Annotated in this window: 45 protein-coding genes, 5 tRNA genes and 1 pseudogene (1 of these 51 cut by a window edge); 21 read left to right on the top strand and 30 right to left on the bottom strand. The window is 73.6% G+C overall.

Annotated elements, in window-relative coordinates; all coding sequences use genetic code 11:
- The 4 genes in view from D7147_RS12090 to D7147_RS12075 are tightly spaced (at most 1 nt apart) and all read left to right on the top strand, a layout consistent with a single transcriptional unit that may run on beyond the window.
- A protein-coding gene (locus D7147_RS12090; RefSeq protein ID WP_120676882.1) for an FtsX-like permease family protein crosses the window boundary here: on the top strand, positions 1 to 2,297 show its 3' portion. The gene continues 904 nt to the left of window position 1, outside the view; the window shows 2,297 of its 3,201 coding nt (coding positions 905–3,201); the start codon falls outside the window, past its left edge; it ends in the stop codon at positions 2,295 to 2,297.
- Complete coding sequence (locus D7147_RS12085; protein WP_120676881.1) at positions 2,294 to 4,984, top strand: FtsX-like permease family protein; 2,691 nt, start codon at positions 2,294 to 2,296, stop codon at positions 4,982 to 4,984. The genes D7147_RS12090 and D7147_RS12085 overlap by 4 nt, the downstream gene beginning before the upstream one ends.
- 1 nt (position 4,985) lies before the next feature.
- Positions 4,986 to 5,981 (top strand): ABC transporter ATP-binding protein, encoded by a 996-nt coding sequence (locus tag D7147_RS12080; protein ID WP_120676880.1) that lies wholly within the window; start codon positions 4,986 to 4,988, stop codon positions 5,979 to 5,981.
- Positions 5,978 to 6,757, top strand: a complete 780-nt coding sequence (locus tag D7147_RS12075) for an ABC transporter ATP-binding protein (RefSeq protein WP_233563107.1) — start codon at positions 5,978 to 5,980, stop codon at positions 6,755 to 6,757. Before D7147_RS12080 ends, D7147_RS12075 begins: the two co-directional genes overlap by 4 nt.
- A 231-nt stretch (positions 6,758 to 6,988) precedes the next feature.
- On the opposite strand, the gene D7147_RS12070 is transcribed toward D7147_RS12075, so the two are convergent.
- The 3 genes from D7147_RS12070 to D7147_RS12060 are packed head-to-tail and all read right to left on the bottom strand — an operon-like array spanning position 6,989 to position 10,233.
- The gene (locus D7147_RS12070; RefSeq protein ID WP_120676879.1) at positions 6,989 to 7,441 is read right to left on the bottom strand and encodes a GNAT family N-acetyltransferase; all 453 of its coding nucleotides are present in this window, start codon (positions 7,439 to 7,441) and stop codon (positions 6,989 to 6,991) included.
- 50 nt (positions 7,442 to 7,491) lie between these two features.
- A complete protein-coding gene (locus tag D7147_RS12065; RefSeq protein ID WP_120676878.1) occupies positions 7,492 to 9,087 on the bottom strand; it encodes an alpha/beta hydrolase in 1,596 nt (531 codons plus the stop codon).
- 33 nt (positions 9,088 to 9,120) lie between these two features.
- Positions 9,121 to 10,233 (bottom strand): ATP-dependent DNA ligase, encoded by a 1,113-nt coding sequence (locus D7147_RS12060; RefSeq protein WP_120676877.1) that lies wholly within the window; start codon positions 10,231 to 10,233, stop codon positions 9,121 to 9,123.
- Positions 10,234 to 10,369: 136 nt separating this feature from the next.
- Here D7147_RS12060 and D7147_RS12055 point away from each other — a divergent pair, with 136 nt between their 5' ends.
- Entirely contained in the window at positions 10,370 to 10,582 is a 213-nt protein-coding gene (locus D7147_RS12055) for a hypothetical protein (protein ID WP_120676876.1), read from the top strand.
- A gap of 39 nt (positions 10,583 to 10,621) precedes the next feature.
- Here the strand turns inward: D7147_RS12055 and D7147_RS12050 are convergent, their stop codons facing one another.
- The 10 genes from D7147_RS12050 to D7147_RS12005 form a co-directional block, all read right to left on the bottom strand.
- Positions 10,622 to 11,539 carry a DNA-3-methyladenine glycosylase family protein gene (locus tag D7147_RS12050; RefSeq protein WP_120676875.1) on the bottom strand — a complete coding sequence of 306 codons (918 nt, stop codon included), beginning with the start codon at positions 11,537 to 11,539 and terminating at the stop codon, positions 10,622 to 10,624.
- Positions 11,540 to 11,664: 125 nt separating this feature from the next.
- Positions 11,665 to 12,312, bottom strand: a complete 648-nt coding sequence (locus D7147_RS12045) for a COG4315 family predicted lipoprotein (protein WP_120676874.1) — start codon at positions 12,310 to 12,312, stop codon at positions 11,665 to 11,667.
- 205 nt (positions 12,313 to 12,517) lie between these two features.
- Positions 12,518 to 13,303: an anti-sigma factor family protein gene (locus D7147_RS12040; protein ID WP_120676873.1), complete on the bottom strand. Its 786-nt coding sequence runs from the start codon at positions 13,301 to 13,303 to the stop codon at positions 12,518 to 12,520.
- Positions 13,300 to 13,986 carry a sigma-70 family RNA polymerase sigma factor gene (locus tag D7147_RS12035; RefSeq protein WP_120677781.1) on the bottom strand — a complete coding sequence of 229 codons (687 nt, stop codon included), beginning with the start codon at positions 13,984 to 13,986 and terminating at the stop codon, positions 13,300 to 13,302. Before D7147_RS12035 ends, D7147_RS12040 begins: the two co-directional genes overlap by 4 nt.
- Positions 13,987 to 14,238: 252 nt before the next feature.
- The gene (locus tag D7147_RS12030) at positions 14,239 to 15,096 is read right to left on the bottom strand and encodes a spermidine synthase (RefSeq protein WP_120676872.1); all 858 of its coding nucleotides are present in this window, start codon (positions 15,094 to 15,096) and stop codon (positions 14,239 to 14,241) included.
- 188 nt (positions 15,097 to 15,284) lie between these two features.
- On the bottom strand, positions 15,285 to 16,259 hold the full coding sequence (locus D7147_RS12025) for a hypothetical protein (RefSeq protein ID WP_120676871.1): 975 nt from the start codon (positions 16,257 to 16,259) through the stop codon (positions 15,285 to 15,287).
- Positions 16,256 to 18,730, bottom strand: coding sequence for an AAA family ATPase (locus D7147_RS12020; RefSeq protein ID WP_120676870.1), 2,475 nt, complete (start codon positions 18,728 to 18,730; stop codon positions 16,256 to 16,258). Before D7147_RS12020 ends, D7147_RS12025 begins: the two co-directional genes overlap by 4 nt.
- On the bottom strand, positions 18,730 to 19,878 hold the full coding sequence (locus D7147_RS12015; protein WP_120676869.1) for an exonuclease SbcCD subunit D: 1,149 nt from the start codon (positions 19,876 to 19,878) through the stop codon (positions 18,730 to 18,732). Before D7147_RS12015 ends, D7147_RS12020 begins: the two co-directional genes overlap by 1 nt.
- 30 nt (positions 19,879 to 19,908) lie before the next feature.
- Positions 19,909 to 21,660: an ATP-binding protein gene (locus D7147_RS12010; protein WP_120676867.1), complete on the bottom strand. Its 1,752-nt coding sequence runs from the start codon at positions 21,658 to 21,660 to the stop codon at positions 19,909 to 19,911.
- Between the two features lie 261 nt (positions 21,661 to 21,921).
- Positions 21,922 to 22,668: a pyrimidine reductase family protein gene (locus tag D7147_RS12005; RefSeq protein ID WP_120676865.1), complete on the bottom strand. Its 747-nt coding sequence runs from the start codon at positions 22,666 to 22,668 to the stop codon at positions 21,922 to 21,924.
- A gap of 149 nt (positions 22,669 to 22,817) precedes the next feature.
- Here D7147_RS12005 and D7147_RS12000 point away from each other — a divergent pair, with 149 nt between their 5' ends.
- From D7147_RS12000 to D7147_RS11990, 3 genes are all read left to right on the top strand, one after another.
- The gene (locus tag D7147_RS12000; protein WP_120676863.1) at positions 22,818 to 23,363 is read left to right on the top strand and encodes a plasmid pRiA4b ORF-3 family protein; all 546 of its coding nucleotides are present in this window, start codon (positions 22,818 to 22,820) and stop codon (positions 23,361 to 23,363) included.
- 271 nt (positions 23,364 to 23,634) lie between these two features.
- Positions 23,635 to 24,924, top strand: coding sequence for a sugar ABC transporter substrate-binding protein (locus tag D7147_RS11995; RefSeq protein WP_120676861.1), 1,290 nt, complete (start codon positions 23,635 to 23,637; stop codon positions 24,922 to 24,924).
- A 160-nt stretch (positions 24,925 to 25,084) separates the two neighbouring features.
- Positions 25,085 to 26,131, top strand: a complete 1,047-nt coding sequence (locus D7147_RS11990; RefSeq protein ID WP_120676859.1) for a LacI family DNA-binding transcriptional regulator — start codon at positions 25,085 to 25,087, stop codon at positions 26,129 to 26,131.
- Between the two features lie 10 nt (positions 26,132 to 26,141).
- Here D7147_RS11990 and D7147_RS11985 read toward each other — a convergent pair whose 3' ends face one another.
- On the bottom strand, positions 26,142 to 27,365 hold the full coding sequence (locus D7147_RS11985) for an acyl-CoA dehydrogenase family protein (RefSeq protein WP_120676857.1): 1,224 nt from the start codon (positions 27,363 to 27,365) through the stop codon (positions 26,142 to 26,144).
- Positions 27,365 to 28,423 (bottom strand): phosphotransferase family protein, encoded by a 1,059-nt coding sequence (locus D7147_RS11980; protein WP_120676855.1) that lies wholly within the window; start codon positions 28,421 to 28,423, stop codon positions 27,365 to 27,367. Before D7147_RS11980 ends, D7147_RS11985 begins: the two co-directional genes overlap by 1 nt.
- 150 nt (positions 28,424 to 28,573) lie before the next feature.
- Here D7147_RS11980 and D7147_RS11975 point away from each other — a divergent pair, with 150 nt between their 5' ends.
- Both D7147_RS11975 and D7147_RS11970 read left to right on the top strand, forming a co-directional pair.
- Complete coding sequence (locus D7147_RS11975) at positions 28,574 to 29,269, top strand: ACT domain-containing protein (RefSeq protein WP_120676853.1); 696 nt, start codon at positions 28,574 to 28,576, stop codon at positions 29,267 to 29,269.
- Between the two features lie 341 nt (positions 29,270 to 29,610).
- The gene (locus D7147_RS11970) at positions 29,611 to 30,651 is read left to right on the top strand and encodes a GNAT family N-acetyltransferase (RefSeq protein ID WP_120676851.1); all 1,041 of its coding nucleotides are present in this window, start codon (positions 29,611 to 29,613) and stop codon (positions 30,649 to 30,651) included.
- A gap of 40 nt (positions 30,652 to 30,691) precedes the next feature.
- Here the strand turns inward: D7147_RS11970 and D7147_RS11965 are convergent, their stop codons facing one another.
- Together D7147_RS11965 and D7147_RS11960 are read right to left on the bottom strand one after the other, a co-directional pair.
- Positions 30,692 to 32,257, bottom strand: coding sequence for an aldehyde dehydrogenase family protein (locus D7147_RS11965; RefSeq protein ID WP_120676849.1), 1,566 nt, complete (start codon positions 32,255 to 32,257; stop codon positions 30,692 to 30,694).
- Between the two features lie 183 nt (positions 32,258 to 32,440).
- Positions 32,441 to 32,953, bottom strand: coding sequence for a GNAT family N-acetyltransferase (locus D7147_RS11960; RefSeq protein ID WP_120676847.1), 513 nt, complete (start codon positions 32,951 to 32,953; stop codon positions 32,441 to 32,443).
- Positions 32,954 to 33,200: 247 nt separating this feature from the next.
- Between D7147_RS11960 and bioD the strand changes: the two genes are divergently transcribed.
- Genes bioD through D7147_RS11945 form a run of 3 tightly spaced genes read left to right on the top strand, consistent with a single transcriptional unit; the run spans position 33,201 to position 36,307 of the window.
- Positions 33,201 to 33,905, top strand: a complete 705-nt coding sequence (bioD, locus tag D7147_RS11955; RefSeq protein WP_120677779.1) for a dethiobiotin synthase — start codon at positions 33,201 to 33,203, stop codon at positions 33,903 to 33,905.
- Positions 33,906 to 33,959: 54 nt separating this feature from the next.
- Positions 33,960 to 35,633 (top strand): sensor histidine kinase, encoded by a 1,674-nt coding sequence (locus tag D7147_RS11950; protein WP_233563106.1) that lies wholly within the window; start codon positions 33,960 to 33,962, stop codon positions 35,631 to 35,633.
- Positions 35,630 to 36,307, top strand: coding sequence for a response regulator (locus D7147_RS11945; protein ID WP_120676845.1), 678 nt, complete (start codon positions 35,630 to 35,632; stop codon positions 36,305 to 36,307). The genes D7147_RS11950 and D7147_RS11945 overlap by 4 nt, the downstream gene beginning before the upstream one ends.
- Positions 36,308 to 36,341: 34 nt before the next feature.
- Here D7147_RS11945 and D7147_RS11940 read toward each other — a convergent pair whose 3' ends face one another.
- From D7147_RS11940 to D7147_RS11910, 7 genes are all read right to left on the bottom strand, one after another.
- Positions 36,342 to 37,208 carry a polysaccharide deacetylase family protein gene (locus D7147_RS11940; protein WP_120676843.1) on the bottom strand — a complete coding sequence of 289 codons (867 nt, stop codon included), beginning with the start codon at positions 37,206 to 37,208 and terminating at the stop codon, positions 36,342 to 36,344.
- Positions 37,209 to 37,275: 67 nt separating this feature from the next.
- Positions 37,276 to 38,079 (bottom strand): ABC transporter permease subunit, encoded by an 804-nt coding sequence (locus D7147_RS11935; protein WP_120676841.1) that lies wholly within the window; start codon positions 38,077 to 38,079, stop codon positions 37,276 to 37,278.
- Positions 38,076 to 39,011: an ATP-binding cassette domain-containing protein gene (locus tag D7147_RS11930; protein ID WP_120676839.1), complete on the bottom strand. Its 936-nt coding sequence runs from the start codon at positions 39,009 to 39,011 to the stop codon at positions 38,076 to 38,078. Before D7147_RS11930 ends, D7147_RS11935 begins: the two co-directional genes overlap by 4 nt.
- A 102-nt stretch (positions 39,012 to 39,113) precedes the next feature.
- Positions 39,114 to 39,782 (bottom strand): class I SAM-dependent methyltransferase, encoded by a 669-nt coding sequence (locus D7147_RS11925; protein WP_120676837.1) that lies wholly within the window; start codon positions 39,780 to 39,782, stop codon positions 39,114 to 39,116.
- Positions 39,783 to 39,941: 159 nt separating this feature from the next.
- On the bottom strand, positions 39,942 to 42,881 hold the full coding sequence (locus D7147_RS11920; protein ID WP_120676835.1) for a M36 family metallopeptidase: 2,940 nt from the start codon (positions 42,879 to 42,881) through the stop codon (positions 39,942 to 39,944).
- A gap of 385 nt (positions 42,882 to 43,266) precedes the next feature.
- Positions 43,267 to 43,848: a TIGR03086 family metal-binding protein gene (locus tag D7147_RS11915; protein WP_120676833.1), complete on the bottom strand. Its 582-nt coding sequence runs from the start codon at positions 43,846 to 43,848 to the stop codon at positions 43,267 to 43,269.
- A 70-nt stretch (positions 43,849 to 43,918) separates the two neighbouring features.
- Positions 43,919 to 44,521, bottom strand: coding sequence for a TetR/AcrR family transcriptional regulator (locus D7147_RS11910; RefSeq protein WP_120676831.1), 603 nt, complete (start codon positions 44,519 to 44,521; stop codon positions 43,919 to 43,921).
- Positions 44,522 to 44,797: 276 nt separating this feature from the next.
- Here D7147_RS11910 and D7147_RS11905 point away from each other — a divergent pair.
- From D7147_RS11905 to D7147_RS11895, 3 genes are all read left to right on the top strand, one after another.
- Positions 44,798 to 44,870: transfer RNA gene (locus D7147_RS11905), tRNA-Gly, on the top strand.
- Positions 44,871 to 44,904: 34 nt separating this feature from the next.
- Positions 44,905 to 44,975, top strand: a tRNA-Cys gene (locus D7147_RS11900).
- Positions 44,976 to 44,992: 17 nt separating this feature from the next.
- Positions 44,993 to 45,067 (top strand) — tRNA-Val (locus D7147_RS11895).
- A 123-nt stretch (positions 45,068 to 45,190) separates the two neighbouring features.
- Here D7147_RS11895 and D7147_RS11890 read toward each other — a convergent pair.
- A complete protein-coding gene (locus tag D7147_RS11890; RefSeq protein ID WP_147437392.1) occupies positions 45,191 to 46,126 on the bottom strand; it encodes a hypothetical protein in 936 nt (311 codons plus the stop codon).
- 520 nt (positions 46,127 to 46,646) lie between these two features.
- Here D7147_RS11890 and D7147_RS11885 point away from each other — a divergent pair.
- The gene (locus D7147_RS11885; protein ID WP_233563105.1) at positions 46,647 to 47,285 is read left to right on the top strand and encodes a YceI family protein; all 639 of its coding nucleotides are present in this window, start codon (positions 46,647 to 46,649) and stop codon (positions 47,283 to 47,285) included.
- A gap of 29 nt (positions 47,286 to 47,314) precedes the next feature.
- Here D7147_RS11885 and D7147_RS11880 read toward each other — a convergent pair whose 3' ends face one another.
- Positions 47,315 to 48,286, bottom strand: a complete 972-nt coding sequence (locus D7147_RS11880; RefSeq protein ID WP_120676825.1) for an ArsR/SmtB family transcription factor — start codon at positions 48,284 to 48,286, stop codon at positions 47,315 to 47,317.
- A gap of 73 nt (positions 48,287 to 48,359) precedes the next feature.
- On the opposite strand from D7147_RS11880, the gene D7147_RS11875 reads away from it, so the two are divergent.
- Positions 48,360 to 49,178, top strand: a complete 819-nt coding sequence (locus tag D7147_RS11875; RefSeq protein WP_120676823.1) for an isocitrate lyase/PEP mutase family protein — start codon at positions 48,360 to 48,362, stop codon at positions 49,176 to 49,178.
- Between the two features lie 99 nt (positions 49,179 to 49,277).
- Here the strand turns inward: D7147_RS11875 and D7147_RS11870 are convergent, their stop codons facing one another.
- Positions 49,278 to 49,565, bottom strand: a complete 288-nt coding sequence (locus D7147_RS11870; RefSeq protein ID WP_120676821.1) for a DUF6458 family protein — start codon at positions 49,563 to 49,565, stop codon at positions 49,278 to 49,280.
- Between the two features lie 151 nt (positions 49,566 to 49,716).
- On the opposite strand from D7147_RS11870, the gene D7147_RS11865 reads away from it, so the two are divergent.
- A tRNA-Gly gene (locus D7147_RS11865) sits at positions 49,717 to 49,789 on the top strand.
- Between the two features lie 52 nt (positions 49,790 to 49,841).
- Positions 49,842 to 49,916, top strand: a tRNA-Val gene (locus D7147_RS11860).
- A gap of 138 nt (positions 49,917 to 50,054) precedes the next feature.
- On the opposite strand, the gene D7147_RS11855 is transcribed toward D7147_RS11860, so the two are convergent.
- Together D7147_RS11855 and D7147_RS11850 are read right to left on the bottom strand one after the other, a co-directional pair.
- Positions 50,055 to 51,383: a hypothetical protein gene (locus D7147_RS11855; RefSeq protein ID WP_120676819.1), complete on the bottom strand. Its 1,329-nt coding sequence runs from the start codon at positions 51,381 to 51,383 to the stop codon at positions 50,055 to 50,057.
- A 13-nt stretch (positions 51,384 to 51,396) separates the two neighbouring features.
- Positions 51,397 to 52,965 carry a hypothetical protein gene (locus D7147_RS11850; RefSeq protein WP_120676817.1) on the bottom strand — a complete coding sequence of 523 codons (1,569 nt, stop codon included), beginning with the start codon at positions 52,963 to 52,965 and terminating at the stop codon, positions 51,397 to 51,399.
- 430 nt (positions 52,966 to 53,395) lie between these two features.
- Between D7147_RS11850 and D7147_RS11845 the strand changes: the two genes are divergently transcribed.
- Positions 53,396 to 56,476, top strand: coding sequence for a S8 family peptidase (locus D7147_RS11845; RefSeq protein ID WP_147437391.1), 3,081 nt, complete (start codon positions 53,396 to 53,398; stop codon positions 56,474 to 56,476).
- Between the two features lie 9 nt (positions 56,477 to 56,485).
- Here the strand turns inward: D7147_RS11845 and D7147_RS11840 are convergent.
- Positions 56,486 to 56,617, bottom strand: a pseudogene (locus tag D7147_RS11840) (IS481 family transposase); the annotation flags it as partial.

Here is a 56,617-nt window from a genome sequence, read left to right as displayed (position 1 = left end):
TCACCACCCCGTTGCTGCTGATCATGGTGCTCGGTGGGTACGCGTTGGTGCTCGTCGCCGCGCTGCTGCACGAGGACCGCCGCGCGCAGAACGCGCTGCTGCGCGCCCGAGGCGCCGCACGCCGGCAACTCGCCGGGCTCGCCGCCCGGGAAGCCACCCTGGTGGTCGCCCCGGCCGCGCTGCTCGGCCCGCTGGCCGCCGGGGAGGCGCTGCGTCACCTGCGCCCCGAGGGCACGACCGGACCCGCCGCCGGCGCCAGCGCCCTGCTCTGGGCGGCCGCGGCGGCGACCGCCGCGGGCTGCCTGGTGGCGATGGTCGCCCCCACGCTGCGCGGCGCCGGTACGTACGTGGCCGACATGGCCGCCCGCTCACGGCCGCGGCGCGGCGTCGCGGTCCAGCGCGCCAGCCTCGACCTGGTGCTGGTCGGCCTCGCCGTGCTCGCCTGGGTGCAGCTGCACCAGTACGCCTCGCCGCTGGCCGGCAGCGGCGGCCAGCTCGGTATCGACCCGCTGCTGGTCGCCGCGCCGACGCTGGGCGTGCTCGCCGGGGCGGTCGTGGCGCTGCGACTGCTGCCCCCGGCCACCCGCTTCGCCGAACGGTTCGTCGACCGGCGGCCGTGGACCGCCACCATGTTCGGCATGTGGCAGGCCGGCCGGCGTCCGCACGCCGGTCCGGTGCTGCTGCTCGCCCTCGCCGTCGGCGGCAGCACGCTCGCCTGGTCGCTGGTCGCCACCGGCGAGCGCTCCCAGGTCGACCAGGCCGACCACACGGTCGGCGCCGACCTGCGACTGACCGAGCGCAGCGGCGCCGCCCCGGTCGACCGGGCCGGTCAACTCGCCGCGCTGCCCGGCGTCGAGCAGGCCCTGCCGGCCTGGCGGGACGAGGTGCGCATCGGTCGGGCCAACCTCCCGGTCACCGTGCTCAGTCTCGACGCGGCCAACGCTGCCGAAACGGTGCGCTTCAACGACCAGTTGACGGACGAACCGGTGTCGCAGCTGTACCAACGCATGGTCGAGACGCGCGGCACCGCGGCCGGGCTGGACCTGCCCGCCGGCACCAGGAAGATCAGCGGCGTCGTCCGCACCCCCGTCGAACGCGCGGAGCGTCCCGTCCAGGTCACCGTGTCGCTGCTGGTGACCAGCGCGAACGGACACGCCTGGCGGCTGCCGGCGGCGACCGCCGGCAGCGACGGCCGCGCCGTCCGGTTCACCGTCGAACTGCCGGCCGTCGGCGACGCACCGCTGCGGCTGGCCGGCTTCGAGGCCGACGGTGGCGAGACGGCCGGAACCCTCTACCGGTTGCGGATCACCGACCTGCGGCTGGCCGGAGCGGACGGGGCAGCGCGGCCGCTCGCCCTCGACAACAGCTGGGTGCTCCGCGTCCCGGAGAGCGACCTGCCGCAACGGGCCGACGCGACAGGCGGCAGCGTCGCCGCCGACCGGTCGGCGATCATCGTCCCGGGTGGACAGTTCGCCTTCCAGACCACGTCGCGGTTCGTCGTCGTACCCGACGGCGAGCAGAAGCCGGTGGCGGCCGTCATGACCCCGCGGGTCCGGGAAGAGCTGAGTTTGAACATCGGCGACACGGTGGACCTGGCGCTCTCCGGCACCACGCTGCCGGTGAAGCTCGTCGGCGAGGCGGACGCGATCCCCGGTGCGGCCGGTGACGGCGTGCTGCTGGATCTTCCGGCGGCGGTCGACTGGCTGATCCGCGACGGCGGGGCCATCCGGCCGACATCGGAGTGGTGGGTCGGCTCCGCCACCGGCGAGGAGACCGCCACGGCTCAGGCGGCCGCCGGGCTCGCCGGAGTCACCGTCCTCGACCGTCGAGAGGTGGCGGCGGCGGCGGAGAAGGACCCGTACTGGCGGGGCGCCCACGTCGGACTGGTCGCCGCCGCGCTCGGCTCGGTGCTGCTCGCCCTGGTCGGTCTCCTGGTCGACGTCTGGGCCACCGCCCGGCGCCGGCTGCCCGAGTTCACGGTGCTGAACACGCTCGGCGCGACCCCCCGGCTACTGGCCCGGGCGCTGCTCGCCGAACAGACCTTCCTGGCCGGTATCGGCGTCGGAGTGGGGTTGCTGCTCGGCGCGGCGGTCGGCGCCACCATGGCCCCCCTGGTCATCCTCACGCCGGCCGCCGGCCGGCCGGTGCCCGAGGCGGTCTTCACGCTGCCGTGGGCGCCGATCGGGCTGACCGCGGTCGGCCTGTTGCTGGCGGCGCTCGCCGCCAGCACCTTCATCGCCGTCGGCATCCGGCAGCGGGTGTCCGCGGCGCAGCTTCGGTTCGGGGGAGAACGGTGAGCATCGGCGCGGTCGTCCGCCGGATCCGGGCGTACGGGGGGCAGTTCCTGCTCCTCGGCGTCCTGACCCTGGTCATCACGCTGCTGGTCAGCGGCGTGCCCCGGGTCGCCAACCGGCTCACCGAGCAGGGGCTGCGGGAGCACATGGCCCAGCAGCTGCCGGCGCAGCGCGACATCACGTACACCATCGGGCGGGCCGGGGAGGGCTCGATCCCGTCCAGCGCGCGCGCCGGGCAGAGCCGGCTGGACGTCCTCCAGGAGTCCATGCCGGTCGAGGTCCGGGACACGGTGGCGGAGCGCTGGTACGTCGCCGACACGCCGAGCGGCCGGTTGACCGGGCCGGACCTGAAGCGGAACAACCTCCTGGTCGACCTCGGCCTGCGGGCCATGCCCACGGTGCCGGACGCGGCCACGCTGGTCGACGGGAGCTGGCCGGCGCAGGACGTGCCGCGCGACGCGCCGACGCAGATCGCGCTCAGCGAGGAGACGGCTCGAAAGCTGGACCTGCGGGTCGGCAGTGAGCTGCGGCTCGCCCTGCCGGGCAGCGGCCTCCCCACCGCCTCGGTGGTCGTGGTGGGGATCTTCACCCCGAACGACAGAGCCGGCGGGGTCTGGGACAGCCTGCCGCAGCTGCAGCGGGCGGCCGAGCCACTGGGCGACGGTGAGCCGTTCATCGCCGTCGGCCTGACCACCATCGGCGCGTTGGACCACCGAGCGGCCGACGGTTGGCCGCTCGCATACAGCTGGCGGTACCGGGTGAGCCCCGACGCCGTCGACGCCAAACGGCTGGACGCCACCATCGACGAGCTGCAACGCCTGGAGCGAACGCTGCCGGCCGGGATGAAGGTCGTGCAGGGGGTGGACGTGCCGCTGCGGGAGTTCCGCGACGGACTCGCCTCGGCCCGTACGCTGCTCGCGGTGATCGCCGCCGGGGTGCTCGCCACCCTGGCCGGTCTGGTGATCCTCGCGGCCGGACTGGCGGCGCGCCGTCGCCGGGCCGAGTTCGCCCTGGTGCGGGCGCGCGGCGGCGGTTCGACCACGGTGGCCCGCCGCACCCTCGCCGAATCGCTGCTGGTGGCCGCCCCGGCCGCGGCCGTCGGCTGGCTGCTGGGGACGCTCGTCCCCGGCGCCCCCGACCCCACCGGCCCGTACGCGGTGCTGGCGACCGCGCTGGTCGCCCTGACCCTGCCCGTCGCCGCGCTCGCCACCTCGGGCGGTGCCGACCGCCGCGACCTGGTCCGGCTGCGTCCGTCCGCGCGGCGGCTCACCGTGGAGGGTTCCCTGCTGGTGCTGGCCGGGCTCGCCGTGGTGCTGCTGCGCCGACGTGGCCTGACCCTCGGCGAGGTGGACCCACTGCTGGTGGCGGTGCCGGTCCTGCTCGCGATGGCGGTGGCGGTGCTGGTGCTGCGCCTGTACCCGTGGCCGCTTCGGCTGGTCGGCCGGCTCGCGGCGCGGGCCCGGGGCAGCGTCGCCTTCCTCGGCACCGCCCGCGCCGGTCGCTCCATGGTGGCCACCCCGCTGGTCGTGGTGGTGCTGGCGATCGCCACCGCCGGATTCTGCGCGGTCGTCTCCTCCGGGATCGAGACCAGCCGGGACCGGGCGGCGGCCGAGCGGGTTCCCGGCGACGCCCTGGTCACCGGGGATCGGCTGGCCCCCGACACGGAGGAGGCACTGACTGGCCTGCCCGGCGTGCGGGCGGTGGCGGCGCTGATCGACGACTCGGGACGACCGGCGCGCAGCGCCGCCGGCCTCGACGCCGGCATCAGCCAGGTGGACGTCCTGGCGGTCGACGGCCCGGCCCTGGCCCGGGTCGGCCGGGAAGCCGGACGCCACGTCTCCGTACCGCCGGTGTTGAACACCGGGGCGAGCGCGGGCCCGCTGCCCGCGCTGGTCTCTCCGGCGGTCGCGGCCGACCTCGCCCGGGCCGGCCTGAACGGGTCGGCGTTCATTCCCGTCCAGGGCCAGCGGTACGAGTTCCGCGTCGCCGGCACGGTGGAGAGCTTCCCGCTGGTGACGCCGGGAGCCGAACGGTTCGTCGTGCTGCCGTTGCAGGCGTTGCCGCAGCGGCCCACGGACGCGGTGCCCACCGGATTCGTCGTCGCCGGCGACGCAGTGGCGAGTGAGGCGCTGCGTCGGACCGGCGACGAGGGGCAGCAGCGCTACCAGAGCGGCGGCGTGGTGTCGGGCGGCGAGCGGCCGCTCGGCGTCGAGGTGCAGACCTGGGCGGGGACCCGCCGACTGGTGGGCGAGGGCGGGGCCAACGGACTGCTGGCCTTCGGCTTCGTCTCCGGAGCGACCGGCGGAACCCTGCTCGGCCTGCTCGCCATCGCGTTCACCGTGCTGGCCGGGGCTCGCTCCCGCGGCCAGGTGCTGTCGCGGCTGCGTACGCTCGGCCTGTCTCGCCGGCAGTGGCGGGGGATGCTCCTGCTCGAGCTGGCCCCGCTGGTCTGCGTCGCGGTCTTCACCGGCGCCTTCGTGGGCGCGCTGCTGCCGCTGCTGCTCACGCCGCTGCTCGGCCTCTCCGCCTTCACCAGCGGCGTGCCGGTCCAGGTGGCGTTCGAACCCGGCCTGGTGGCGGCGGTCGTCGCGCTCGGGGCGCTCGCCCTGGGCTTCGCGGTCGCCATAGAGGCCTTGAACAACCGCCGGCTGCGCCTCGGTGAGGTGCTCCGGCTCGGAGAGGAGAGCTGAGATGACCGCTATCGCGGCGACACCTGTCGTGCCGGACCTGGCCGACCTTCAGAAGCGGGCCGCGCAGCGCGCGGCCGAGCGGGCCGGCGGCCGGGACCGCCTGCGCGGACACATCGTCTGCGACGGGCTGGTCCGCATCTTCAAGACCGAGGGGGTGGAGGTGGTCGCCCTCCAGGGCCTCGACCTGGTCATCGACCGGGGTGAGCTGGTGGCGATCGTCGGCGCCTCCGGCTCCGGCAAGTCCACCCTGCTCAACATCCTCTCCGGTCTGGACACCCCGACCGCCGGCATCGCCCGGGTCGCCGGGTACGACCTGCTCAACCTCTCCACGAAGCGGCGGCTGAGCTACCGGCGCAAGACCGTCGGCTTCGTCTGGCAGCAGACCGGACGCAACCTGATGCCGTACCTGACCGCGTTGGAGAACGTGGAGCTGCCGATGCAGCTGGCCGGCCGTCGTGGCGGCCGGGCTCGACGTGAGCGGGCCCGGGAGCTGCTGGAGATGGTCGGCGTCGGCTACTGCGCGGATCGGCGGCCGGGCCAGCTCAGCGGCGGCGAACAGCAGCGCTGCGCGGTCGCGGTGGCCGTGGCGAACGACCCGGAGGTGCTCTTCGCCGACGAGCCGACGGGCGAGCTGGACGAGGCCACCGGCGCGGAGGTCTTCGGGGCGCTGCGCACCATCAACGCCGAGCTGGGCGTCACCGTCGTCGTGGTCACCCACGACCAGGCGGTCGCCACCCAGGTCCGGCGGACCGTCGCGATCCGCGACGGCCGGACCGCCTCCGAGGTACGCCGGACCGCCCGCATCGGGGCGGACGGCAGCACCGAGCTGGTGAGCGAGGAGTACGCGGTGCTCGACCGGACCGGCCGGATGCAGCTGCCGGCCGCGTTCGTGGAGGCGCTGGAGTTGCGCGACCGGGTCCGGCTGAACCTGGAACCGGACCACGTGGAGGTGCGGCCGGGCGACCAGTCCCGCACCGAGGGGAAGGCAGAGGCATGAACGGGTGGAACGGGACGGGCGGCCGGGTCGACGGCTCGGCAGGCGGCCGGGACGGCACGGCGGTGAGTGCGCTGGTCGGCGCGACCGCCACGCGGCCCGTCGAGGAGGTGGTCCGGGTCGAGGGCGTCAGCCGCACCTTCGGCCGTGGCGAGCACGCCGTGCACGCGGTCCGCGACGTGTCGTTCACCGCGGTGCGGGGCGAGCTGCTCGCCGTCCGGGGTCGCTCCGGTGCCGGCAAGACCACGCTGCTCAACCTGATCGGTGGCCTGGACCGACCGGACAGCGGCCGGGTGGTGGTGGCCGGGCACGACGTGACGGCCGCGGGGGAGAAGGAGCTGCTCCGGCTGCGGCGCGGCACGGTTGGCTTCATCTTCCAGACGTTCGGTCTGGTGCCGATCCTCTCCGCCGCCGAGAACGTCGGCGTGCCGCTGCGGCTGGCCAAGGTGCCGGCGGCCGAGCGGGAGGAGCGGGTGGCCATGCTGCTCGAGCTGGTCGGGCTCGGTGGGCACGCGGCGCAGCGGCCGTACGAGCTCTCCGGCGGGCAGCAGCAGCGGGTGGCCGTGGCCCGTGCCCTCGCCAACGACCCGGACCTGCTGATCGCCGACGAGCCGACCGGCCAGCTGGACTCGGAGACCGGCCGGTCGATCATGGACCTGCTGCGGGCGGTGGTGCAGGCGCGCGGCACCACCATCCTGGTCGCCACCCACGACCCCAATTTGATCGAACTCGCCGACCGCGCGCTCACCCTGCGCGACGGCCGCCTGGTCGACGGCTGACCCGCCGGGCCCGCGTCGACGGCGCGGTCGTGGGGCTCGGCTTCGCCGCAGGGCGGCCGCCACGACCGGGCCGTCGGCCCGGCGGCCACCATGGCGTGCGCAGCGCCCTGCCGATAATGGCGGTGGGCCGACGGGCCGGCCGGGTGAGCGCGTCAGGTCGGCCGGCTGGTCCGGTCTCCGGTGGACGGCCGACCGGGGGTGGGCCGACCCGTCGTGGGACGCGGCGGCCGATCAGAGGGGTAGCTTCATGCCCTCGTGGCTCGGCACGAAGCCGAGGGCCTGGTAGAAGCGGTGCGCGTCCTGGCGGGACTTGTCGGTGGTGAGCTGCACCAGGCCGCAGCCGTGCTCGCGCGCCCGGTCGATCGCAAAGGTCATCATCTGCCGGCCCAGCCCCTGGCCACGCTGGTCCGACCGGACCCGGACCGCCTCGATCAGCGCCCGTTCGGTGCCGTGCCGCCCCAGGCCGGGGATGTAGGTGACCTGGTAGCAGCCGAGCAGCTCGTCGCCGGCCTCGGCGACGATCAACTGGTTGCGCGGGTCGGCCGTGATGTCGGCGAACGCCTTCTCGTACGCGGCGTCGACCACGGTGAAGTCGCGCGCCCTGCCGAGCACGTCGTCGGCGAGCAGGGCGACCACGGCGGGCAGGTCCGCCCGGACCGCCTCCCGGAAGATCACATCAGCCATGCGGCGAGCCTCTCACAGCGATCACGGCTGATCCGCCGGCATGCGTGCGGTCAGCGGGCCGGGCAGCGCAGCCCTTCGCGGGGCACCGTGAGGTCGATCAGGTAGGCGTCCACCGCGTCGGTGACGCAGACGGTCTGCGGGTAGGCGGTGTGCCCCTCACCCTCCCAGGTGAGCACCCGGCCCACCCCGAGCATCGAGGCGAGCGCCCCGGTCTGCTCGTAGGGGGTGGCGGGGTCGCCCGTGGTGCCCACCACCACGATCGGCGGTGCGCCCGCCGCCGCGCCGGTCGGGTACGGGTCCCGCCCGCCCGGCCACTCGGCGCAGGCGAGCAGACCCACCGCCAGCGCCGGACCGAAGAGTGGGTACTGCGCCCGCCACTTCGACTGCAGCTCGCGGATCTGCGTCAGGCTCGGCTTCTCGTCCTCGTCGGCGCAGTTGACCGCCAGGTTGGCGTCGAACAGGTTCGAGTAGTGACCGTCGCTGCCGCGCCCGGCGTACGCGTCGGCGAGGCGGAACACGTCCTTGGGGTCCCCGCCCTCCAACCTGTCGATGGCGCGGGCCAGCTCCTGCCAGCCCGTCTCGGTGTAGAGGGAGGAGATGATCGCGTAGAAGACCCAACCCGCGGTCGCCTCCCGCCCGTCGTCGCCGCGTACCGGGGAGACTCGCGCCTTCTCGATCGCCGAGGTCACGGCGGCCCGGGCGTCCGGGGCGATCGGGCAGCGCCCGGCGTTCGCCGCGCACCAGCGGGTGAAGTTCGTGAACGCCCGCTCGAAGCCCTTCGCCTGGCTCTCCGAGCCGGCCACCAGCCCCTGCCGCGGGTCGACCGCCCCGTCGAGCACGAGCGCCCGAATCCGCTGCGGATAGAGCTGGGCGTACGTGGCGCCGAGCAGCGTGCCGTACGAGTAGCCGAGGTAGGTGAGTTTGTCGTCGCCGACGGCGGCGCGTACCGCGTCCATGTCCCGGGCCGCCTGCTCGGTGCCGTAGAGCGGCAACTGGTCGCCGTACTTCGCGCCGCAGCCCTGACCGATCTTCCGGTTCAACGCCGCGAAGCCGTCGAACGCCTCCTGGCTGCGCGGATCGGGGTCGTAGCCGAAGCTCGCATCCAGGTCGCCGTCGGAGATGCACTCGATGGGGCTGGAGCGCTGCACCCCGCGCGGATCGAACCCGACGATGTCGAAGCGCTCGGTCACCGCCGGGGGGAGCCCGCCGAACGCCGGCCCGAAGGAGAGGAAGACCGCGGTGTCCACCCCGGACCCACCCGGGCCGCCCGGATTGAGCACCAGCGAGCCGATCCGGTCGTGCTGCTTGGTGGAGCGGGCCCGCAGCAGGGCGATCTCGAACGTCTCGCCGGTGCCGGGGCCCGCGGTGGCCCCGGTGCCGGTGCCCCAGTTGCGGGGTACCGCGATCCGCGCGCACTCGTAGCGCATGTCGGGCGCGCCCCGCCCGACCAGGTCGTCGGCGACCTCGGGACAGGCCCGCCAGGTCGGCGCGGTGCCGGGGGAGGCGGCCGGGGCGGCGGGTTCCCCGGCGGATTCGACGCGGGGCGCGAACGTCGGCAACGTGCAGCCGGCGGTGAGCAGCGCGGCAACGGCGAAGCCGGCGAGGAGCAGGCGGACTCGGCGGAGCCGGTCGGTGGTGCGGGACACGAGTGGGCCCTCCGTGGTCGTCTCGCGGCCAGGCTACGCCGGGCCGGCGGGGGCCGGCGTCACGGTGGCCGTCGGGTCGCCGCGCAGCACCTGGTCGACGTCGAACCGGATCGGCCGGTCGAGCTGGTCGTAGCGGCAGGACCGGGGATCGCGGTCGGGCCGCCAGCGGACGAACTGGGCGGTGTGCCGGAACCGGTCGCCCTCCATCGCGTCGTAGCCGACCTCGAGCACCAGCTCCGGCCGCAGCGGCTCCCACTCGAGGTTCTTGGTGCCGGTCCACCGGCTGACCCCGCCCGGGATGCGCTGCCCGCGCTCGTGGTCGCCGTGCACCCAGGGGTGCTCGCCACCGGTGTCCCGGTAGGGGGCCAGCTCGTCGAGCAGCTCCTTGCGGCGGGCCATGCTGAACGACGCGCTGACCCCGACGTGGTGCAGCACCCCGTCGTCGTAGAGGCCGAGCAGCAGCGATCCGACCACCGGGCCGGACTTGTGCCAGCGGAAGCCGGCCACCACCACGTCGGCCGTGCGGGCGTGTTTGACCTTGAACATGAGTCGCTTGCCCGGCTCGTACGGCAGGTCGGCCGGCTTCACGATCAGCCCGTCCAGCCCGGCGCCCTCGAAGACGTCGAACCACTGCTGCGCCGTCTCCGGGTCGGTGGTGACCGGGGTGACGTGCATCGGTGGGCGTACGCCGGCCAGCGCCTCCTCCAGCCGGGCCCGGCGCTGCGGGTAGGGCTGGTCGAGCAGCGCCTCGTCGCCGATGGCCAGCAGGTCGAAGGCGACGAAGTCGGCGGGGGTCGTCTCGGCCAGCAGCTTCACCCGCGACGCGGCCGGGTGGATGCGCTGGCCCAGCAGCTCGAAGTCGAGCCGCGGCTGCCCGCCCGGGCCGTCCCGGCGGATCACGATGAGCTCCCCGTCGACGGCGCAGCGCTCCGGCAACTGCCGCCGGGCCTGCTCGACCACCTCCGGGAAGTAGCGGGTCATCGACTTGCCGCCCCGGCTGGCCAGCTCCACCTCGTCGCCGTCGCGGAAGACGATGCACCGGAAGCCGTCCCACTTCGGCTCGTACGTCATCCCGGGCGCGGTGGGGATCCGCGGGACGCTCTTGGCCAGCATCGGCTCGACCGGTGGGTTGATAGGCAGCTCCACGGCGACCAGTCAACCAGAAGGCACCGACAACCGTGAGGCACATCACCGCCGGGCGGTGCGTGTGGCGTCCCGCGCCGTCCTCCTCGTCACGCCCCGGGCGAATCGCATAACCGCAGGTCAGAGCTAGTTTCGCGAGATGCCGGAGTGGAGCTGCGCCTGCTGCGGGCGGTACCGGGTCAGCGTCGAGCTGGTCCGTGGCCGTTACCGCTACCGGCTGGTGCACCGCTACCCGCGACAGTTCGGCGGCGGCAAGAACGTGCTCGGCGAGGTCGGCTCGGTCACCGAGCTGGAGGAGCTGCTGCGCCGACGTACCTCCCTCACCCTCGCCGACCTGCGCGAGGCCGCCTGAGCCGAGCCGGCGCCGGCCCCGGGGTGTGGCCCGGACGCCTCAGTACCGGGCGAAGGAGCGCAGGGGCGCCCGCGGACCGTACTTCGGCGCCCGGACGCCGGCCGACTCCAGCAGTACGCAGACCCGGCCCCGGTGCCCGCGGAACGGCTCCAGCAGGGCGAGCATCCGGGCGTCGTCGGCTCGGGGTTCGCCGGCGAGGGCCCAGGCCACCGTGTTCGGCACGTGGTAGTCGCCGACGCTCACCGCGTCCGGGTCGCCGAACGCCACCCGGGCCACCTCGGCCGCCGTCCACGGGCCGATCCCGGGAACGGCGGTCAGCAGGCGGGTCGCCTCGGTGGAGTCCGCGCACCGTTCCAGCCGGTCGGCGACGGCGGCCGCGCGGCGCAGCGTCTCGGCCCGGCGCTGCTCGACGCCGAACGGGTGGAAGACCCAGTAGGGGGCGGCGGCGATCGTCGCCGGCTCCGGCGGGAGCAGCAGGGGCACCGGGCCGGGCGCGGGTTCGCGGAAGTGCCGGACCGTCGCGGAGTAGGCCCGGTACGCCTCCTTGCCGGTGACCTTCTGCGCGTAGACCGCCCGGAGCACCTGAGGAAAGACCAGCCCGGTGGTAGGCATCCGCACTCCGCGGTACTCGCGGGCGAGCCGGGCCACCACCGGGTGCGTCGCCGCGAGTTCGGCGAAACCGGTCAGGTCGTCGCGGAGACCGGCGAGGGCGTCCGCCCGCTCCACCACCCACTCGGCGCCCGGCCCGTACCCCTCGGCCGCCAGCTCGCCGGCGACCGGACGGAGGGTGAGCGTGGCCGGGCCGGCCGGCGTGCGGGTGGCCCACCAGAGCGCGCCGTCGACGATCCGGGCGCACGGGTCGTACGGGGTGAAGATCAGCGGGCGTACCGAACCGGCGAGCCGGTACTCCGCCGGTGGGCGTAGCACCCGGCGTGCGCTCGGCTCGGTCCCGGTCATCCCGCCACTGTGCCAGAGCGCGGACCCGTCGCGGTCGCGCGGGCTGCGGGTGTGTCCGGCGTCGCCCTGCGTGACGGTGACCGGTCGCGCCCTCCCCGGCTACGACCGGCCACCGTGACCGTGGGTCAGTACGAGTAGCCGGAGTCGCCGTAGTCCGAGCCGCCGCCGCTGTCCGAGGGCGGCGCGACCGCCTTCGGCGTCCCCTTCGGCAGGCAGCTGAGGTTCTTCTTGCCGTCCGGAGCGACGACGAACCAGGTGCCCCCGACGCCCTGGCCCTTCCACTGGCCGGGCTTCTTGTCGCCGATGTAGCGGTACACCGGCCAGCCGGCCAGGGTGAGCTGCCGGGTGCCGTCCTGCCGGGTGATGGTGCCGACATCGTCCGCCGCGACGCCGCTGAGCTGCGGATCGCCGTCGGTCAGCGCGGGCGGCCACACCTGCGCGCACTTGTCGACGCAGTTCGACGAGGGCGGGTCGGCGCTGTCGTTGTCGAACCGGTAGAGGACCCAGCCCTTCTCGTCGGTGACGACCTTGCCCATCTTCGGCACCGTCTTGCCGACGAGCTTCTCGGTCAGCTTCACGTCGGCCGGTGGGGCGTCGGCCGCGGGGGCCTCGGCCGAGGCGTCGGGCTCGGCCGACACGCTGGGTTCGGCCGCGGCCACCGCGACCGGCTCGGCGGCGGCCGGGTTCGCCGGCTCGTAGCCGGCGGGCGCACAGGCCGTCAGGGCGACCAGCGCGCCTACGGCGGCGACGACGGTCCGCTTGATCTTTGCCACGTGCCCTCCTCGATTCTCGGCAGTTCACCCCTGAGTACGGAGCGCGGGGCGGCAAGGTTGAAGAGTCGGCAGTGGTCAATTTCATAGGGATTCGTTGAACCGTTTTCGCCGCCGATTCGTGTGCCGTGGACTGGCGGTCAGACCGCCGAAAACAGATCGACACCGGCCTTTGTGGAAAGGCCGGTGTCGACGAGCTTCGTGGACGCTAGGGTTCGACCGTGACCAGGGGACTCGCCACACCCTTCGGGTCCACCGACTGCACCTGGATCTGCTTGATCTCGCCCGGTCGGGCGGCGGTCGACGCGCTGAGCCGCAAGTCCTCGGCCCGCTCGTTCGTGCCATATCCGGAGGCGGGGACCGACCAGGTGGAGATCACCTCCGTGGTGGCGTTCTTCCGCACCACCACGAGCCGGCAGACGCGGGGGCCGGGCAGCCGGGTCAGGTTGAAGTTGACCTGTGTGCCGTAGTCCCGTTCGACGAGGAAAATCCTGGCGCCCACACCCGTGGTGGGGTCGGTGGCCTCCACCGGGTCGCCCTCCAGCTCCTCCGGACCGCCGATGCCCCCCAGGTCGGACTTCGTCGGCCTCGGCGCGGGCGGTCCGTCGACGGGCGCGGTGAACGTGGGCTCCGCGACCACGTCGCGGGTGCCCGCGTCCTCCAGGACGGTGTGGAAGCCGACCGCGGTGAGGCCGCCGAGCACCACGACCGCCGCTGCGGTGGCGAGCAGCTGCCGGAACCGGGTCCGCCGCCGGTCGGCGCGGACGGCGCCGAGCGTACGGTCCAGCAGCCGCGGATCCGTCGCCGTCTGCTCCAGCGCGGTCATCGTCTCGCCGTCGATGCCGGAGAGCATCCCCACCACCGGCACCATCGTCTCCAGCTCGGCGGCGCAGGCCCAGCAGGCGGCGAGGTGCTCCTCGAACCGCTCCGTGTCCTGCTCGTCCAGCACGCCGAGCGCGTACGCGGCGACGTCCATGTGGTCAGCTCGGCTCATTCCGTCACCCCCCGTTCCTGCAGAGCCGTGCGCAGCGCGCGCAGCGCGTAGTACACCCGGGACTTGGCGGTGCCGAGCGGAAGCCCCAACTCCTCGGCCGCCTCGGGCACGGTCCGCCCCCGGAAGTACGTGGCGACCAGGATCTCCCGGTGCGACTGGCTCAGCGTACGCAGCGCATCCGCCACCGTCATCGTGCGCAGCACCTGGTCGGTGCTGTCCGCCTCGGCGAACGCCGTGAGGTCCCGGTCGTACGTCTCCGCCGGCCGGGCCTGCACGCTGCGGTGCTCGTCGATGGCGATCCGGCGGGCGACGGTGACCAGCCAGGGCCGCAGCGAGGTCTGCCCCTGCGCGCCCAACCGGTGCGCGTTGCGCCAGGCCCGCAGCAGGGTCTCCTGGACGATGTCCTCCGCGCGCTGCCGGTCCCCGCCGGTGAGCCGCATGACGAAGGCCAGCAGCGGGCCGGCGTGCTCGGCGTAGAGCAGGCGAACCAGCTGGTCGGAGTGGTCGGCCTCGGTGGACGCCGCCTGGTGGCGTCCGGGCGCTGGTCGCGGCGTCACCGGGCCATTGTGGCGAGGGGCCGGGCGGGAGTCGACCCCCCGCTTCGCCGGCCGCGGCTGGGACCGCGCGGACATCCAGTCCGTCCGGACCGCGTCGCCGTGCCAACCGGCCGCCACCGCGTGCATGCAGACCTCCGAGGAGTCCATCGACCACAACGGCCCACCAGGCGGGCCGCCCGGTGATACGAGCCGGCGATGCGAGCGGATCAACGTCGGGCGAAGTATTTTTCCTCGCGGCCGTCCGGTGTGGACCGACTGTCGATCCGGGCCCCCGCAGCGACCGTCGCCCGGTCCGCGCGGTGGCCGTGACGTCCCTGGTCAGTGCGTCGATCGTGTCGGTCGCGGGGGCAGCGCGGCGTCGATCGTGTCGGCCGCTGGTCAGCCGCCGGTGGAGAAGAGCCCCGGCGGCGGCGGGGTCGAGTCCGTCGCGTCGACGTCGTGCACGACCCCCGCCCCGCCGGCGAACCGGTCGAGGTCGTCACCGGCGACGACGCGACCCGGGAACCAGTCGCCGGCCGCCCGCCGGGTCAGCTCCGGCACCGGCGGCTCGGCGCGCCCGGCCATCAGCACCAGATTGCCGTACCGGCGGCCCCGCAGCACCGCGGCGTCGCCGACCAGGGCGGCGTGGGGGAGCACGGTGCGGACCGTGGCGACCTGCCGGCGGGCGTGCCGCAGCGGCGGGCCGTCGGCGAGGTTGGCCAGGTACCAGCCGGCCGGGTCGAGCACCCGGGCCACCTCGGCGGCGTACTCGACCGAGGTCAGGTGCGCCGGGGTGCGAGCGCCGGCGAAGACGTCGGCGACGATCACGTCGTAGCTGCCGTCCCGGCTGCCGGCGAGCACCTCCCGCGCGTCGGCCACCCGCACCTTCAACCGGGGGTCGGCCGGCAGGGGCAGCGCCCGACGAACCAGCTCCACCAGGGCGCCGTCCACCTCGGCGACGCGCTGGGTCGAGCCGGGGCGGGTCGCGGAGACGTACCGGGGCACGCTGAGCGCCCCGCCGCCGAGGTGGAGCACCCGCAGCGGCGCACCGGCGGGCGCGATCAGGTCGATCGCGATGGCCAGGCGGCGGACGTACTCGAACTCCAGGTGAGTGGGGTCGGTCAGGTCGACGTGCGACTGCGGAGCCCCGTCCAGCAGCAGGGTCCACGAGCCAGCACGGTCCCGGTCCGGGACCAGCTCCGCCCGGCCGGTCGCCACCTGCTCGATCATCCGGCCGTCGGCCCGCTTCCGCCCCATCCGACCAGTATCCCCGCCGCCTGCGTGCCCGCACTCCCCGCCGCCCGCCACCGTTCGCGGGGCTGCGCTCGTCGGCGGGCGGGCTGGTCGCCGGCTTCCTCGACGCGGCGCTACGCGCCACGCCGGCGGCGGGCGAGCGGCGGGGTCAGCGCGGGTCAGCGGCGGGTCGGCGGCGAGCCGGCGACGGGTCAGCGGCGGGTGGTGCCGGTGCGGGCCGCCGCGGTGAGCGCCCGATGCAGCAGCCGCGAGTCGCCGAGCAGCGCGCGCAGCCGACGCTCCAGGCCCGCGATCGGGATCAGGTTCTGCGGGGCCCGCGGATCCTTGTACGGGGTCGAGGCGAACCGGGGAAGCGTGACCAGGGAGAGGTCGGCGAGCTCGACCGCCTCGGAGATCTCCAGGTCGGGCGAGCACTCGACGCGGACGATCCCCGCCCACGGCGCGCCGGCCAGCACGGGCAGCCGTAGGTACCAGGACCAGCCACCCCAGGCGGTGCCGACGCGGAACACCGGCGACCGCTGCCCGGAGGCCAGCCCCGTCACCACCGCGGTCAGCCGGGCATCCAGGTACTGGCTGTGCTGCGTCTTGATGTAGCCGAGGGTGCGGGGCAGGTTACGGCGACTGCGCAACGGGCCGTCGACCACCAGCAGATCCCCGTCGGTGCGGGCCGCGTCGGAGACCGCCACCTCCAGCGCGGTCAGCGGCGCCTGCACCGCGGTCGGCAGCTTGGCCAGCTCCCCGGTGCCGCTGACCCGGTGCACCGGATAACGGATCGAGCCGGCCACCACCTCCTGCGCCGACGGGCTCGCCGTGAACAGTCCACGGCCGACCCGGGCGCCGGCCAGCTGCGCCGCTCCCCGCTCCAGGTCGCAGCGGACCACGCCGGCCGCGTACGACGCCGCCACCCCAGGGAAGGAACCGCCGTCCTCCTCGGCCGTCCAGATGCTGGCGTCGATCCGGCGTACCCCGTCGACGAGCAGCACCACGTTGGGCGCGCGCACCCCGGGGCGCACGTCGATCGCCCGCCAGTCCACCGCCGGCAGCTCGGCGTCCGTCTCGACCTGGGCGCTGCTCGGTGCGGCCGGGCCCGTCGCCGCGGCCTCGAACGAGGCGCCGTACGACGGATCCCACCCGTCGACGTAGAACCGGGCACCCGGGGTCGTCACCGGCCGGTCCGTTCCACCCGGGCGGAGCGGGCATCCTTGCGGACCTCGAACCGGACCGGAATCCGCTCGGCCAGCGCCGGCACGTGAGTGACCACCCCGACCATCCGGTCACCCCGGGCGGCCAGATTTTCCAGGGTGGCGGCGACCGTGTCGAGGGTCGCGGCGTCCAGGGTGCCGAAGCCCTCGTCCAGCACGATCGACTCCAGGCTCGCGGCGGTGGTGGAGAGGCCGGCGAGCTGCTCGGAGAGGGCGAGCGCCAGTGCCAGGGAGGTCTGGAACGTCTCGCCGCCGGAGAGGGTGCGTACGCCCCGGCGCAGCCCGGCGTCGTAGTGGTCGACGACGAAGAACTCGCCCTTGTCGTGGACCAGGTCGTACTGCCCGCCGGAGAGCTCCCGCAGGATCCGCGACGCGCCGTCGACCAGCAGGTCCAGCGCCTCGGCCAGCAGCCACCGCTCGAAGTTGTTGGCCCGCAGGTGCCCCGCCAGGGCCCGCGCCACCTGTGCCCGGCGCTCGTGCCCGGACCGCTGCTCGTGAAGCTCGGCGGCCTGCTCGCGGCGCTCCAGCAGCCGACGTCGCTCCGCCTCGGCCCGCTCCACGGCGACCGTGGCGGCGTGCACCGGATCATCCGCGGCGGGCAGCCCGCCGTCGGCGAGGATCCCGGCGATGCGTCGGGTCACCGTGGTGGCCGCCGCCTCCGCCTCGGTGACCGCCGCCTCGCGCCCCGCCCGCTCCGCCTCGCGGCGCCGGGTCTCGGTGCCGGCCCAGTCGGTCAACGACGCCCACGCCCCGGCCACGTCGTCCCGGTCGGCGGCCGGCGGGCCGAAACGGGCCAGCCCGTCCCGTGTGCCGTCGAAGCCACGCCAGGCGGCCCGCAGCCGCTCCTCGGCGGAGTCCACAGTGGCGCGGGCCCGGCGAGCCGCCTCCCGGCCGGCGCGGACCGCCCCGGCCGCCTCGTCCAGCGCCCGTCGCAGCCGGGCGTGCTCGGCCAGCTGCTCCCGCAGCGCCTCCGCCGTGGCGGCCCCGGCGAGCTGACCGTCCAGCTCGGCGAGCCGGGCCGCCAGGTGCTCCTGCCGGGCCCGAGCCTGCACCAGCACGCGATCCAGCTCGCGCGCGGCCGTGTCGCGCTCCTGCACGACTTGCTTGGCCGCCTCGCTCGCCGACCGGGCGGCCTTGCCCGCCTCCACCGCGCGGGCCACCGCGGAACCCGCGGGCACCGTCGGCACACCGTCGACCACCTGCGCGCAGACCGGGCAGGCGGCCCCGTCGACCAGGTGCGCCCGCAGCGCCATCGCCTGGTCGGTCGCCTTCGCCTCCTCGTGGGCCAGGAACGCCGCGGCCAGCTCCTCCTCCGCCCGCTGGGCGGCCGCCCGGGCCTCGGCCAGCGCCCGCGTCGCCGCGCCGTGTTCGGCGTCGGCCGCCACCAGTGCCGCGCGTACCGTCTCGGCCTGATCGGTCAGCTTCTCCCGCTCCGCGTACGCGGTCAGCCGCAGCCGCAGCGCGCTCTCGTCGCCGGCGGCGGCCAGCTCCCCGCGGAGCTTCTCCTCGCGCTCCTCGGCGAGCAACACCGCGCCGGCGGCGGCCTCGGCGTCGGCGCGCGCAGCCGTCACCGCCCGGGCCACCTCGGCCACCCCGTCCGGTGCCTGGACCGCGCCGAGCACGGCCAGCTCCCCGTCGAGCGCGTCGAGGGCCGCCGTCGCCTCCCGCGCCGACGTCCGGGCCGCTTCCAACTCCGGTACGGCGGCGCCCACCGCCTCGGCCAGCTCGCGCATCCGGTCGACCTGGGTGGTGGCCCGGTCGAGTGTGTCGTCGTCCACGTCGGTGAGCCCGGCCAGCAGCTGGTCCACCGCCTCCAGCTTCGCCTCGGCCTGGGCGGCCCGGGCGGTGGCCCGTTTCTGCACCTCCTCGTAGACGCCGAGGTCGAGCAGGTTCACCAGGATCTGCTGGCGGGTGGCCGGCCGGGCGTGCAGGAAGTCCGCGAACTGCCCCTGCGGCAGCACCACGCAGCTGGTGAACTGCTCGTACGGCAGCCCGACCGCCTCCAGCACCGCCTCGTCCATCTCGGCCGGTGTGCCGGCCACGACCTCGCCCAGATCCTCCGGGGCGAGCCCGGTGTCCAGCTTCGTCACGTCGAACCCGGACGGCATCAGCTGCAGCCCGGCGTTCGCCGTCTTCACATTGCCCCGGCTGTCCCGCCGGACCACCCGGGTGGCCACGTAACGGGCCCCGGCGGACTCGAAGACCAGGCGGACGCGGGCCTCGGTCGCCGACGGGGCGAGCGCGTTGGTGAGGCCACGGGTGCCACCCCAGCGCGGCACCGTGCCGTAGAGCGCGAAGCAGATCGCGTCCAGCACCGTCGACTTGCCGGAGCCGGTCGGGCCGACGAGCGCGAAGAAGTCCGCGTCGGTGAAGTCGACGGTGGTCTCGTCCCGGAAGACGGTGAAGCCCGCCATGTCCAGCCGGATCGGTCGCATCAGTGGTCGACCTCCTCGATCAGCTCGTCGAAGAGCTCCTGCACGCCGTCGTCGGCGTGCCCGCGGCTGGTCAGGTAGTCGCCGAAGAGCTCGCGCGGGGAGCGCCCGGACCGTTGGGCGATCCGGGCGCCGCTGCCCGGCGCCGGCACCAGCTCGGGGTCGATCCGGATCTCCAGCGCCTGCGGCAGCAGCTCCTGCACCTCCTCGCGCAGACCGGCCCGGGGCTGCTCGCGTACGAACACCCGCAGCCAGGCGTCCGGCTGCTCCAACTCGGCGAGCTGGGCGAGGGTGCCCCGTACGGTGCGCAGCGCCGCCGCCGCGGTGACCGGCACCTCGCGTACGCGGGCGGCCGTGTCGGCGCTGACCTCGACGATCGTCACGGAGGGGACGTTCTCCTGTTCGCCGAAGTCCACCGCCAGCGGGCTGCCGCAGTAGCGCACCGGGCACGGCGCGTCGACCCGCTGGGCCCGGTGCAGGTGACCCAGCGCGACGTAGTGCGCGGTCGCCGGGAAGACCGTCGCGGGGACCGCGTAGCCGAGCACGGTGTGCGCGTCGCGCTCGCCACCCCCGGCGGCGGCACCGGTGACCGTCAGGTGCGCGGTGACCAGGTGCACCCGGCCCGGCTCGGTGAAGCTCTCGGTGAGCCGGCCGAGCACTCGCCGCAGGTGGTCGGCGTACGTCTGGTTCGCCTCGGCGGCGGTGAGCTCGTACATCTCGACGGCGCGGACCGCGTAGCGCTGCGAGAGGAACGGCAGCGCGGCCAGCCGCCAGCGCTCCCCGCCGGCGGTGGTGCCGTCGATGACGTGCTCGTCGGGGTTCTCCCGGACGCTGCCGCGCAGTGTGATGCCGGCGGCCTCGGCCCACGGGCGCAGCGCGTCGAGCGCGGCGCCGTTGTCGTGGTTGCCGCCGACGGCGACGACGTCCGCGCCGGTGCGGCGCAGCGCGGTCAACGCCCGGGTCACCAGGCGGGTGGCCTCCGGGGTCGGCGCCGCGGTGTCGTAGAGGTCGCCGGCGACGATGACGAGGTCGGGCTGCTCGGCGCGGGCGATGTCGATGACGCCCGCGAGCACCGCCTTGTGCTCGTCGGACCGCGACCGCCCCTTGAGCACCTTGCCGACGTGCCAGTCCGAGGTGTGCAGGATCTTCACCGCTCGCTCCTCGCGCTCACGTTCGGCCCCCTAGAACGGGATGTCGTCGTCGGTGCCGCCGGCCGAACCCACCACGGCGAACGGGTCCGCCGTCTGGGTGATCGAGCGCAGCGTCTGCGACGGCGGGCGACCCGCCTCGCTGACCCGGGTCGCCCAGGCCGGGAAGGGGAACTCCAGGCAGAGCGGCACCGGGATGTCCGGCTGGTTGACGAACATGGTGCCGGGCTTGGCGAGCAGCGCGCGCTGCCGCTGCGCCGGGGGGAGGAAACCGTACTCGGGGCGGGAGGCCTCGGCCGGATCCAGCCGGCCGACCACCCGGATCGCCGAGTTGGTGACGATCCGCCGCTCCACCTCGCTCGCCGTCTGCTGCGCGCCGACCAGGACCACGCCGAGCGATCGGCCCCGCTCGGCGATGTCGAGCAGCACCTCCTTGATCGGTGACGAGCCCTCCCGGGGGGCGTACTTGTTCAGCTCGTCGAGCACCACGAAGAGCAACGGCTTGGCGGTGCCGGCCTTCTCCTTGCGCTCGAACTCGCTCCTGAGCGTGACGCCGACGACGAAGCGTTGCGCCCGATCGGGCAGGTTGTGCAGGTCGACGACGGTGACCTGGGCGCTCTCCGCGGTGTTGATGCTGTGCGGGCGGCGGGTGGCGAGGTCGCCCCGGATCAGCCGGCCGAGGTCCTTCTTGCTGCCGATCAGGCGGCGCGCGAAGGCGTTCACGGTGCCCAGGCCGACGGCGCTGCCGGCCCACTCCGACCGGGTCTCGTCGTCGTTGAGCTGCTCGACGATGTGGTCGACCAGCTCGGCGTAGCCGCCGAGGCGGACCCCGTCGATGCTCACCCCGCCGTCGGCGGGCTGGGCGTAGCGGGCCAGGTGGGCGGTGACCGAGTGGACCACCATCGTGTACTGCTGGCGTTCGTCGTCGGCGTCGGCGAAGACGTACGGCAGGAGCCGGTCGGCGCAGAACTCGGCCAGCGTCCAGTAGAAGCTGTCGACCCCGGTGAGCCGGCTGCTCACGTCCGGTGTGCCGGAGGAGTCGCCGACCCGGGGTGGGGCGTAGACGCGCACGTCGGGGAAGGCGCCGGCGTCGAGGCCGAGCTTCGCGTAGCCCGCCCGGGTGGCGTCGTCCAGCCGGGCGTTGGGGTGGTCGAGGAAGAGCAGGTCCTCGCCCTTGACGTTGAAGATGAGCGCCTTGGCGTTGACCGCGTCGCCGCCCAGCACCCCGGAGCGGAAGACCGAGTAGAGCAGGAAGGTGGCGAAGCTCGTCTTGGTGGCCACGCCGGAGATGCCGGAGATGGAGACGTGCGCGCCGCGGGTGCCGTCGAGGAAGTCGGCGTTGAGATAGACGGGCACGCCGTCGCGGCCCATCCCCATCGGGATGCGCCGCTCCATCCGGTCGAAGTGCAGCGCCCGGGCCCGGGCGTCGCCCTCGGCCCGGTGCACCACCGCGCCCGGGGTCGGTGGCACGTAGAACTCCGGATCGACCCGGGTGGTGGTCACCTCGGCGGCCTCCTGCACCTGCGCGGGGAGGGTGCCGTCGGCGATGGCGAAGACGTCGGAGTCGAACTGGGCGCCCTCGTGGCGGGCGCGCACCTGGGTGACCACGCCGGCGATGGTCACCGGCTCGCGGTCGGGCAGCTCCCGCCGGGTCACCACCACGTCGTCGAGCTGGAGGTAGCTGCCGGGGGAGACGGCCGCCCAGAACTGCAGCGGGGTGGCGTCGGCGGTGCCGAGCACCCGCCCGACCCCCTCGACCGGGGCGTCGAACCCGTCATCGGTCATCGGGCAACTCCGGTGGGTCGGTCATCGCGGTCGGCGCACACGTGGTGCATCCTGCCCGAGGAGTACGACAGGTTGCCACGCGACGCGGCGGACGCCACGCCGGTCCGTGCCCCACCTTTCGGAGCGTCACCCCGGAACCACCATCCGTACCCGCCCGGGCCCCCGGCCCCCACCCGACGATCATGAGGTTGACGGGGACTTCGCGACCCGGAGGCCCCGTCAACCTCATGATCACCGTCAACCGGGGGGACGGGGTGAGGGTCAGGTGCGGGCGTAGCGGAGCAGGAGGGTGCCGTCCTCGGTGACGAGGGTGTGGCGCAGCGGCAGCCGCCGGGGCGGGCTGGGCGGGCCGGCGCTGATCCGGCCCGGCCCCCCGCCGGCCAGCAGCGGCGAGACCGTGAGGCAGAGCTCGTCGACCAGGTCGGCGGCGGTCAGCGCACCGAAGAGGTGCGGGCCGCCCTCGCAGAGCAGCTGGTCGAGTCCGCGTCGGCGCAGCTCGGCGAGGCCCGCGGCGAGGTCCACCCGGTCGGTGCCGCAGCGCACCAGGTCGGCCACCTCGGTCAGCCCCGGTGGGGGCGTGGCCTCGGCGTGGGTGAGCACCAGCGGTCGTACCGGCGCGTCGGCGAACGCGGCCTGCGCCGGGTCGAGCTTGAGCGAGCCGGAGACGACCACCAGCCTCGGGTGCTCGGGCAGGCCGTGCTCCCGTCGCCAGGCGCGGCGATGCTCGGCCAGGCGCAGCGCCCGGTAGCCCTCGTGCCGCAGCGTGCCGGCGGCCACCAGCAGCCCGTCGCAGAGCATCCGGAGCAGGCCGAAGACCCGTTTGTCCGGCTCGCCGGAGAGGCCGGCCGAGTAACCGTCGACGCTCACCGCGCCGTCGAGGCTCGAGACGAAGTTCACCCGCAGGTGTGGCCGGTCGGCGCGGCCGTAGAGCGCAGTCAGCGTGGCGTCGTCGAGGGCCTGCGCCGGCGGTACCGGCCAGATTCGACCGATCGGGATCCCGACGCTCATTCGCTGGCCGGACCGCTGACCGGAGGGGTCGGTCGGGGGGTACGGTGCTGGCAGTCGCACCAGTTCCGCCCCGGACAGTCGTCGTGCCGTCTCGCTCGGCACGCTCGGCAGATCATGCTCGCAGCCTATGCCGAGGAGGAGGGGACAGCATGTCGCGGCAGATCTTCCAGCTGAGGATTTCTCTGGCCGGGGTCCGTCCGCCGGTCTGGCGCCGGGTGCTCGTGCCGGCCGGCTACACCCTCGACCGGCTGCACCGGGTGGTGCAGCACTCGATGGGTTGGCGTGACTGTCGGCTGCACTCGTTCGAGATCGACGGCCTCCAGTACGGCGAGCCCGACCCGGACGGCGAGCTGGCGCTCAGCGACGAGCTGGACGTGCGGCTGGACGAGGTGCTCGGCAAGGGCAGCCGGTTCCAGTACACCTACGACTTCGGCGACTGGTGGGAGCACGATCTCGTCGTCGAGGACGCGCTGACGGCCGACCCGGAGGAGCGCTACCCGGCCTGCGTCGACGGGGAGCGGGCGTGCCCACCGGAGGGGGTCGGCGGGGTCGCCGGCTACCACCTGCTGCTCGTGGCGCTCGCCGATCCGGCGCACCCCGAGCACCTGTCGATGCGGGAGTGGGCGGGGGAGGCGTTCGACCCGCTGGCCTTCGACGCCGGCCGGGCCGGCACCCTGCTGCGTCGCTTCTGCTGAACGCCGATTCGCCCGAGGGGCCTGGCGCCGGTGTGCCGGATCTCGCCCGTCGGTGGGCGTGCGATGGCGAGGCGAGCGCGCGGTAACGTTTGTTGGAACGCTCCCAAACGAACATTGACAGGCGAGGGGTGTGTCGGCACGCTCGCTGGGAGCGCTCCACTAGGGTGGCCCGGTCCTCTCGTGACCGTCGTCGGTGGTGACACCGGCGCGACGCCGGGGACGGTGTTCCGCAGTCCGCGCACCCAGCTCCACCACCGAAAGAGGGGTCACGATGAGCCTCACCACGCGCCGCGCCCGGTTGACGGCGGCCGTCCTGGCCGCGATCACCGCGCTCGGCGGCCTCGTGGCGTGCGGCGGGGACGCCGCCGCCGGCAAGCCCGCCAAGCTGGTCGTGGAGACCTTCGGTGAGTTCGGGTACGACGAGATCGTCAAGCAGTACGAGAAGGACACCGGCATCAAGGTCGAGCTGCGCAAGGCCGCCCAGCTCAACGACTACCGGCCGAAGCTCGTACAGGCGATCGCCACCGGCACGGGCGCGGGGGACGTCGTCGCGCTGGAGGAGGGCATCCTCAGCGAGTTCAAGGTCAACCCGGACAACTTCGTCGACCTCCGGCCGCTGGTCGCCGACCACACCAACGACTACCTGGCCTGGAAGTACGAGCTGGGCCGGGCGCCGAACGGCCGCCTGATGGGCCTGCCGACCGACGTGGGCAGCCTCGCGGTCTGCTACCGCCGGGACCTCTTCGCGGCGGCCGGGCTGCCGACCAGGCGGGACAAGGTGGCGGCGCTCTGGCGCGACTGGGACGGCTTCATCGAGGCCGGCGAGAAGTACCGCGAGGCGACCGGCAAGGGGATGCTCGATTCGATCACCACCGCGGCGAGCGCGGTGATGTTCCAGAAGGGCGGAGACCTCTTCTACGACGACGGCGACAACATCGTCGCCGACACCAGCGCGTCAGTGAAGGCCGCCTGGAACACCGCGATCGCCATGGCGGACGCGAGGATCAGCGCCGCGGCGGCCACGTGGTCCCCGGAGTGGTCCGCCGGCTTCAAGACCGGCACCTTCGCGGCGACGCTCTGCCCCTCCTGGATGCTCGGCGTGGTGGCGGAGAACTCCGGACCGAAGAACGCGGGCAAGTGGGACGTGGCCCCGGTGCCCGGCGGCGCCGGCAACTGGGGCGGCTCCTGGCTGGGCGTACCGACGCAGAGCAAGTACCCGAGCGAGGCCGCGAAGCTCGCCGAGTACCTGACCAACGCCCAGAGCCAGATCGCGGCCTTCAAACTGAAGGGCCCCCTGCCCACCAATCTGGACGCGCTGCAGAAGCCGGAGTTCACCGGCTACACCAACAAGTACTTCAACAACGCGCCGACCGGCAAGATCTTCGGTGAGAGCGTCCGGCGGATCAAGCCGCTGCACCTCGGCCCGAAGCACCAGGCCGTCAAGGAGAACGCCCTCGAACCGGCGTTGCGCGCCTACGAGAGCGGTGAGCTCGGCAAGCAGGCGGCCTGGAAGCAGTTCGTGAACGAGGCCAGGATGGAGGGCTCCTTCCGGGGTTGGTGACGCTCTCCGCCGGCTACCGACAGCGGCCGGGCCGACACCGTGTTCATCCGGCGCGTCGATCTGGCCGCACAATAGGCGAGGGCCAGCCACCAACGGGCGGTCCGGTGTCCACCCCACCCCGGGTGGACACCCGTCACCTCGTACGCCGGAGGAGCAGAGGATGACAACGCAGCGCACCCGGTCCCTCGGACGTCCGACCCTGGACGCGGTCGCCGCCCGCGCCGGCGTCGGCCGCGGGACGGTCTCCCGCGTGGTCAACGGCTCGCCCCAGGTCAGTCCGGGGGCGCGGGCTGCCGTGCAGCAGGCCATCGCCGAGCTGGGGTACGTGCCGAACCGTGCCGCCCGGGCGCTGGTCACCCGGCGTACGGACTCCGTGGCGCTGGTCGTCTCCGAGTCCGGCGAGCGCATCTTCACCGAGCCGTTCTTCGCGGCGATCGTCCGTGGCATCAGCTCCGCGCTGCTCCAGACGCCGATGCAGCTCTGGCTGGCCATGGCGCAGTCGCCGGTCGAGCGGGAGCGGGTCGAGCACCACCTCACCAGCCAGCACGTCGACGGTGTACTGCTGCTCTCCCTGCACGACGCGGACCCGCTGCCCGGCCTGCTGGAGGAGCGGGGCCTGCCCAGCGTGCTCGGCGGCCGGCCGGCCCAGATGCTGCGGCCGGGAGCGCGGCCGGCCTGGTTCGTCGACGTGGACAACGTGGGCGGCGCGCGGCAGGCCGTGCGGTACCTGTCCGGCCGGGGCCGGCGGCGCATCGCCACCATCGCCGGCCCGCAGGACATGGGCGCCGGCCTGGCCCGCCTGACCGGCTACACCGAGGCGGTCACCGCCGCTCTCGGCGGCGTCGACGCCGACCTCGTCGCGTACGGCGACTTCAGCGAGGAGAGCGGGGCGGCCTGCATGCGCCGGCTGCTGGAGGTCCGGCCGGACCTCGACGCGGTCTTCGTCGCCTCCGACCTGATGGCGTTCGGCGCGCTGCGCGCGCTGCGCGAGGCGGGCCGTCGGGTGCCGGACGACGTGGCGGTCGTCGGCTTCGACGACGCCCCGATCGCCCGGCAGGCCGACCCGCCGTTGACCACGGTCTTCCAGCCGGTGGAGGAGATGGGGCGGCAGATGGCCCGGCTGCTGGTCTCCCGCATCCGCGGCGACGAGATCAGCACCCCGGCCATCCTGCTCGACACCGAGCTGGTGGAACGCGCCTCCGCCTGACCCCGGAGGCTCAGGCGGGGGTGGCGGACCAGCGGCGGAGTTCGCGCCTGGCCAGCGAGGCGCGGTGCACCTCGTCGGGGCCGTCGGCGAGGCGCAGGGTGCGGGTGCCGGCCCAGAGCGCGGCCAGCGGGGTGTCCTGGCTGACGCCGGCGCCCCCGTACGCCTGGATCGCCTTGTCGATCACCCACTCGGCCATCGCCGGCGTGGCGATCTTGATGGCCTGGATCTCGGTGTGCGCGCCCTTGTTGCCGACGGTGTCCATCAGCCACGCGGTCTTCAACACGAGCAGGCGGGCCTGCTCGATGCGGACCCGGGACTCGGCGATCCACTCCCGCACCACGCCCTGCTCGGCGAGGGGCCGACCGAACGCGACCCGCTCGCTGACCCGCCGGCAGAGCAGTTCGAGGGCCCGCTCCGCCATGCCGATCAGCCGCATGCAGTGGTGGATCCGCCCCGGGCCGAGCCGGGCCTGGGCGATGGCGAAGCCGCCGCCCTCCGCGCCGACCAGGTTCGCCACCGGCACCCGTACGTCGGTGAACTCGATCTCGGCGTGCCCGCCGTGCGCCGCGTCGCTGTAGCCGAAGACCGTCATGCCCCGCCGGACGGAGACGCCCGGGGTGTCCCGCGGCACCAGCACCATGCTCTGCTGGCGGTGCCGGTCGGCTCCCGGGTCGGTCTTGCCCATCACGATGAAGATCTCGCAGCGCGGGTCCATCGCCCCGGACGACCACCACTTGCGGCCGTTGACCACGTAGTGGTCCCCGTCGCGGACGATCCGGGTGGCGATGTTGGTGGCGTCGGACGAGGCGACCTCCGGCTCGGTCATGCAGAACGCCGAGCGGATCTCCCCCGCCAGCAGCGGACCGAGCCACCGCTCCTGCTGGTGCTCGGAGCCGAACTCGGCCAGCAGCTCCATGTTGCCGGTGTCGGGGGCGGCGCAGTTGAGCGCCTCGGGAGCCAGCTGCGGGCTGCGGCCGGTCAGCTCGGCCAGCGGAGCGTACTGGAGGTTGGTCAGCCCGGCGCCGTAACGCCGGTCGGGCAGGAAGAGGTTCCACAGCCCGCGCTTGCGCGCCTCGGCCTTCAGCTCCGCCATCACCGGCGGACGTGCCCACGGGTCGCCCGCCTCGGCCACCTGCGCGGCGTGCACCGCCTCGGCCGGGTACACGTGCTGCTCGAGAAACGCGGTCAGCTCGACCCGCAGCTCTTCGGTGCGGCTGTCGTACGCGAAATCCATCAGCGCTCCCCGGCGGCGGTCAACCCGTACGCGATCAGCGGCGCCACCATCTCGCCGATCCGGTCGAATCCCTCGCCGAGCGTCTGCCCGAGCGTGTGCCGGTAGTGGATCCCCTCGCAGATCACCGCGAGCTTGAAGCAGCCCAGCGCGACGTGCCAGTGCAGCGGACCGACGTCGACCCCGCTGCGGTCCGCGTACCGGGCGATGAGTTCGGCGCCGGTGGGGAAACCGGCCCGGGGCCCGAGCCCGTCGGCGACCGGGTTGCCCTCGGCCGTCTCACTGCCACCGAGCACGTCCCAGTACGTCAGCAGCAGGCCCAGGTCGGCGAGCGGGTCGCCGAGGGTGGCCATCTCCCAGTCGAGCACCGCGCGGACCGCCACCGGGTCGACGGTGGCGAGGAGATTGTCCAGCCGGTAGTCGCCGTGCACGATTCGTCCGGCGTTGGCGCCGGCGGGCACCGTCGCCGCCAGCCGGTCGCGCAGCTCGTCGATCCCGGGCAGCGGCCGGCTGCGGGAACGCTCCAGCTGCCCGGCCCAGCGGCGTACCTGCCGTTCCAGGTAGCCCTCGGGCCGGCCGAAGTCGGCCAGGCCGACCGCCGCCGGCTCGACCCGGTGCAGCGCGGCGAGGGTGTCCATCATGGCCATGGCGAGGTCGTGGCGGACCCGCGTGCCGAGCGGGTCGGTCTGCGCCCGGGTCCGGAGGACCTCACCGGTGACCCGCTCCATCAGGTAGAACGGCGCGCCGATCACCTCCGGGTCGGCGCAGAGCAGCAGCGCGCCCGGCACCGGCACCTCCGTCGGCGCCAGCGCGGAGATCACCCGGAACTCCCGGGTCATGTCGTGTGCGGTGGCCAGCACGTGCCCGAGCGGCGGGCGGCGCAGCACCAGCTCGTGGTCGCCGACGTGCAGCAGGTAGGTGAGGTTCGACTTCCCGCCGGCGATCAGCCGGGCACGCAGCGGCCCGACGGCGAGGTCGGGGCGGTGCCGGGCCAGGTGGTCGGCGAGCCGATCGAGGTCGAGCCCGGCGGGCGCGGGGCCGGTGCCGGTCGGATCGGTCATCCGATTAGTTGATGGCAGCCCACTCACGTTGTCAAGGTCGGGTTTTGCGTCGGGGACATGCCGCGGCAACAGGGACGAAATGGGCAACGCGCAGGCTGGGGACCAGCCTGCCGGCCGTTTAACGCCGGCCCGCCGAGCGGAGGGACGCGCATGTTGCTGCGAGTACGGGTCACCCTGCCGGACCGTCCCGGCACCCTCGGCCAGGTCGCCCGCACCCTGGGCGTCTCCGGTGCGGACATCGTCCAGGTGATGGTGCTCGAACGGTTCGGTGGGCGGGCCGTCGACGACTTCACCGTCGTCTGGCCGGGCGCGCCCCGCGTCGAGCGGCTGCTGGCCGGGCTGGCCGCGATTCCCGGCGTACGGGTGGACGGGGTGTGGCGGGCGATCGGTACGCCCACCACGACCGGCCAGGACGCCGAGCTGCTGGCCCAGGTCGCCGCGAACCCGGCCGACGGTCTCGCCACCCTGGTCGACGCGGCGCCCGGTCTGCTCGCCGCCGACTGGGCGGTGGCCGTGATGGTGCCGCTGGACTGGGCGTCCCGCTCGGGAGGCGGCGCGGCCGCGGTGGCGCAGGCGAGTTGGCGGGCCCCCGCACCACCGGCCCTGCCGGAGGTGACCCCGTTGCGGGCCCGCGCGGTCTCCACACCCGAGGGCACCCACCATGCGGTCGCGCCGTTCGGTCGGGCCGGTCTGGTGCTGGTGGTGGCGCGTCAGCACGCCTCGCCGTTCACCGCCGCCGCGTTCCACGCCACCGAGGTCGACCGGCTGGCGCAGCTGGTACGCGCCGGCGCCGTGATCCTCGGCGACCGGCTCGACCTGGTCGGCCCGCCCGCGGTGACCGCCTGAGCCGCCGCCGGCCGCGCTTGCTCGTCGCCCGGAGCGACCGCCGCACCGGGCCGCTCCGCGCCGCCGACTGTTGGCTTCCGGAGGCTTTGGAGCTGAATCGTCAGCGACATCAGGCGCCGGCGCGAAGGCCGCGAGACCCTGATGCGTTCGCGACATCAGCTCCAAAGGGCACCAGTTGTAGGTCCCCGCCGGCTCTGAAGGGCACCAGTGGTAGGTCCCCGACGACCCGTGGCCGAGCCGGCGCGTGGCGCACGTCACCCCAGGTCGCCGACACGTCATGGCGGAGCAATCGGCCGGCAACAGGCGCCGGTGAGGGTGGTACCCGGGGAAGGGAGCCAACCATGACGTTGTGGCGGATCCGAGCCACCGTGGACGACCGGCCGGGTTACCTGTCGGTCCTCACGGCGAGCCTCGCCCTGCGCGGGGTCAACATCCTCGCCGTGCAGGTGCACACCACCGAGCGGGGCGCGGTCGACGACTTCCTCGTCGACGCGCCGGACGCGCTCGGCGAGGCCGATCTGATCGCGGCCGTCGAGCGTGGCCGGGGGCGGGACTGCTGGGTGGCGCGCAGCGAGGTGCGCGGCCTGGCCGACCAGCCCACCCGAGTGCTCGCGCTGGCCAACCGGCTGGTCCGTGACCCGGACGCGACCGGTGAGGCGCTGCGCGCGCTGTTCACCGCGGACACCGTGACGTGGCGGCCGGAGCCGGCGGGCGCCGACGCCGGCATCGCGGGCGGCACGATGCTGATCGCCGACCCGGGAGGCGGCTCCTACACGCTGGGCCGGGCGGTGCCGGAGTTCACGCCCGCCGAGTACGCCCGTGCCCAGGCGCTGGTCGAGCTGGCGGCCACCGTCGCGCGCCGGGCCGCCGAACAGGTCACCCTGGTGCTGCCCGACGGTGCCGAGGTGTCCGTACGACCGTCGGTCGCCGACGACCTGCCCGGCGTACGCGAGCTGCACCTCGCCTGCTCGCCGCGCAGCCGGCACCGGCGTTACCCGGGCGGCGGGTCGGTGCCCGCGCCGGAGCGGATGCGTCGGCTGCTGGCGCCGGCCCGGGGAATGACCCTGGTCGCGGTGACCAGCGACGGGGCGGCGGAGCCGGTGGTCGCCATGGCGAACCTGCTCGGCGAGGGGGACGAGGCCGAGGCGACCCTGCTGGTACGCGACGACTGGCAGCGCCGCGGGCTGGGTTCGGCGCTGCTGCGCCGCCTGGTGCACCACGCCGACCGGGCCGGGTACGCCGCGCTGGTGCTGCACGTACCAGCCGAGAACGGCCCGATGCTGCGCACCGTGCGACGGCTGGGGCGGTCCACCCGGATCGAGACCGACGGCGGCATGCGCACCTTCACCGTGGCGCTCAGCACGTCCGCGGCGGTGCGGTGAGGCAGGGGCCCGCGGCCGACGGGCCCCTGCCACCGGCCGGTCAGGTGGTGGGGTACCGGCTGTAGTCCGGGAAGTTGCCGTAGAGCCGCTCGTCGCCGCCCTGCGTCACCGCCTGCACGAGCAGGTCACCGCCGACGAACGCCCCCTTCCAGGACGCGCCCCGGCCGCCGAACGGCTCCTCCCGGTCGCCACGCGAGCGCGGCTTGTTGATGCCCACCTTGAACGCCTGGAGGTCGACCGCGAGCTTGCCGGCCAGATCCTCGTCGTCGCAGGCGAGCGAGGCGACCAGCGCGCCGTTCGACGCGTTCATCTGGGCCAGCAGCTCGTCGGTGGTGTCGACCACGACGATCGTGTCGACCGGCCCGAACGGCTCGGCGTGCATGAGCCGGGACCGGCCGGGCGGGGCCAGCAGCACCGCCGGCGCGACGTACGCCGAGGTGTCCTGCCCGGCCAGGAACGGCGCGCCGGCCAGCTTGCCCCGGTGCAGCGGAACCGCCCCGCCGCGTACCGCCTCGTCCACCTTGCGGCGCAGCTCGTCGGCCTTGGCCGCGCTGATCAACGGACCGAAGTCCAGTTCGGGCAGCGGGTCGCCGGCCCGCCACTCCTGCTCGACCGCGAGCGGATGCCCGAATCGGATCGAGCGGACGACCGGCAGGTACATGTCGAGGAACTCGTCGACCAGGTCCCGCTGCACCACGAAGCGGGGGTACGCGGTGCAGCGCTGCTTGCCGTACTCGAAGCCCTTGCGCAGGTGCGCGGCGAGCAGATCCCACTGGGAGAAGTTCCAGATCCCCCAGGCGTTCAGCCCCTCCTGCTCGATGAAGTGGCGCTTGTCGGAATCGAGCAGCGCGGCGGCCACCTTCCCGCCGTTGGAGCGCCCACCCACGAAGGCGACCGCGCCGATCTCCGGCGCGCGGACCAGCACCTCGGAGAGCTCCTCGCCGCCGCCGGAGAGCAGCGTCGCGGGCAGCCCGGCCCGCCGCATCAGCGCGTGCGCCACGGTCAGGCAGACGGCGCCGCCCTGCGACGGCGTCTTGGCGATGACCGCGTTGCCGGCCAGCAGCTGCACGAGCTCGGCGTGCACGAGCACGCTCATCGGGTAGTTCCAGGAGGCGATGTTGCTGACCGGGCCGGGCAGCGGCTCCCGGCCGTCGGCCAGCATTCGGTCGATCTCACCGACGTACCAGCGGACGCCGTCCAGCGCCCGGTCGACGTCGGCGCACGCGAGCCGCCACGGCTTGCCGATCTCCCAGACCAGCAGCAGGGCCAGCAGGTCCCGGTGCGCGGTGAGGGCCTCCACGGCCTCGCCGACCCGGGCCTTCCGCTCGGCCAGCGGGGTCTCCGCCCAGGCGCGGTGCGCGGCGGCCGCGTGGGCGACGGCCGCCCGGGCGGCGTCCGCGTCCAACCGGAGCAGGTTGACCAGGACGGTGTTGTCCACCGGGGTACGGACGGGGCTGGGCGCGCCGACCGCACGCCAGTCACCCTCGATGAGGTTGTGCACGGCGGGCACAGCGTCGACCTCGGCGCTGAACGCCTCCGGGGTGGCGGCCACCGCACGGGCCAGCGCATCCGGCCACCCGGTGCCCTCGGCGAGTCGTAGAGCCATCGCGTCCTCCTCAGGATTCTCCAGGGGAGCGGCGGCGTCGATGGCACCGCTGGTGTCGCGTACTGTCGCGCGTTCCGTGTCGGGCCAGCAACCGTACGCTCGTATGTCAGGACGCCCGTCCCGTCCCCCGCACGTCACCAGCGGGCGAGGAACGCGCGTCACCAGCCGAAGCGGAGACGGCTCTCAGCCGACCAGTTCGTCGGCGAGCAGATCCATCAGCAGGCCGTCGCGCCAACGCCCGTCCTCACCGCGCTCGTAGCGGCGCAGCAGACCGACCGGGCGGAAGCCGACCTTGGCGTAGCTGCGGATCGCCTGGGTGTTCGCGGCGGCCGGATCGATGGTGAACCGGTGGTGGCCGTACGCCTCGACGAGGTGGCGCACCAGCGTGCGGATCGCGTCCGGGCCGAGGCCGAGCCCGTGCACCTCCGGGTCGAGGAAGATGTCGAGGCTCGCGTGCCGGTAGTCCGGGTCCTGTTCGGCGTACCACTGGACGGCGCCGACCAACCGGTCGTCGTACTGGACGGTGTAGACGGTCGTCGTCTCGTCGGCGAGGTCGGCGCGGACGGCGGTGGCCACGTCGTCGCCGCCGCGCCACCAGCGTCGGACCTCCGCAGTGGCCCGGATCTTCGCGAGCGCCGACACGTCCGCGTCCGTGGCCGGTCGCAGCGTCACCACCCGTCCCCGCAGCTCCGGCATCGGACTCCGCCCCCGATCTCGTCGCGCTCGACGTGGGTCGCCCGTACCCTACAAGGCTTCCGCCCGAAGCACCGCCTGCTTCGGGGCGTGACCTGACCGCAGGCGGGCCGAGTGGATCCGTGGGGCGGGATCCGGCGGGTGGTAACTTCGCCCGGCGGAGCGGTCGGCAGCGACCGCGGACGAGGTGGTTCGGGGGCGTCGTGGAGAGTGCGCCGTGAGCACAGAGACCGAGCCGTGGCAGGGGCCGGTGGTGGTGACCGGCACCGACACCGGCGTGGGCAAGACGGTGGTGACCGCGGCGATCACCGCCGCGGCCCAGGCCGCGGGTCTGCGGGTGGCGGTCGTCAAACCGGGCCAGACGGGTACGGCGACCGGGGAGCCCGGCGACGTGGACGCGGTGCAGCGCCTCGCCGCCCCGCTCACCGGGCGGACACTGGCCAGTTACCCGGACCCGCTCGCCCCGCTCACCGCGGCCCGGGTGGCGGAGTTGGAGCCGCTGGAGCTGTACGAGGCCGTCGACGCGGTCCGCGAGGAGGCCGAGAAGCACGACCTGGTGCTCGTGGAGGGCGCGGGCGGGCTGCTCGTACCGATGGGGCTGCGCCCCTCGGGCGAGCCGTGGACGGTGGCCGACCTGGCCGTCTCGCTGGGCGCGCCGGCCGTGGTGGTGGCGCGGGCGGGGCTGGGAACGCTCAACCACACGGCGCTCACCCTGGAGGCGCTGGACCGCCGCGCGGTGCCGGCCGGGGTGGTCGTCGGCGCCTGGCCGGCCGCCCCCGAGCTGGTCCACTGGACGAACCTCGGGGACCTGGTGCCGAAGCTGCTCGGCGCGCTGCCGGCCGGTGCGGGCGCGATGGACCCGGGCGTGTTCCGGCGGTCGGCGCCGGGCTGGCTCACCCCGGCGCTGCACGGGGTGCTGGACGACTGGCGCGCCTGGGCCGAGGAGATCGGCTGAACACCTGACTTTCGTCGGTGCCCGCCCGGACCGGCGGTGGGTAGCGTGGCCGCCGTGACGAGCGGGCAGCGGGTTCGAGCGGGCGGCGAGGAACGCGGCTCGTCGGGCCACCGCTCCCTGCGACCAGTGCGTACGGCCGCCCGCGCCCTGGCCGGTAGGGCCGCCGTCGGCCGGGACCTGCTGCTCTTCGCCGTGGTCGCCGCGCCGATCGGCTACGCGGGTGTCACCCCACCCCTGTCCCGGTACGCGCTGCCACTGCTGGCGGCGAAGTTGCTGGTGCTCGCGGCGGCGGTGGTGGCGAGCCGGCGCCGGCCGCTGGTCGGCCTGCTGCTGGTGGTGCTCGGCTCGGTGGTCGACGGCAACTTCGTCTTCGCCATTCCAGTGCTCAGCTATCTCGTCGGCCGGCGCAGCGTCGGCGCCGCACCGGCGGTCGCGGTCTTCGCGCTGATCGCGGCGGGTGGCACCGTGCTGAACCTGTGGGTGCTCGGCACTGCGGCGGCGACCTGGTTCCTGCTCGCCTCGGTGCTGCTCTTCGCGGGGGTCTTCCCCTGGCTGCTCGGTCGCTACCGGCGGCAGCAGCAGGAGCTGGTGGAGGCCGGTCGGCGGCACGCGGAGGCGACGGCCCGGGAGCAGCGCGGCGCGGCCGAGCGGATCCGGCTGCGGGAGCGGGCGCGGATCGCGCAGGAGATGCACGACTCGTTGGGGCACGATCTCAGCCTGATCGCGCTGCGTGCCGCCGCCCTGGAGGTCGCGACCGACCTCGACGACCGGCACCGGAGCGCGGCCGGTGAGCTACGGGCCAGCGTCGGCGCCGCCACCGAGCGGCTCCACGAGATCATCGGGCTGCTCCGGGAGGAGGAGGCCGGCCTGCGACCGGCCGACGAGAGCGTCGCCGAGCTGGTCGACGGCGCACGCGAGGCGGGCATCGAGGTGCGGCTGGAGGTCGGGCTCGACGCGGACGAGCTGCCGACGGTGGTCGGGCACGCCGCGCACCGGGTGATCCGGGAGGCGCTGACCAACGCGGCCCGGTACGCGCCCGGCGCACCGGTGACGGTTCGCCTCGCGGAGGCCGGCGACCGGCTGGAGGTGTCGGTGGTCAACGCCGCGCCGCCGGCCGGCCCGCTGCCCGGCCCGCCGTCGCACGGCAGCGGCCTGCTGGCGCTCGCCGAGCGGGTACGTCTCGCCGGTGGCGCCCTCGACGCCGGTCCCCGCGACGGCGGCGGCTTCGCCGTGCGGGCCTGGCTGCCCCTGGGCGCCGGCGACGGACGGCGGCCGGAGCGGGCCGGCGGCCCCGTCGACGAGCCGGCTGCGGCATCCCCGCCGGGACAGCCCGTGGCGGGCGCGGGGTTCGCGCCGGAGGATGCGCGACCGGCGGAGGAGCCGGAGGATGCGGAGCGGCGGCTCCGGGACGCCCGCCGGCGGGTCCGGCGCAGCCTGCTGGCGGCGCTGGGCGCCCCGGCCGGCTTCGCGCTGGTGCTCTCGCTCGTCTACTACCCGGTGGCCACGGCCGGCACGGTGCTCGACCGGGCGACCTTCGACGGGCTGCGGGTGGGTGCGTCGCGCGCGGAGCTGACGGGGCTGCCCCGGCGGCAGCTCGACCGTCCCGCCGGGGTCGACCGGAGCGGGTGCGAGTACTACACGGACGGCAACTTTCCACTCGCCCAGCCGACCTGGCGGCTCTGCTTCGCCGCGGATCGGCTGGTCAGCAAGGAGAAGATCGACCAGTGACCACCGACGTAGCCGACGCGACGCCCGTGCGGGTGGTGCTCGCCGACGACGAGGCGATGATCCGTGCCGGCGTCCGCGCGATCCTGGCCACCGACCCGAGGATCGAGGTGGTCGCCGAGGCGGGTGACGGCCGCGCGGCCGTCGAGCTGGTCCGGGCCCACCGGCCCCGGGTCGCCCTGCTGGACATCCGGATGCCGAAGCTGGACGGGTTGAGCGCCGCCGCCGAGATCCGCCGCCTGGTGCCGCAGACGGCCGCTGTCATGCTCACCACGTTCGGCGAGGACGACCACATCGCCCGCGCGCTCGGCCACGGGGCGAGCGGCTTCGTGCTGAAGTCCGGTGATCCGCGCGAGCTGATCGCCGGCGTGCACGCCGTCGCCGACGGCGGGGCGTACCTGTCGCCGCGGGTGGCGCGTCGGGTGATCGAGCTGGGCGGCGGGCGGCTGGCCCGGCGGCCGGTGGCCCGCGACCGGACGGCCGCGCTCACCGACCGGGAACGGGAGGTGCTGGCGCTGGTCGGCGCGGGGCTCTCCAACGCCGAGATCGCCCGTCGGCTGCACCTGGTCGAGGGGACGGTGAAGACGTACCTGACGAGCATCTTCACCCGGCTGGAGGTGCGTAACCGGGTGCAGGCCGCGATCATCGCCTACGAGGCGGGGCTGGTCGCGCAGTGACCGCCCGGTCGGTGGCGCCGCCCGGACGGTGCCGTCACCGGATGTAGTCCTCCAGCAGCGCCGGGGTGAGCCCGGACTTGTGGATCGCGCGCAGCGCGGCGAGCAGGTCGTCCATGAGGGCCGGCCGGAAGTGCATCAGCAGGATCTCGCCGGGCTTCACGAGCTTCGTCGGGGTCTGGTAGCGCACCTTGCCCTTGTCGACGGTCTCCCGCCAGTGCAGCGCCGCGATCATCCCGCAGTCGCGAGCGGCCTTCAGCGTGTTCGTGTCGCGTTCGCCGAACGGCGGGCGGAACAGCGTCGGCCGCTTGCCGAAGAGCTGCTCCAGCTTGTCGGCGGCTCCGCAGATCTCGTGCTTCTGGTAGGCGTAGGAGCGGCCCGGCAGCGACGTGTGCGTGATCGTGTGGTTCTCGACGACCCCGCCCGCCGCCTCGATCTGCTTGAAGTAGTCGGTGTGCGCGGCCGCGGCGGGGGAGTTCAGGAACATGGTGACCGGGATGTGCGCCTCCCGGATGAAGTCGATCACCGCGGGCGGGCGGGCCAACCCGCCGTCGTCGATGGTGATGAAGGCGACCTTCTGGTCGGTCGGCACCCGGAACCAGAGCGGGACCGTGGGGCCCGGGGTCGGCCGCACCACCTGCGGTGGCGGGGCCGGTGGGAAGTCCGGCACCTGGGCGAGGTACCACGGCAGCGTCTTGGGCGCCGGTGGGGGCGACGGCGGGCCGGAGGTCGGTGTCGTCCCGGCGCCGGGCGAGGATGCGGCCGACGAGCTCGGCGCGCCCCCGGCGGACGGGCTGCCGAGGGCGTGCCGAGGCTCGTGAGCGCAGGCGGTGAGCGCGAGGAGGATCAGTGCCGGGAAGACGGCGAGGGAACGACGGACGCGACGGGCGCGGTGTGACGACACGCCGGTGAAGGGTACTCACGAACCATAAGGTTTTTGTCAGCGCGCGGACCGCGCCGCGGCTCGTCGCTCACGCGTCGCGGCGGCGCAGCGCGACCCGGCCGAGGCCGAGCGCGACGACCGCCCAGCCCACGAGCAGCAGCAGACCCGCCGACGCCGGGTAGGGCTCCACGTCCCCGGCCATGAAGTGTCCACCCGCCACGGCGGGGAAGCCGTCCGCGATCCGGTTGAGGACGGTGATGTCCGGCTCCTGGAGCGACAGCGGCACGATCATCAGGGTGGCCAGGAGCACGATCAGGGTGAGCACCGCGCTGCGCAGCGCCGCGCCCAACCCCAGGGCCAGCACCCCGACCAGCGCCAGGTAGGCGGCGACCGCCAGCAGGTCACGCAGCGTGCCGGCCACCGGGGCGGTGCCCCACTCGCCGAGCACCGGCCCGGCCACCAGCGCGCCGACTCCGCCGAGCAGCAGGCCGAGCGGGAAGGTCACCGCCGCGGTCACGACCGCCTTCGCCAGCAGTACGCGGCCGCGCGACGGGGTGCACTGCAACGTCGTACGGATGGTGCCGCTGGTGAACTCGCTGGTGACGGCGAGCAGCCCGAGGGCGAGCACGGCGTACTGGGTGAGCTCCATCGAGTCGATGAGGATGCTGCCCACCGTGACGATCCCACGGTCGTCGGTCGGATCGTCGTTGGTGTTCGCGTTCGCCGCGTAGATCGCCAACTGTCCGGCTGCGGCGGCGGTCACCAACACGGCGGCGAGCAGCGTCCACCAGGTGCTCCGTACCGACCAGAGCTTGGTCCACTCGGCGGCGACGGTGCCGCCGAACCCCGTCGACCGGCCGGCGGGACGGGTGCGGGTGCGGGTGCTGCTCATCGGGTCTCTCCTACCGGGTCGGGGACACCGGCGTACTCGACGCTGTCGGCGGTCAGTTCCATGAACGCGCGCTCCAGGGAGGCGCCGTGCTGGCTGAGCTCGTGCAACCGCACACCCGACTCGTAGGCCAGGTCGCCGACCCGGTCGACGGTGGCGCCGGTGACGGTCAGCTCGTCGGGTCCGGCCGCCTCGACGGTCGCCCCGGCCGCGGTGAGGCGCTCGGCGAGCTTCGCCAGCCCGTCCGGGTGGGGGCTGCGTACCCGCACCGCCACCGCGCTGCCCGCGACGACCTCGTCGATCGGTGCGTCGGCGAGCAGCCGCCCGCGCCCGATGACCACCAACTGGTCGGCGGTGAGCTGCATCTCGGTCATCAGGTGACTGGAGACGAAGACGGTCCGGCCCTCGCCGGCGAGGAGCCGCATCAGCTGCCGTACCCAGCGCACCCCGTCCGGGTCGAGCCCGTTGACCGGTTCGTCGAACATCAGCACCGGCGGGTCGCCGAGCAGCGCGCCGGCGATGCCGAGCCGCTGACCCATGCCGAGCGAGAGGGTGCGGCCCGGCTTCGCGGCGGCCCGGTCGTCCAGCCCGACGGTGGCGAGCACCTCGTCGACCCGGCGTGCCGGTATGCCGTTGCTGCGCGCCATGGCCAGCAGGTGGGCCCGCCCGGAGCGGGCCGGGTGGATGGCCTTCGCGTCGAGCAGCGCGCCCACCTCGTGCAGCGGGTGCCGTAGCTCCCGGTACGCCCGCCCGCCGATCAGCGCCTGTCCGGCGGTGGGCCGGTCGAGACCGAGGATCATCCGCATGGTGGTGGACTTGCCGGCGCCGTTCGGGCCGAGGAACCCGGTGACCCGGCCGGGTGCGATGTCGACGGTCAGGGCGTCGACGGCGGTCGTACTCCCGAACCGTTTCGTCAACCCACGTAGTGTGATCATGCGCTGACGCTAGGCGTTCGGGTGCTCGTCGCACCGCGCCCGAACGGCACCACTCGCATCTGACTTTCGTCAGGCGGGACGGCGGGCCTGGAGGGCTTCGGCCTAGGCGTCGGCCTTCGGCAGGCCGGGGCGCAGCTCCCACACCGTGGTGCGCTTCACCGTGGCGCTCTCCAGCGCCGGCGGCACCGGCACGTCGTACGTGGCCAGCTCGTCGAAGCGATCCCGGGGCAGGAACGCCCGCCCGGGGTCGCCGACGAGCACCCGCGCCCCGGCCCGGGCGGCGCGGAGCAGGAACCGCAGCATCCGCCGGGCCATCGCCTCGCTGTAGAAGACGTCCCCGGCGAGCACCACCTGCGCCCCTCCGGCGTCGCCGTCGAGGATGTCGCCGAGCTCGGCGTCGACGCGCACCCCGTTCGCCTCGGCGTTGAGCGCGACCGCCGCCACCGCCAGCTCGTCCACCTCGACGGCGCGGACGGAGGTCGCGCCGACTCGGGCGGCGGCGACGGCGACCAGCCCGGACCCGGAGGCGAGGTCGAGCACCCGGCGGTCGGCCACCAGCTCGGGATGGTCGGTCACGTAGCGGGCGAGCGCCTGCCCGCCGGCCCAGGCGAAGGCCCAGAACGGTGGCGGCTGGTCGCTGCGGAACTCACCCTCGGTCAGCTCCCAGAGCCCGATCGGCTCGTCCGCCTGGTGCAGCCGCACCTCGGGAACGAACGCCACCGGGGCGAGCCGCGCGTGCAGTCGGACGAAGGTGCTGTTGAGCTCGGACACCCGCCGATTCTGCCGTACCGGCGACCGGTGCCCGCCGGGGACGGCCCGGGAAGCCCGTGGCGGGTCCGGGCCGCGCACGATCGGCCCCGCCCGAGCGGGCGGGGCCGACGGGTGGTGCGGTCGGCCGGGGCCGGCGCCGAGCGCCGGCCCCGGCGGCGATCACTTCGAGAACACCTGGAACTCGGCGATCCGGACCTGGTCGCGCGCCGGGCTGGCGGTCGCGCAGTCGGTCGTGGTCGCCGGGTCGGCGTCCTGTTCACCGGCGTACGCCGGGCCGCCCGTGCACTGGCTGTCCAGGACCTCCAGTCGCAGGTGGGTGGCGAGGGTGGTCGGCACCCGGAACTCGCGGAGGTTGATGTCCCGGGTGTACGCCCGGTACGCCCCGCCCGGGAACGCGTCGCTCCTGCTCGTGTAGATGCGCTTGAACTTCGTCGGGTCGGTGCAGTCGGCCTTCTGCGCGTTACAGGCCAGCACCGCGAACGAGCGCAGCGCGCTCAGCGCGTTCTGGCTGCTGGCGTCGGCGTCCCCGCTGATCACCGGGCGCAGCATCGCGCTGACGTTGACCCGCTTCACCACGTGCGCCCGGTCGCCGGGCAGCGCCACGGTGACCTGCTTGCCGGTCACCCCGTCGAGCGAGGCCCAGTTCGTGGCCTCGGTGTCGTCGGCGATCCGGTCGAGGTTGACCCCGTCACCGGCGACCGTGGCGCCGGACGTCGTGGACGCGAGGTTGCGGTCGAGCTTCAGGTCGAGGTGCTGGGTCTTGTGGCCGGCCTTGGCGGTGACCTTCATCCGCTGGTGCCCGAAGCCGGGCGCCACCGCGATCAGGTCGTACGTGCCGGCCACGAGCTCGACGGTGTCCCCCAGCGGGGTCGCCGGGTCGGTGTCCGCGATCGGCGTGGCCCGCGCCTCGTACGCCCCGACGTAGAGCCGGATCGGCGCCCCGGCGCTCTCCCCCCGTGCGTGCAGGGTGAACGTCGCGTTGCCACCGGCCCGCGAGGCGAAGCTCGGCGTGGGGTCGGTGTCGCCGGCGCCGTTGGTGACGGCGTCCCGGCCCATGCCGGAGCGGGCGAACTCGGTCCAGATCAGGTTCTGGTTCGCTCCGCCGAAGCGCAGCAGGTCGGCGGTGAGCATGTTGTCGCGCATGTCGAGCATGCTCACCTGGCTCGCCGCCTGCAGCAGGAACGAGTCGAAGACCAGCTGCGACCAGCGCCGGTTGCCCGGGCACTTGTCCGCCGGCACCTTGCCCTCCGCGCACGCCAGCTGGAGCTTCGGCGTGCCGAGGCCGTACCGCTTCACGAAGGCGGAACGGACCCGGTGGTTGGTGGCGCCCCAGATCTCCCCGTCGGCGTGCACGGCCGGGCCGCCGGTGTTGTAGCCGACGTCGGAGTAGTTGAGCGGGCTGCGGCTGAGGTCGTAGTTCCGGATGCCGCTGACCAGGTTGCCGGTGACGTAGCCGCCGACGATGAACGGCGTCTCGCCCGGTGCCCGGAGGCCGTGCTGGAAGAGGTACTCGGTCGCGAGCAGGTCGCTCCACGACTCACCCATCGAGCCGCCCTGGTGGCCGCCAATCCCGCTGTCCGGGCCGGCGATCATCCGGTTGCTGATGGCGTGGGTGTACTCGTGACCGATCACCGTCATGTCGTAGTCGCCGTCGACGCAGGGCGGGTACGGGCCGCCGGCCTGCGGCTGCCACAGGTACATGTTGGTGGTCGGCGGCAGGCCGTCGCGCGGCGTGCCCTGGTTGGCGTTGTTCCGGTTGCCGCTCAGCGCGCCCTGCTGGGCCCGGCCCTGCTCGGCGTCGCCGCCCAGCCCCTCCGGGGTCAGGTTGACCGCCTGCAGGTTCCACGCGGACTCGGTGAAGCCCAGGTGGTACGCCCAGTCGTGCATCCGGTTGTGCATGGCGAAGAGGTTGCCGATGGCGGCGTCCGCGTCGTTGCGCTGCGCCGAGGTGAAGACCTCCGGGTTGCACTTCGCCTGGTGCCACTGGTCGGTGAACGGGTACTCGTAGCGCCGCTCCGGGCTGGTCGTGGCGGGCAGCATCGGGCTGCCGGCGCCCCAGGAGACCACGGTGTTGGCCGAGTTCCCGCGCGAGGTGAAGGTCGGCGTGTCGGTGGCGGCGTCGACGTCCCACGCGTTGCCGGTGGCCGGATCGTGGTAGGACGCCTTGCAGCCCCGCCCCGGCTCACCGCACCAGCGGACCCGCGGGTCCTGCCCGGGGCCGAGGTTGCGCGGCGGGCTGGCCGGGAAGACCGCCCAGCTCGGGTTGTCCGAGTCGAAGTCGACGAGGTCCTCGCGGACCAGCACCTTTCCGGTGATGCCGTCGATGTAGGTGGTGAAGGCGGCCGGGTGATCCTTGTCCGAGCCGATGAGCGTCACCTCGTACGCGCTGCGCGGCCCCTCCAACGGGGTGGGCACCGCGACCGGGCGCACGGTGTGGTCGGCCACGCCGGAGGCGTCCAGGCCGGCGTCGGCGAGCGCGGCGGCGTACGCCTGCTCCTGGGTGAGCGTGGCCGGGGCGGGCGTCGCGGCGTCCCGGGACAGCGAGGAGCTGACCGAGAGCACCTTTCCGCCGCTGATCGCGAGCGTGACCAGGCCGTCGTGCCCGGCGGGCAGGTCGCCGAAGCGCTGCCGGAGGGTGACCACCGCGCCGCTGCCGATCGGGCGGACCAGCACCCGCTCCATCGCGACCACCGCGTCGGCGTCCAGCCCGAACAGGTCGTGGTTGCCGGCGAGGTAGGCGCGGGCGGCGGCCTCGGGCTCGGCGGGCAGGCCGGTGGCGAGCGGGGTCGCGCCGGGGCCCAGCGAGTGCGGGGTGCCCAGCTTGTTCCACCGCACGTCCGGGTCGGCCTTGCTGGCGAGCCCGCGCTGGCGGGCGTCGGGCGCGGCGCTGCCGGCCCGGTTGTCGACGTCAGCGTGCTCGTGTCCCCCCTCGGCGAAGGGACCGGAGCGGCGCTCCGTGGGGGCGGCCGCGCCGCCGGTCGGCGCCGCGGAGCTGACGCCGGTGGGCAGCAGCGCGGCGATCACCGCGGTCGCCGCCAGGACGGGGATGAGCCGGCGGCGTCGCCGGCTCATCCAGGGTGACCACTGGGGGTGTGGCACGGGACCTCCTCGTGGGAGCGGTGGCCGACGTTCCGCCGGCCGCGCAGCATGACAATGCATGCGCATTTGTAAATACCAGGAGGTGAGCCGGGCGGCAAGGTCCGAAAGGGCACGTCGGTCCTTTCAGCCGATCCGGCCCCGCCGTGGCAGCGCTCCCGGCCGGCGCAGCTGGGCGTCGGCGCGGGAGCTTGCCGGTGGGTGGGTTTGGCGGTCGGCATCCGGCGGAGGCGGCGAGCGGCGTCGCGTGAGCGCTGCGGGAGCGGTCCTGGCCTGACCGGCTCCTGCCTCCGCCGAGGCGGTGGGGGAGAAGACCGCAGCGAGTCGTCGGCGAGGGGTGGGTGGCGACCAACCTCGTGCTGATAGTCGGCCCGGTCGGCCCGGGGCTTCAGCCGGCCGGGGTCCAGCGTGGATCGCGACCGAAGGCGGCGATGAGGCGGTCCTGATCGTCGGCGTCGGCGGGCGGGTCGACGCCGGGGTGGGTCAGCCCTGCGCTCTGGTAGTCGCCGACGTGCGCAGTGAACCACCGCGCGCACTCCCGCACCGCGTCGGTGTCGAGCCGGGAGTCGTCCCCGATGGCGACGGTCAGGTCCCAGCCGTGGACGAGGTGCTCGGCGAGGAGTTGGTGCAGGTACTCCGAGGCCGGGACGTCACCGGCGGAGAGGTGGACGGTGCGCTCCAGCGTGCCGGGGTGGAAGGCGGCGATCTCGGCCTGCGACGCGGCGTCGCGGGCGGCCGCGATCGGCTCGTCCCCGAGTTGGTCGCCGTCGAAGCGGTCACCGACCTCGGCGATCGTGCGGCCGGCGAGCAGCGGGACGCTCCACCGGGCCTCGCCGACCACATGGTTGACCAGTGTGCGGACGTCCCAGTCCGAGCAGGGGGTTCGCGCCGACCACTGCCGGGGGCTGACCCGCTCCACCCGGTCGATGAAGTCGGCCAGGCTGCGGCGATAGCTCTCCAGCAGGTCCATGCCGCCGATTGTCCCGGCCGTCGGGTGTAACCGAGCCCGTTTGCCCGGTCTCCGGCGCCGGAGGGTTCGGTCAGTCCAGCTCGGCCGGGTCCAGGCCGAGCTCCCGAGCGGTGAGCAGGCGGACCCATTCGGTGAACTGCCGCCGGGAGATCACCCGATCGTGGACAGCCAGCTGCACCGCGAGGCCGTCCATCACCGCGCTGATCCGCCAGGCCGCCCCGGCCGGGTCGGCGCACTCGAAGGTGCCGTCGCGTACCCCGTCGGCGATGATCGCGGCGAGATCCTCCCGCCAGCGCAGGTCCAGCCGGCGGGAGACGCGCTCCAGATCCGGTGTACGCAGCGACTCCGACCACCCGTCGATCCACATCGGCCAGGAGGTCGGGCGTCCCGCAGGGGCGTAGAGCTTCAGGATCCGGCGCAGCTTGGCCAGCGGTGGGCTGGGGGAGCTGACCACCGCGTCCAGGCGGGCCAGGTCCTGCTCGACCGCGTACTCGAAGGCCTGGGCGAGCAGCCGTTCCTTCGTGGCGAAGTGGTAGAAGACAAGCGCCTGGCTCACCCCGGCGGCCTGCGCGACGTCGGCCGTACGGGTGTTGGCCAGACCGCGTTCCGCGATCACGTCGCAAGCCGTGCGCAGCAGGGCATCCAGGCGGATCTCGGCCGCACGTCTCGTCACGACCGTTACCGTAACCCATCCGGATGAACACAAGCAGTTATGATCGAGTGGCTTTCGGCCTGTCAAAGAGTCGGAATGCGGACAGTTCGTCGATGTTCTGTAACATCGGCGAGTGAGCCAGTCTCCTAGGAAGCTCTACGCGATGCGGCCTTCCGGCTCAGTCCTGGCCGAACCGGTCAAACGGGGTGCGGACGCGCCGAGTCGGCACCCCGAGTTGGCAACCTTTCATCGCCTCGGCTAGAGTTCTCATCCGTCACCGGGAAACGCCGATGACACGCGGACGTAGCGCAGCTGGTAGCGCATCACCTTGCCAAGGTGAGGGTCGCGGGTTCGAATCCCGTCGTCCGCTCGGAGCTGCCGCCACGCATGACGGGGGCAACCTCGGTGGGGTGGCCGAGAGGCGAGGCAACGGCCTGCAAAGCCGTGTACGCGGGTTCAAATCCCGTCCCCACCTCGGTAAGGCACAGACTCGGGCGATTGGCGCAGTGGGAGCGCGCTTCCTTGACACGGAAGAGGTCACTGGTTCAAACCCAGTATCGCCCACCAGCTTTCCGAACAGACAGAACAGCTCGTCACCGATCATCGGTGGCGAGCTGTTTCGTTTCCTGCCCCCGCCCGGTAGCGCAGCTCGGCGGCGCTGGCGCAACCCGGTGGCCGCGGGCGCGGCGGTCAGAGCTTGGGAATGACCGCCGCGATCGAGGTCGCGAGGAGCGGGCCTATGATCACCAGCCCCGACTGGAGCTCGCTGAGGCTGGTGCGGTTGACCCCGAGGATCTCCTCGAGCTTGATCCGATCCTCCGCCGCGGTGATCAGATCGGCCTTCGACACATGCGCGATGTCCGAGAACTCGTCCACGTACACCTGGCAGCGCCGGCGCAGCAGGGTCGCCGAGGGTATGTGCATCAGCGCGATGAGGATCGACCCGGCGGCGCCGATGACGAGCGCGGTGGACTGGGGGATCGTCTCCGAACTGCCCCAACCGACCGAGGCGGCGCCGATCAGCACCAGTACGAGCAGCAACGAGCCCATCATCTGCAGCACCCGCGTGAGGATCCGGCGTAGCCGCATCAGTGCGGCGAGCTGCTCGCCGGGGGTGCCGGCGAGACCGCGCATCGAGATGATCCGCAGCCCGGCGAGGGTGGCTCCGGCCGGCAGCGCCCCGAGGATGACGATGCCGAGGAAGACTCCGAACCGCCAGGTCAGTCCGCGGCCCAGGATGGCGTGCGCGGCGGCCACCGCGCCGGCCACGAGCAGGAGGAAGGCCAGCACCGACGAGACGATCCGGCGGATCGGGACGTGCTGGATCTGCTGAAGATCGTGCCAGCGGGCCACGCCCGAGCCGATTGTCGATCCGCTGAGCGCGCCGAGCAGCCCGGCGGCGGACGCCCACAGCAGCCACTCGTTGCGGGACTCGGGCAGGAGCCGGTCCGGGCTGGTGTACGCGACCCCGAGCGCCGCAGCCGCGCCGGCCATCATCATCAGGGTGCGCACGACGCGCGGCCAGCCGGCGAGACCCAGCGGACGCGGTGTGGTCACCGATGGGGGTGTGGACGGCTCCGTCGGGGCGGGGGGCGTCGGCGCGACAGGCGCCTCCACGGCGGTCATGGCCGGGGACTCTAGTCGATCTCCCATGCGGCAGCCGTCCCGTGGGTGGTGGCGGGAGTCGGCGTGCGGCTTCTCCGGGGTGCCCCGTACCGGCCGGCGGACGCCCCGCGCCGGCGGTTGATCTGTCGCAATTGCTGACTTTCCCATAACTGCACCACGGCAATTAGTTGTCGCTCTCCCGTGAGATTCTTCACGCCGGTGAACCGCCTCCGGTACGGAGAAAAGCGGGGCCGAATCGAAACCGGTCTCCTTGCTGGTGGCGCCGAGTAGGCCGGATTCCCCGCGCCACCAAGGGATTTGTCGTCCGCGGGGCCGGGAAGGGCCGTTCGGTGTCGGTTGTCAGCCACTCGTCGCCATCAGTTCGACACGCCTGGACGTGAATTCGATACGCCTTATTCTGAGCGCTCGGGGGAGGCGTCCGCAGGCCTCGCGGCACGTGACGACGAGCGGCCAAGCGGACCCGAAGGTCAGGGAAAGGCACGAAACGATGACGGGTCCAGCCACGAGGGTGTGGAAGGGCATGACGATCCCGGCCGCCGGCAGCTACCAGCTCGACCAGGCACACAAGCGGATCGGTTTCGTGGGCCGGCACATGATGGTCAGCCCGGTGCGCGGCGAGTTCACCGAGGGGAAGGCCTGGATCGTCGTCGACGAGGATCCGCTGCGCTCGTCGGTGATGGCCAGCATCCGGTCGGCGAGCATCGTCACCGGGCACGACGAGCGGGACGTGCACCTGAAGAGCCCCGACTTCCTCAATGTGGAGCGCTACCCCACGCTCGAGTACCGCAGCACCGGGATGATTCCGCAGGACGAGACCGACCCGATCTTCTTCTGGGCGCGGCTGCGCGGCAACAACCGCCTCCTCTCGCGCCGGGGAGGGGTCGAGGTCGACCCGCCGCCGGTTCGCGCCTCCGGCCGGTTCGTGCTCACCGGTGAGCTGACGATCAAGGACATCACCCGCCCCGTCGACCTTCAGGTGGAGTTCGGCGGTACTCGTACCGACCTCTCCGGGCAGGAGATCTTCGGGTTCACCGCGACCGCCGAGTTCGACCGTGAGGACTACGGCCTGCTGTGGAACGTCGCCCTGGAGGGTGGCGGCGTGCTCGTCGGCAAGAGCGTCCGGATCGAGATCGCGGCCGAGGCGATCCGCCAGTCCTGACGGGGCCGGTCCACAGGAGTCTGCCGGCGTCAGCGGGAGGCGGCGAGCAACGCCTCGGCGACCTCCGTGCGTGTGCTGAGCAACAGCCGACCGCGCCGGCGCGTCACCACCAGTCCGGCCGCGCGTAGCACGGTGAGGTGCTGGGACACCCCGCCGGCGGACATTCCGGTACGGCGGGCCAGCTCGGTGGTGCTGAGCGGGGCGGCGAGTTCGGCCAGCATTCGGGCCCGACCGCGGCCGACCAGCGAGGCCAGGGCGTCCGGGGCGGCGGCCGGGAGTTCCCACACCGCGCCGATCCCCCGGGCGGGGTAGGCGAGCTGCGGGGTCTCCCCGGCGGAGATGCTGAGCACCGACGGCCAGACGAACACCGACGGGACCAGTACGAGGCCCGGGCCCTCCTGGACGTCCGGGGCCAGGCAGTGCCGCTGCGCGATCAGCAGGGTGTCGTCCTCCCAGCGGACCTGCTGGTGCAGGTCGTTGAGGAGCGCGGCGGCGCCTCTGTCGGCGAGCAGGCGGGCGCGGGCGGTGACCTCCGCGTCGAGCAGCGCCCGGATCCGCGCCCAGTCCGGCGCCAGGGCGATCCGCCAGTACGCCTCGATCTCCTCGGTCAACCGGCGTAGTCCGGACTCGGGATCGTCCTGGAGGGCGGCCACGGCCGGGCCGGGCGTTCCGGGGTAGAGGTCGAGGTGCGCGCGGACGGTTTCGGCGCTGGTGTCGCGCAGGGCGGACAGTTCGGTGGCCAGGTCCGGGTCGAGGCTGGCGGCCGGCGGGGTGAGGAAGTCCGCCAGGTAGCCGGGCGGGGCGGGTACGAGCTGCCAGAGCAGGCCGCCGTCGAGCCCGACCTCGGCCAGTCGTGGCCGTACCCGGCGTGCCCAGGGCAGGTGGACGGCGTGGTCGCCGGGGTCGCGCAGCACCCGGAGGCTCGCGACGACCTCCCAGAGGCAGGAGACGGCGAACCGGATGCGGGCGACGGCACCTGCCGACAGGCCGATCGCGACCACCTACACCTCCCGGTGGATTCAGCTGGGACTAAAACAGTACTGCGGCCGGTAGGGCGGGGCCGAGACTTGCCGGGTGAGTGAACACCGCATCCGAGCTGAACTCTTCCGATCCCTGCACACCCCCGGGTCGCCGCTGGTCCTCGTCAACGCCTGGGACGCCGCGAGCGCCCGGATCGTGGCGGCCGCGGGGGCCCGCGCCGTGGCCACCACCAGCGCCGGTGTCTCCTGGAGCGTGGGCGCCCCGGACGGGGACGTCCTCGGCCGTGACGCGGCCGTCGAGGTGGTCCGCCGCGTGGCCGCCGCCGCGGGGTCGCTGCCGGTCACCGCGGACATCGAGTCCGGGTACGGCGCCACGCCGGCGGACGTCGCCGAGACCGTACGGGCGGTCATCGCCGCCGGCGCGGTGGGCGTGAACATCGAGGATGCCCGAGGCGAGGGCGGTGCGCCGCTGCGCGACGTGGCCGACCAGTGCGCCCGGATCGCGGCGGTCCGGGCCGCGGCCGACGAGGCCGGTGTGCCGCTGTACGTCAACGCCCGGGTCGACACGTTCCTGGCCGGCGCGGGTGGCCTCGACGAGACGGTGAGCCGGGCCGGGGCGTACCTGGCGGCCGGCGCGGACGGCGTCTTCGTGCCGGGCGTCATTGACCCCGGGGCCATCCGTGCCTTGGTCGAGTCGGTGTCGGCGCCGCTGAACGTGCTGGTCGGGCCGGGCGCTCCGGCGGTCGCCGAGCTGGCCGCGCTCGGGGTGGCCCGGGTGAGCCTCGGCTCGTCGGTGGCCGAGGCCGCGTACGCGGTGGCCCGCCGCGCGGCCGACGAGGCGTTCGGCGCGGGCACCTACGGGGCGCTCGCCGACGCGATCGACTACGGCGCGTTCAACGAGTTGATGCGCTGACGGCGCGACCGGAGCGGGCCGACCCGCTCGGCTTGAGGGGGTCGGCCCGCGAGGTGCCCTGGCCCGCGCGGCGAGGCAGGTCGGTGGCGGCGTCCGGCGTCACAGCGGCGGGGCGACGTCCCGGCGCTCCTCCACGCGGCGGTACTGCACCGGCTCCTCGACGCGGCGGTACTCGACGGGCTCCTCGACGCGGCGGACCGGCTCGTCGGCGGTGACCACCTGCCGGCGGCGGCCCCAGATGAGTGTGGTCATGATGAGGCCGAGCACGCCGGCCGCCATGAGGATCCAGCCGACGACGTCGAGGTCGATACCGCCGATGTTGGCGTCGAGTGCGAAGGTGAGGATCGCGCCGACGGCGATCAGGAAGATGCTGGTTCCGATACCCATGACAGCCCTCCTTCTGGCGGGACGTGATGCGCTGTCGGGTGCCTCAGTACCCCACTGCCGGACGGCGCAACCACGCAACGGCCGGGTGCCGCGTCGGCCGATCTTGGGATCAGGTAGAGTTCACCTCGTCACCGGCGCTCGCCGGGGACGTGCGGACGTAGCGCAGCTGGTAGCGCATCACCTTGCCAAGGTGAGGGTCGCGGGTTCGAATCCCGTCGTCCGCTCGCAGATTCGCCTGACGGACGCCGCGGTGTTCCGGGCCTGGGCGGTCACCACGGGCGATTGGCGCAGTGGGAGCGCGCTTCCTTGACACGGAAGAGGTCACTGGTTCAAACCCAGTATCGCCCACCAGCTTCAGCAGCGGTTCCACGGCTCGTCACCGGTATTCGGTGACGAGCCGTACTGCGTCCGGGGCGTTGCGTACGCCCTCCTCGCGGTCGTGGTCCTCCCCGCCGGGCGGGAAGGACCACGACCAGTGGGGCCCGAGGCTCAGGGCACGATGCGGACCGGCCCGCAACCGAAGAAGGTGAAGGTGCCGGCCGGGACGGCGAATTTACCGATCAGGCAGCCTTCGGTGTCCCCGGTCGTGAAGCCGCCGTCGCGGGCCCGGAAGTGCAGCACGGCGTCGAGGTCGGCGTCACGGGTCCGCTCGTCGAGTTCGTAGCTGCGCTCGTCGTGCCGCCGGTCGTGCGTCTCGGCGCCGCCGCCACCGCCGAGCACCACCGTTCGGTTCCCGAAGCGCGCCGTCGTGGCGACGACGGTCCGGGCGTCGAAGGCGAGCGGGTTTCCGTACTCGCCCGCCGTCGTGGTGAGCACCGCCAGGGGCGCGTTGTTCCCGCCGGCGCCCAGGTTGATGCTGTTCGGGTCGCCGCCGGGCTTGATGTTGACGGTGACCGGCACCGCGCAGTCGATGGTGTGGGTGGTGGATCGGGTGTTGTTCGCGGCCACCAGGTCGACGTCGGCCGCGTGGACGGTCGCCACCGTCGAGGTGAAGGTGACGGTGTGCTGGCCGGGGGTGTCGCACCGCACCGTCCACTGGTCGGATTCGGTGACGTCGGCGTTCACCGCGACGCCGGGCAGCGTCGCCGACTGGGTGGCGGGCGTCACCGTCACCCCCGGGCCGGCCGCCGCGGTGGTGGTGAGTCCCACGTCGGCCGGGCCGTCGGGGCCGTTGTTGGTCACGACGGTCTCGACGGTGATCGTGGCGTCCGCGCCGACCAGGCCGATCGGCGGCGCGGCGGAGACGGTGACCGCCTCGACCGCGAGGTCGGCCCGGAGGCACTCCTCGTCGTCGGGGTTGGCCAGGCAGAACTCGTGGATCGCGGCGGTGAGGTCGGCCCGTACGATCTCGTCGGCGGCGGCGATGTCGGTGACCACGATGGTGGTCGCGTCCCGGTCGAACGGGGCGATCCAGCGCCCCGACGCCTGCGGGTTGAGCCGGCGGGTCTCGCCGCCACCGGCGGCCTCCTCGCCGAGCTCCCACATCGGGTGCCAGTCGTTGAAGGTCCCGATCAGGCCGGCCTCGCCGAGGACGTCCACCTTGGACAGCGGTGGCGCCCCCAGGTGCGAGGGGGCGCGTTCGTCGACGACCTCGATGTCGATGACGGTGGCGTTGGCCCGACCGTTGAAGGAGACCCGTACGACTATCGACTTGGCCTCGTCCGCGGCGGCGTCGGCGGCGAAGTCGGGGATCGGTTGGATCGTCGGATCGTTCGCGGGGTCCGAGAGGGCCGGGGCCCCGGCCCAGAGCGCCCCGCCGACCGCGACCGGTAGCAGCCACCAGGCCAGCCGGCGGCGCGAGTTGGTTGTCCTGCGCATCGTCCTCATCCCCTCAGCACTTCGCGCCGCGGCACTCGGCGAAGTACCACTCGATGCGTCTGGTGTCGGCCGCCTGCGCGGTGGTGTTGTCCACCATCAGGTCGTTCGAGGCCGGGTCGGAGACCGACCAGTCGAAGTCGTCCCAGTTCTCGATCTCCTCCTCGAACTCCCGGCAGTCCGAGGCGGTACGGCCGAGGTCCGGCGCGTCGTCCGCGCAGTCCTCCGGCTCCTCGTACACGTTCGGGAAGACGTCCTGCTGGTAGTAGCCACCGTCGCAGCAGTACTCGTCGGCGAGCCCGAACGGACGGTGCCCGGACTCGTGGCGGATCGTGTTGAAGCTGTTGTTCTCGCCGGAGAAGACGTTCGAGCCGCCCATGGCGCAGTCGCGGAACGAGTCGACGTGCACCACCATCACGCTGTCGGCCCAGCCGGAGTCGGGCACCTCGTGGTCGCAGCCGTCCTCGGCCGGGTCCGCCTGGCCGGTGCCGACCTGGAGCCAGAAGTTCATCGCGTCCTGGTGCACGAGGAACGGGTCGTAGCTGTAGAACGAGTTGTAGATGATCTGCTGTACGTCCGCCTGGAACTGCGGGTCGGCGGCGCCGCTGTAGTCGTCGGAGTCGCCGACGAACACCCAGTCCACCCGGCTGTAGGTGCTGCCGGTGTAGAGCACCTGGATCTCGTCGCCGGCTCCGGCGGTCGCCGCCACCGACCGCCACCCGGTGAAGATGGGGACGCTGGCGTCGATGCCGCGGCAGCCGTAACTGAAGCTGCCTCCGCCGGTGATGGTGTGGTTGTACGTCAGGGTGAGCGAGTTGGAGGCGCTCGTCCGGGGTGCGGTGCGGTCGTTGACCCAGATCTCCAGCGTGTCGGCGCGGGTCGGGGCGAGCGCGCCGTCGAGGAACTCCGCGGTGATGGTGACGGTGTCGCCGACCTGCGGGAAGAGCGGTGTGTGCAGGCATCGGATCCGGATGCCCGGGGCGGCCGGGGGTTCGGTGACCTCGACCCGTAGCCGGACGGAGGCCGACTCGTCCGGCGTTCCGGTGCTGGTGAAGACGCCGCAGCCGCCGTTCAGGTCGCCGGTCACCGTGCAGGCGTTGAGGTCGAGTGTGAAGCTCAGTGACTGGTCGGTGTCGTCGTCGTTGTCCGAGGGGTCGTCCGGGTCGTCGCCGTCGGGGTCGAGGTCGGCGAGGTCGTCGTCGAAGCGGAGGAAGCCGTCCTCGTCGCGGATCTCCAGGTAGATGGGGACGGTGCCGCTGGAGAGGGCGACCTGCTTGGAGAACTCCCAGTTCGGTTCGATCGTGTAGGTGTCCTCGAACGGGTCGGTCGCCGGGGTGTCCTCGTTGTTGAACGACTCGCCGGCGATCTCCACGTAGCTGTAGAAGTCGGGGTTCTCGCCGAAGTCGTGGCCCTCGACGCGTTCGACGGTCACCCGGACCGTCATGTTGAGATCGGCTGCCGCCGCCGGGCTGCTCAGCACCAGGACGGGCAGTAACGCGCTGACGAGAACCGGGACGACGGGTATCGCCCCCAGACGTCGTCGCCAGCCCACGACGGGCTCGGCGGCGTGCACCACTGTGGTCATACGGACCTCATTCGAGCAGGTGGCCCGGATCCCGGGTTCGGGCTGCCGACGGGAAGAGTGCCTGGTGGGACGGGCAGGCACGTCGGAGCGTATGCGTCGGGTGACCGGAGAATTCCGTACAGTCAGCTACTCGATAGGCGCACCGGCGGGGGTGCGGACGGGCGGTGGACGGGCCGTCGACGTCCGCCGTGGAGGGCGGGCCGGTCGGTCCGCGCCGGGTCTCCCGGCGGCCGACCGGAGGTGACTGAACGGCCCCTCGGAGCGGCCCGCGGCCCGCCAAATGACATGGAAAGTACCCGTGACGTTACGAGACTGTTTCCAAGGTAACGGCTGGGTTGCGGCCGCTTTCGCGTGATCGGCTGTCGCTCCTACGTTTCGGCCACCGTCACCGTTCGCGTGACGGGCGGCACACGATGCGGAGGACGACGACGTGCCAGAACGGAACCTGCCACGGGCCGGGCGTACCCGGCGCGGGGTGAGCATGCTTGCCGCGGCGACGCTGGTCGCGGCCGGCCTCACGAGTATGACCGGGGGCGCCGCCACCGCCGCCGGGGCGACCGGCGGCGAACCGACCGCCCGGTACCTCGTCCAGCTCGACGGCGAGCCGTTGGCGACCTACACCGGCGGCGTGGCCGGGATCGCGGCGACCAAGCCGGCCCGGGGCGGCAAGCTGAACCGGAGCTCCGGCAGCGCCACGGCCTACCGGGAGCACCTGCGCCGCGAGCGCACCGACGTGCTGGCCGGGGTGGGCGTCACCAGCAAGCCCCGGGTGACGATGGAGACGGCGTTCAACGGCTTCGTGGCGGAGCTCACCGGGCCGCAGGCCGCCCGGCTGCGCGCGAGCAGCGGCGTGCGGGCGGTCTACCCGGACCGCAAGGTGCACGCGCTCACCTCCCACACCCCGGACTACCTGGGCCTGACCGGCCGCTACGGGGTGTGGCGGGAGCAGTTCGGCGGCACCGACCGGGCCGGCGAAGGCATGATCGTCGGGGTCATCGACAGCGGCTTCTGGCCGGAGAGCGCGAGCTTCGCGCCGCTGCCCAGCCCGCGTCCGGACCAGGCGGTCATCGACGGCAAGTGGAAGGGCGCCTGCGACGTCGGCGTCGAGGCGCCGGTCACCTGCAACAACAAGGTGATCGGGGCGCGCTGGTACAACGACAGCGGAATCGCCGACGCGTTCCCCGACGACTTCCTCTCGCCCCGTGACCGCAACGGCCACGGCACCCACACGGCGAGCACCGCCGCCGGCAACAACGGCGTCCGGGCCAGCTCCGGCGGCCGTGACCTCGGCACGATCTCCGGCATGGCGCCGGCCGCCCGGCTCGCGGTCTACAAGGCGCTCTACGACGACGGCGCCGGCTCGGCCGTGGGCAGCGAGATCGACATCGTGCACGCCATCGACGACGCGGTCGCCGACGGCGTCGACGTGATCAACTACTCGGTCGGTGACGACAACGAGACCCTCAACGCGATCGACGCGGCGTTCTTCAACGCCGCCGTGGCCGGGGTCTTCGTGTCGGCGGCCGCCGGCAACGCCGGTCCGACGCCGAGCACCGTCGACAACTCCAGCCCGTGGGTGACCACGGTGGCCGCGACCGCCACCGACCAGCAGTACACCCGGAAGCTCACCCTCGGCAACGGCACCACCATCGCGGGTGTGGGCATGGGCGAGACCGGCGTCGGACCGGCCCCGCTGGTCACCGCGCGGGACAGCGCGATCGACCCGAACAACACCTACGCGGCCGAGCTCTGCGCCGACGACGTGTTGGACCCGGCCAAGGTCAGGGGCAAGATCGTGATGTGTCTACGCGGCGAGATCCCGCGTACCGACAAGAGCATCGCCGTCGCGCAGGCCGGCGGTATCGGCATGGTGATGTACAACGACACGTTGAACTCCCTCAACGCCGACGTGCAGGCCGTGCCCTCCGTGCACATCGACGAGGTCGACGCGGCGGCGGTCCTCGCGTACGTCGCCGGCGGCAACGCCACGGCGAGCATCTCGCCGAGCACCCTGGAGACGGTCGAGGCCCCCTCCGTCGCCCCCTTCTCCGCGGCGGGTCCGTCGAAGTTGAGCGCCGGTGACCTGCTGAAGCCGGACATCAGCGCCCCCGGCGTGGACGTGGTCGCGGCGTTCTCGCCGTCGGCCGGCGGCAACGACTTCGCCCTGGAGTCCGGTACGTCGATGGCGGCGCCGCACATCGCCGGCATCGCCGCGCTGGTGCTAGCCAAGCACCCGGACTGGTCGCCGTCGGCGGTCCGTTCGGCGCTGATGACCAGCGCGGTCGACCGCACCGACAAGGGCAACCCGATCAAGATCGGCAGCTACGACGCGACCCCGCTGAACTACGGCGCCGGTGAGGTGCAGCCCGGCGGTGCGTTCGACCCGGGCCTGGTCTACGACTCCACCTCGCAGGACTGGCTGCAGTACCTGTGCGGGCTGGACGAGGACCGGGCGAGTGAGACCGGGGCGAACGTGGAGGGTTGCGACGAGATCGGTGCGATCGACACCGTCCAGTTGAACTACCCGTCGATCGCCCTGGGCCGGATGGTCGGCAAGCAGAAGGTGACCCGCACCGTCACCAACGTCAGCGACCGGAGCAGCACGTACACCGCCTCGGTCGATGCGCCGGCCGGTTACAAGGTGAAGGTCACCCCGGCCAAGTTCACCGTCCGCCCCGGTAAGACGGCCCGTTTCACGGTGGAGGTCACCAACAGCGGCGGCGCGTTCGACACGTGGGCCGACGGCGCGCTGACCTGGCGCGACCAGTACCGGCACGACGTGCGGATCCCGCTGGTCGTGCAGAACAGCGGGCTGATCGCCCCCGACGCGATCACCGGCGCCGGCACCTCCGGCAGCGTCAAGATCCCCACCGAGGTCGGCTACCAGGGCAAGCTGATCTCGCAGCTCACCGGCCTGACCGCGGGCACCGCCGACGCGGTCACGCTGCGCGGCGAGGGGGCGTCCTGGGACTGGTCCTCGCTGGACAACCTGCCGACTCCGCTGCCCGCCTCGATGTACCGCAGCACCGTGCACGTTCCGGCCGGCACCAGCAACCCGCACGTGCTGGTGACCTCGCAGTTGCCGGCCTGCTCGGCCATCGACTGGGAGGACGAGGAGGGGGTGATGGCGTGCACCGAGTACAGCGCCTACGTCTACGACACCGCCGGTAAGTTCGTCACCGCCACGGTCAGCTCCCGCCGCGGCGCGCGGGTGGACCTGCCGGCCGCCGGGGACTACGTCATCGTCGTCGAGCAGGAGTTCGTCGAGAACCTGCCGGCCGGCCAGGACGGCGTCGGCTACACCGTCACCACCTACCTGCCGGGCGCGCCCGGCAGCTCCACCGGCCGGCTCACGATCGACCCGAAGCAGCGCTCGGTGCAGCCGGGGGCCAAGGCGAAGCTGACGCTGCGCTGGTCCGGTCTGAAGCCCGGGGTCCGCTACGTCGGGCAGCTCGAGTTCCGCAACGGCGACGGTCCGCTCAAGAGCGTGCCGATCACCGTCCAGTCCTGAATCATCCCCTTAGGTGTTCTGCCCGGAGAGGTTGGGGACGCGGCTGGCGGGTGGGCCGCCGAGGGCGGTGTGGTGGCGGTGATTGTTGTAGGCATGGAGCCAGGCGGGCAAGGCCGCTCGTCGGGCGGCTTCGGACCGGTA

The sequence above is a fragment of the Micromonospora musae genome, assembly GCF_003626545.1.
GTDB lineage: Bacteria > Actinomycetota > Actinomycetes > Mycobacteriales > Micromonosporaceae > Micromonospora > Micromonospora musae.
Note: the sequence above shows the minus strand (reverse complement) of the source record. Positions and strands in the feature narration are given on the sequence as shown.

Bases quoted from the DNA above. Each gene is read 5' to 3' on its own strand.
- D7147_RS12080 (WP_120676880.1), top strand. From the start codon at position 4,986: ATGACCGCTATCGCGGCGACACCTGTCGTGCCGGACCTGGCCGACCTT.
- D7147_RS12075 (WP_233563107.1), top strand. From the start codon at position 5,978: ATGAACGGGTGGAACGGGACGGGCGGCCGGGTCGACGGCTCGGCAGGC.
- D7147_RS12070 (WP_120676879.1), bottom strand. From the start codon at position 7,441: ATGGCTGATGTGATCTTCCGGGAGGCGGTCCGGGCGGACCTGCCCGCC.
- D7147_RS12055 (WP_120676876.1), top strand. From the start codon at position 10,370: ATGCCGGAGTGGAGCTGCGCCTGCTGCGGGCGGTACCGGGTCAGCGTC.
- D7147_RS12050 (WP_120676875.1), bottom strand. From the start codon at position 11,539: ATGACCGGGACCGAGCCGAGCGCACGCCGGGTGCTACGCCCACCGGCG.
- D7147_RS12040 (WP_120676873.1), bottom strand. From the start codon at position 13,303: ATGAGCCGAGCTGACCACATGGACGTCGCCGCGTACGCGCTCGGCGTG.
- D7147_RS12035 (WP_120677781.1), bottom strand. From the start codon at position 13,986: ATGCACGCGGTGGCGGCCGGTTGGCACGGCGACGCGGTCCGGACGGAC.
- D7147_RS12030 (WP_120676872.1), bottom strand. From the start codon at position 15,096: ATGGGGCGGAAGCGGGCCGACGGCCGGATGATCGAGCAGGTGGCGACC.
- D7147_RS12020 (WP_120676870.1), bottom strand. From the start codon at position 18,730: ATGCGACCGATCCGGCTGGACATGGCGGGCTTCACCGTCTTCCGGGAC.
- D7147_RS12010 (WP_120676867.1), bottom strand. From the start codon at position 21,660: ATGACCGATGACGGGTTCGACGCCCCGGTCGAGGGGGTCGGGCGGGTG.
- D7147_RS12005 (WP_120676865.1), bottom strand. From the start codon at position 22,668: ATGAGCGTCGGGATCCCGATCGGTCGAATCTGGCCGGTACCGCCGGCG.
- D7147_RS12000 (WP_120676863.1), top strand. From the start codon at position 22,818: ATGTCGCGGCAGATCTTCCAGCTGAGGATTTCTCTGGCCGGGGTCCGT.
- D7147_RS11995 (WP_120676861.1), top strand. From the start codon at position 23,635: ATGAGCCTCACCACGCGCCGCGCCCGGTTGACGGCGGCCGTCCTGGCC.
- D7147_RS11990 (WP_120676859.1), top strand. From the start codon at position 25,085: ATGACAACGCAGCGCACCCGGTCCCTCGGACGTCCGACCCTGGACGCG.
- D7147_RS11985 (WP_120676857.1), bottom strand. From the start codon at position 27,365: ATGGATTTCGCGTACGACAGCCGCACCGAAGAGCTGCGGGTCGAGCTG.
- D7147_RS11980 (WP_120676855.1), bottom strand. From the start codon at position 28,423: ATGACCGATCCGACCGGCACCGGCCCCGCGCCCGCCGGGCTCGACCTC.
- D7147_RS11975 (WP_120676853.1), top strand. From the start codon at position 28,574: ATGTTGCTGCGAGTACGGGTCACCCTGCCGGACCGTCCCGGCACCCTC.
- D7147_RS11970 (WP_120676851.1), top strand. From the start codon at position 29,611: ATGACGTTGTGGCGGATCCGAGCCACCGTGGACGACCGGCCGGGTTAC.
- D7147_RS11965 (WP_120676849.1), bottom strand. From the start codon at position 32,257: ATGGCTCTACGACTCGCCGAGGGCACCGGGTGGCCGGATGCGCTGGCC.
- D7147_RS11960 (WP_120676847.1), bottom strand. From the start codon at position 32,953: ATGCCGGAGCTGCGGGGACGGGTGGTGACGCTGCGACCGGCCACGGAC.
- D7147_RS11935 (WP_120676841.1), bottom strand. From the start codon at position 38,079: ATGAGCAGCACCCGCACCCGCACCCGTCCCGCCGGCCGGTCGACGGGG.
- D7147_RS11930 (WP_120676839.1), bottom strand. From the start codon at position 39,011: ATGATCACACTACGTGGGTTGACGAAACGGTTCGGGAGTACGACCGCC.
- D7147_RS11915 (WP_120676833.1), bottom strand. From the start codon at position 43,848: ATGGACCTGCTGGAGAGCTATCGCCGCAGCCTGGCCGACTTCATCGAC.
- D7147_RS11890 (WP_147437392.1), bottom strand. From the start codon at position 46,126: ATGACCGCCGTGGAGGCGCCTGTCGCGCCGACGCCCCCCGCCCCGACG.
- D7147_RS11885 (WP_233563105.1), top strand. From the start codon at position 46,647: ATGACGATCCCGGCCGCCGGCAGCTACCAGCTCGACCAGGCACACAAG.
- D7147_RS11870 (WP_120676821.1), bottom strand. From the start codon at position 49,565: ATGGGTATCGGAACCAGCATCTTCCTGATCGCCGTCGGCGCGATCCTC.
- D7147_RS11855 (WP_120676819.1), bottom strand. From the start codon at position 51,383: ATGCGCAGGACAACCAACTCGCGCCGCCGGCTGGCCTGGTGGCTGCTA.
- D7147_RS11850 (WP_120676817.1), bottom strand. From the start codon at position 52,965: ATGACCACAGTGGTGCACGCCGCCGAGCCCGTCGTGGGCTGGCGACGA.